Annotated in this window: 60 protein-coding genes and 3 tRNA genes (1 of these 63 cut by a window edge); 40 read left to right on the forward strand and 23 right to left on the reverse strand. The window is 61.7% G+C overall.

Annotation, left to right across the window (positions count from 1 at the left end; genetic code table 11):
* The 3 genes from HFX_RS13655 to HFX_RS13665 form a co-directional block, all read right to left on the reverse strand.
* Positions 1-27, reverse strand: partial view of a tyrosine-type recombinase/integrase gene (locus tag HFX_RS13655; protein WP_014732396.1) — the start only. It extends 1,173 nt beyond the left edge of the window; only the first 27 of its 1,200 coding nucleotides appear in the window; its start codon is at positions 25-27; the stop codon falls past the left edge of the window.
* Between the two features lie 139 nt (positions 28-166).
* Positions 167-254 (reverse strand) — tRNA-Thr (locus HFX_RS13660).
* Positions 255-332: 78 nt separating this feature from the next.
* Positions 333-1,010 (reverse strand): DUF7114 family protein, encoded by a 678-nt coding sequence (locus tag HFX_RS13665; RefSeq protein WP_004059305.1) that lies wholly within the window; start codon positions 1,008-1,010, stop codon positions 333-335.
* Between the two features lie 60 nt (positions 1,011-1,070).
* On the opposite strand from HFX_RS13665, the gene HFX_RS13670 reads away from it, so the two are divergent.
* The gene (locus HFX_RS13670) at positions 1,071-1,784 is read left to right on the forward strand and encodes an enoyl-CoA hydratase/isomerase family protein (protein WP_004059304.1); all 714 of its coding nucleotides are present in this window, start codon (positions 1,071-1,073) and stop codon (positions 1,782-1,784) included.
* Positions 1,785-1,814: 30 nt separating this feature from the next.
* Here HFX_RS13670 and HFX_RS13675 read toward each other — a convergent pair whose 3' ends face one another.
* Complete coding sequence (locus tag HFX_RS13675) at positions 1,815-2,645, reverse strand: NAD+ synthase (protein ID WP_004059303.1); 831 nt, start codon at positions 2,643-2,645, stop codon at positions 1,815-1,817.
* Between the two features lie 162 nt (positions 2,646-2,807).
* Between HFX_RS13675 and HFX_RS13680 the strand changes: the two genes are divergently transcribed.
* Both HFX_RS13680 and HFX_RS13685 read left to right on the forward strand, forming a co-directional pair.
* Positions 2,808-2,878, forward strand: a tRNA-Gly gene (locus HFX_RS13680).
* Between the two features lie 543 nt (positions 2,879-3,421).
* Positions 3,422-3,892 (forward strand): hypothetical protein, encoded by a 471-nt coding sequence (locus HFX_RS13685; RefSeq protein WP_049917471.1) that lies wholly within the window; start codon positions 3,422-3,424, stop codon positions 3,890-3,892.
* 54 nt (positions 3,893-3,946) lie between these two features.
* Here HFX_RS13685 and HFX_RS13690 read toward each other — a convergent pair whose 3' ends face one another.
* The 3 genes from HFX_RS13690 to HFX_RS13700 all read right to left on the reverse strand — a co-directional run bounded on the left by HFX_RS13690 (position 3,947) and on the right by HFX_RS13700 (position 5,599).
* A complete protein-coding gene (locus HFX_RS13690; RefSeq protein ID WP_004059301.1) occupies positions 3,947-4,126 on the reverse strand; it encodes a hypothetical protein in 180 nt (59 codons plus the stop codon).
* A gap of 51 nt (positions 4,127-4,177) precedes the next feature.
* Positions 4,178-4,474, reverse strand: coding sequence for a DUF7577 domain-containing protein (locus tag HFX_RS13695; RefSeq protein WP_004059300.1), 297 nt, complete (start codon positions 4,472-4,474; stop codon positions 4,178-4,180).
* A gap of 207 nt (positions 4,475-4,681) precedes the next feature.
* Positions 4,682-5,599: an acyltransferase gene (locus HFX_RS13700; protein ID WP_004059299.1), complete on the reverse strand. Its 918-nt coding sequence runs from the start codon at positions 5,597-5,599 to the stop codon at positions 4,682-4,684.
* A 192-nt stretch (positions 5,600-5,791) separates the two neighbouring features.
* Between HFX_RS13700 and HFX_RS13705 the strand changes: the two genes are divergently transcribed.
* From HFX_RS13705 to HFX_RS13725, 6 genes are all read left to right on the forward strand, one after another.
* A complete protein-coding gene (locus HFX_RS13705; protein WP_004059298.1) occupies positions 5,792-6,865 on the forward strand; it encodes an aldo/keto reductase in 1,074 nt (357 codons plus the stop codon).
* Positions 6,865-7,035, forward strand: a complete 171-nt coding sequence (locus tag HFX_RS20095) for a hypothetical protein (protein ID WP_004059297.1) — start codon at positions 6,865-6,867, stop codon at positions 7,033-7,035. Before HFX_RS13705 ends, HFX_RS20095 begins: the two co-directional genes overlap by 1 nt.
* Positions 7,036-7,287: 252 nt before the next feature.
* On the forward strand, positions 7,288-7,740 hold the full coding sequence (locus HFX_RS13710) for a hypothetical protein (protein WP_004059296.1): 453 nt from the start codon (positions 7,288-7,290) through the stop codon (positions 7,738-7,740).
* Positions 7,741-7,882: 142 nt separating this feature from the next.
* Positions 7,883-10,036 carry an alkaline phosphatase PhoX gene (locus tag HFX_RS13715; protein ID WP_004059295.1) on the forward strand — a complete coding sequence of 718 codons (2,154 nt, stop codon included), beginning with the start codon at positions 7,883-7,885 and terminating at the stop codon, positions 10,034-10,036.
* A 66-nt stretch (positions 10,037-10,102) separates the two neighbouring features.
* Positions 10,103-10,570, forward strand: coding sequence for an SHOCT domain-containing protein (locus HFX_RS13720; RefSeq protein ID WP_004059294.1), 468 nt, complete (start codon positions 10,103-10,105; stop codon positions 10,568-10,570).
* A 42-nt stretch (positions 10,571-10,612) separates the two neighbouring features.
* Positions 10,613-10,861: a hypothetical protein gene (locus HFX_RS13725; RefSeq protein ID WP_004059293.1), complete on the forward strand. Its 249-nt coding sequence runs from the start codon at positions 10,613-10,615 to the stop codon at positions 10,859-10,861.
* A gap of 30 nt (positions 10,862-10,891) precedes the next feature.
* Here the strand turns inward: HFX_RS13725 and HFX_RS13730 are convergent, their stop codons facing one another.
* The 3 genes from HFX_RS13730 to HFX_RS13740 all read right to left on the reverse strand — a co-directional run bounded on the left by HFX_RS13730 (position 10,892) and on the right by HFX_RS13740 (position 15,037).
* A complete protein-coding gene (locus tag HFX_RS13730; protein WP_004059292.1) occupies positions 10,892-12,427 on the reverse strand; it encodes a heme-binding protein in 1,536 nt (511 codons plus the stop codon).
* Positions 12,428-12,577: 150 nt separating this feature from the next.
* Complete coding sequence (locus HFX_RS13735) at positions 12,578-14,371, reverse strand: site-2 protease family protein (protein ID WP_004059291.1); 1,794 nt, start codon at positions 14,369-14,371, stop codon at positions 12,578-12,580.
* A 162-nt stretch (positions 14,372-14,533) separates the two neighbouring features.
* Positions 14,534-15,037, reverse strand: coding sequence for a hypothetical protein (locus tag HFX_RS13740; protein WP_004059290.1), 504 nt, complete (start codon positions 15,035-15,037; stop codon positions 14,534-14,536).
* Positions 15,038-15,165: 128 nt separating this feature from the next.
* Here HFX_RS13740 and HFX_RS13745 point away from each other — a divergent pair, with 128 nt between their 5' ends.
* Both HFX_RS13745 and HFX_RS13750 read left to right on the forward strand, forming a co-directional pair.
* Positions 15,166-15,705: an LURP-one-related/scramblase family protein gene (locus tag HFX_RS13745; RefSeq protein WP_004059289.1), complete on the forward strand. Its 540-nt coding sequence runs from the start codon at positions 15,166-15,168 to the stop codon at positions 15,703-15,705.
* Positions 15,706-15,813: 108 nt separating this feature from the next.
* Positions 15,814-16,392, forward strand: a complete 579-nt coding sequence (locus tag HFX_RS13750; RefSeq protein WP_004059288.1) for a BGTF surface domain-containing protein — start codon at positions 15,814-15,816, stop codon at positions 16,390-16,392.
* Positions 16,393-16,477: 85 nt separating this feature from the next.
* On the opposite strand, the gene lysS is transcribed toward HFX_RS13750, so the two are convergent.
* Entirely contained in the window at positions 16,478-18,136 is a 1,659-nt protein-coding gene (gene lysS, locus HFX_RS13755; protein ID WP_004059287.1) for a lysine--tRNA ligase, read from the reverse strand.
* A gap of 1 nt (position 18,137) precedes the next feature.
* Positions 18,138-18,851, reverse strand: a complete 714-nt coding sequence (gene pyrH / locus HFX_RS13760; RefSeq protein WP_004059286.1) for a UMP kinase — start codon at positions 18,849-18,851, stop codon at positions 18,138-18,140.
* 93 nt (positions 18,852-18,944) lie between these two features.
* On the opposite strand from pyrH, the gene HFX_RS13765 reads away from it, so the two are divergent.
* The 4 genes from HFX_RS13765 (at position 18,945) to HFX_RS13780 (ending at position 22,130) form a co-directional block, all read left to right on the forward strand.
* On the forward strand, positions 18,945-19,268 hold the full coding sequence (locus HFX_RS13765) for a hypothetical protein (RefSeq protein ID WP_004059285.1): 324 nt from the start codon (positions 18,945-18,947) through the stop codon (positions 19,266-19,268).
* A gap of 25 nt (positions 19,269-19,293) precedes the next feature.
* The gene (locus HFX_RS13770) at positions 19,294-20,097 is read left to right on the forward strand and encodes a molybdopterin synthase (RefSeq protein WP_004059284.1); all 804 of its coding nucleotides are present in this window, start codon (positions 19,294-19,296) and stop codon (positions 20,095-20,097) included.
* Between the two features lie 308 nt (positions 20,098-20,405).
* Positions 20,406-20,651, forward strand: coding sequence for a DUF7123 family protein (locus HFX_RS13775; protein WP_004059283.1), 246 nt, complete (start codon positions 20,406-20,408; stop codon positions 20,649-20,651).
* Between the two features lie 339 nt (positions 20,652-20,990).
* Entirely contained in the window at positions 20,991-22,130 is a 1,140-nt protein-coding gene (locus tag HFX_RS13780; protein ID WP_004059282.1) for a site-2 protease family protein, read from the forward strand.
* A 55-nt stretch (positions 22,131-22,185) separates the two neighbouring features.
* Here HFX_RS13780 and thiL read toward each other — a convergent pair whose 3' ends face one another.
* On the reverse strand, positions 22,186-23,067 hold the full coding sequence (gene thiL, locus HFX_RS13785; RefSeq protein ID WP_004059281.1) for a thiamine-phosphate kinase: 882 nt from the start codon (positions 23,065-23,067) through the stop codon (positions 22,186-22,188).
* Between the two features lie 150 nt (positions 23,068-23,217).
* Between thiL and HFX_RS13790 the strand changes: the two genes are divergently transcribed.
* The 10 genes from HFX_RS13790 to HFX_RS13835 all read left to right on the forward strand — a co-directional run bounded on the left by HFX_RS13790 (position 23,218) and on the right by HFX_RS13835 (position 30,800).
* Positions 23,218-24,243, forward strand: coding sequence for a lysylphosphatidylglycerol synthase transmembrane domain-containing protein (locus HFX_RS13790; protein WP_004059280.1), 1,026 nt, complete (start codon positions 23,218-23,220; stop codon positions 24,241-24,243).
* Between the two features lie 117 nt (positions 24,244-24,360).
* Positions 24,361-24,816 carry a 30S ribosomal protein S19e gene (locus HFX_RS13795; protein WP_004059279.1) on the forward strand — a complete coding sequence of 152 codons (456 nt, stop codon included), beginning with the start codon at positions 24,361-24,363 and terminating at the stop codon, positions 24,814-24,816.
* Positions 24,817-24,922: 106 nt separating this feature from the next.
* Positions 24,923-25,285: a DNA-binding protein gene (locus HFX_RS13800; protein ID WP_004059278.1), complete on the forward strand. Its 363-nt coding sequence runs from the start codon at positions 24,923-24,925 to the stop codon at positions 25,283-25,285.
* Between the two features lie 3 nt (positions 25,286-25,288).
* Positions 25,289-25,879: an alpha hydrolase gene (locus tag HFX_RS13805; RefSeq protein ID WP_004059277.1), complete on the forward strand. Its 591-nt coding sequence runs from the start codon at positions 25,289-25,291 to the stop codon at positions 25,877-25,879.
* Positions 25,880-25,947: 68 nt separating this feature from the next.
* The gene (locus tag HFX_RS13810) at positions 25,948-26,853 is read left to right on the forward strand and encodes an EamA family transporter (protein ID WP_004059276.1); all 906 of its coding nucleotides are present in this window, start codon (positions 25,948-25,950) and stop codon (positions 26,851-26,853) included.
* Positions 26,854-26,904: 51 nt separating this feature from the next.
* The gene (hisS, locus tag HFX_RS13815) at positions 26,905-28,200 is read left to right on the forward strand and encodes a histidine--tRNA ligase (protein ID WP_004059275.1); all 1,296 of its coding nucleotides are present in this window, start codon (positions 26,905-26,907) and stop codon (positions 28,198-28,200) included.
* Between the two features lie 112 nt (positions 28,201-28,312).
* On the forward strand, positions 28,313-28,759 hold the full coding sequence (locus tag HFX_RS13820; protein WP_004059274.1) for a universal stress protein: 447 nt from the start codon (positions 28,313-28,315) through the stop codon (positions 28,757-28,759).
* Between the two features lie 73 nt (positions 28,760-28,832).
* A complete protein-coding gene (truA, locus tag HFX_RS13825) occupies positions 28,833-29,645 on the forward strand; it encodes a tRNA pseudouridine(38-40) synthase TruA (protein ID WP_004059273.1) in 813 nt (270 codons plus the stop codon).
* A gap of 84 nt (positions 29,646-29,729) precedes the next feature.
* On the forward strand, positions 29,730-30,377 hold the full coding sequence (locus tag HFX_RS13830; protein ID WP_004059272.1) for an HAD family hydrolase: 648 nt from the start codon (positions 29,730-29,732) through the stop codon (positions 30,375-30,377).
* Positions 30,378-30,479: 102 nt separating this feature from the next.
* A complete protein-coding gene (locus HFX_RS13835; protein WP_014732390.1) occupies positions 30,480-30,800 on the forward strand; it encodes a hypothetical protein in 321 nt (106 codons plus the stop codon).
* A 9-nt stretch (positions 30,801-30,809) separates the two neighbouring features.
* On the opposite strand, the gene HFX_RS13840 is transcribed toward HFX_RS13835, so the two are convergent.
* The gene (locus HFX_RS13840) at positions 30,810-32,147 is read right to left on the reverse strand and encodes a M28 family metallopeptidase (RefSeq protein ID WP_004059270.1); all 1,338 of its coding nucleotides are present in this window, start codon (positions 32,145-32,147) and stop codon (positions 30,810-30,812) included.
* A gap of 111 nt (positions 32,148-32,258) precedes the next feature.
* On the opposite strand from HFX_RS13840, the gene HFX_RS20695 reads away from it, so the two are divergent.
* Positions 32,259-32,414 carry a DUF7563 family protein gene (locus HFX_RS20695; RefSeq protein WP_425497314.1) on the forward strand — a complete coding sequence of 52 codons (156 nt, stop codon included), beginning with the start codon at positions 32,259-32,261 and terminating at the stop codon, positions 32,412-32,414.
* Between the two features lie 81 nt (positions 32,415-32,495).
* On the forward strand, positions 32,496-34,295 hold the full coding sequence (gene pepF / locus HFX_RS13845) for an oligoendopeptidase F (protein WP_004059269.1): 1,800 nt from the start codon (positions 32,496-32,498) through the stop codon (positions 34,293-34,295).
* 52 nt (positions 34,296-34,347) lie between these two features.
* On the opposite strand, the gene HFX_RS13850 is transcribed toward pepF, so the two are convergent.
* Positions 34,348-34,959 carry a universal stress protein gene (locus HFX_RS13850; RefSeq protein ID WP_004059268.1) on the reverse strand — a complete coding sequence of 204 codons (612 nt, stop codon included), beginning with the start codon at positions 34,957-34,959 and terminating at the stop codon, positions 34,348-34,350.
* A gap of 142 nt (positions 34,960-35,101) precedes the next feature.
* Between HFX_RS13850 and HFX_RS13855 the strand changes: the two genes are divergently transcribed.
* Genes HFX_RS13855 through HFX_RS13870 form a run of 4 tightly spaced genes read left to right on the forward strand, consistent with a single transcriptional unit; the run spans position 35,102 to position 38,573 of the window.
* Positions 35,102-35,881 carry an electron transfer flavoprotein subunit beta/FixA family protein gene (locus tag HFX_RS13855; RefSeq protein ID WP_004059267.1) on the forward strand — a complete coding sequence of 260 codons (780 nt, stop codon included), beginning with the start codon at positions 35,102-35,104 and terminating at the stop codon, positions 35,879-35,881.
* A complete protein-coding gene (locus HFX_RS13860; protein ID WP_004059266.1) occupies positions 35,882-36,895 on the forward strand; it encodes an electron transfer flavoprotein subunit alpha/FixB family protein in 1,014 nt (337 codons plus the stop codon).
* On the forward strand, positions 36,892-38,265 hold the full coding sequence (locus HFX_RS13865; protein WP_004059265.1) for an FAD-dependent oxidoreductase: 1,374 nt from the start codon (positions 36,892-36,894) through the stop codon (positions 38,263-38,265). Before HFX_RS13860 ends, HFX_RS13865 begins: the two co-directional genes overlap by 4 nt.
* Positions 38,262-38,573 carry a ferredoxin family protein gene (locus HFX_RS13870; RefSeq protein WP_004059264.1) on the forward strand — a complete coding sequence of 104 codons (312 nt, stop codon included), beginning with the start codon at positions 38,262-38,264 and terminating at the stop codon, positions 38,571-38,573. The genes HFX_RS13865 and HFX_RS13870 overlap by 4 nt, the downstream gene beginning before the upstream one ends.
* 165 nt (positions 38,574-38,738) lie before the next feature.
* Here HFX_RS13870 and HFX_RS13875 read toward each other — a convergent pair.
* A tRNA-Lys gene (locus tag HFX_RS13875) sits at positions 38,739-38,812 on the reverse strand.
* Positions 38,813-38,897: 85 nt separating this feature from the next.
* Between HFX_RS13875 and HFX_RS13880 the strand changes: the two genes are divergently transcribed.
* Positions 38,898-40,142: a M20/M25/M40 family metallo-hydrolase gene (locus HFX_RS13880; RefSeq protein WP_004059263.1), complete on the forward strand. Its 1,245-nt coding sequence runs from the start codon at positions 38,898-38,900 to the stop codon at positions 40,140-40,142.
* On the opposite strand, the gene HFX_RS13885 is transcribed toward HFX_RS13880, so the two are convergent.
* Positions 40,130-40,804: a DUF7119 family protein gene (locus HFX_RS13885; protein ID WP_004059262.1), complete on the reverse strand. Its 675-nt coding sequence runs from the start codon at positions 40,802-40,804 to the stop codon at positions 40,130-40,132. The two genes, HFX_RS13880 and HFX_RS13885, sit on opposite strands and share 13 nt — an antisense overlap.
* A gap of 79 nt (positions 40,805-40,883) precedes the next feature.
* A complete protein-coding gene (locus HFX_RS20100) occupies positions 40,884-41,048 on the reverse strand; it encodes a hypothetical protein (protein ID WP_004059261.1) in 165 nt (54 codons plus the stop codon).
* A gap of 304 nt (positions 41,049-41,352) precedes the next feature.
* Here HFX_RS20100 and HFX_RS13890 point away from each other — a divergent pair, with 304 nt between their 5' ends.
* The 4 genes from HFX_RS13890 to HFX_RS13905 all read left to right on the forward strand — a co-directional run bounded on the left by HFX_RS13890 (position 41,353) and on the right by HFX_RS13905 (position 45,237).
* Positions 41,353-41,676, forward strand: a complete 324-nt coding sequence (locus HFX_RS13890) for a hypothetical protein (protein ID WP_004059259.1) — start codon at positions 41,353-41,355, stop codon at positions 41,674-41,676.
* 88 nt (positions 41,677-41,764) lie between these two features.
* Positions 41,765-43,543: a nitrite/sulfite reductase gene (locus HFX_RS13895; RefSeq protein ID WP_004059258.1), complete on the forward strand. Its 1,779-nt coding sequence runs from the start codon at positions 41,765-41,767 to the stop codon at positions 43,541-43,543.
* A gap of 94 nt (positions 43,544-43,637) precedes the next feature.
* Positions 43,638-43,922 (forward strand): DUF6360 family protein, encoded by a 285-nt coding sequence (locus HFX_RS13900; protein ID WP_004059257.1) that lies wholly within the window; start codon positions 43,638-43,640, stop codon positions 43,920-43,922.
* Positions 43,923-44,316: 394 nt separating this feature from the next.
* A complete protein-coding gene (locus HFX_RS13905; protein WP_004059256.1) occupies positions 44,317-45,237 on the forward strand; it encodes a DMT family transporter in 921 nt (306 codons plus the stop codon).
* Between the two features lie 76 nt (positions 45,238-45,313).
* Here HFX_RS13905 and HFX_RS13910 read toward each other — a convergent pair whose 3' ends face one another.
* The 3 genes from HFX_RS13910 to HFX_RS13920 form a co-directional block, all read right to left on the reverse strand.
* Complete coding sequence (locus HFX_RS13910) at positions 45,314-46,960, reverse strand: ABC transporter permease (RefSeq protein ID WP_137685649.1); 1,647 nt, start codon at positions 46,958-46,960, stop codon at positions 45,314-45,316.
* Position 46,961: 1 nt separating this feature from the next.
* Positions 46,962-47,837, reverse strand: coding sequence for an ABC transporter ATP-binding protein (locus HFX_RS13915; RefSeq protein WP_049917470.1), 876 nt, complete (start codon positions 47,835-47,837; stop codon positions 46,962-46,964).
* Positions 47,838-48,127: 290 nt separating this feature from the next.
* On the reverse strand, positions 48,128-49,066 hold the full coding sequence (locus tag HFX_RS13920) for a DMT family transporter (protein ID WP_004059253.1): 939 nt from the start codon (positions 49,064-49,066) through the stop codon (positions 48,128-48,130).
* A gap of 204 nt (positions 49,067-49,270) precedes the next feature.
* On the opposite strand from HFX_RS13920, the gene HFX_RS13925 reads away from it, so the two are divergent.
* Entirely contained in the window at positions 49,271-49,759 is a 489-nt protein-coding gene (locus HFX_RS13925) for an Lrp/AsnC family transcriptional regulator (RefSeq protein ID WP_004059252.1), read from the forward strand.
* Between the two features lie 44 nt (positions 49,760-49,803).
* Positions 49,804-50,079 carry a hypothetical protein gene (locus HFX_RS13930; RefSeq protein ID WP_004059251.1) on the forward strand — a complete coding sequence of 92 codons (276 nt, stop codon included), beginning with the start codon at positions 49,804-49,806 and terminating at the stop codon, positions 50,077-50,079.
* 62 nt (positions 50,080-50,141) lie between these two features.
* On the opposite strand, the gene HFX_RS13935 is transcribed toward HFX_RS13930, so the two are convergent.
* Positions 50,142-52,250: a PAS domain-containing sensor histidine kinase gene (locus tag HFX_RS13935; RefSeq protein WP_179955346.1), complete on the reverse strand. Its 2,109-nt coding sequence runs from the start codon at positions 52,248-52,250 to the stop codon at positions 50,142-50,144.
* Positions 52,251-52,478: 228 nt separating this feature from the next.
* Here HFX_RS13935 and HFX_RS13940 point away from each other — a divergent pair, with 228 nt between their 5' ends.
* On the forward strand, positions 52,479-52,856 hold the full coding sequence (locus tag HFX_RS13940) for an SHOCT domain-containing protein (protein ID WP_004059249.1): 378 nt from the start codon (positions 52,479-52,481) through the stop codon (positions 52,854-52,856).
* 263 nt (positions 52,857-53,119) lie between these two features.
* Complete coding sequence (locus HFX_RS20105; protein ID WP_169330955.1) at positions 53,120-53,260, forward strand: hypothetical protein; 141 nt, start codon at positions 53,120-53,122, stop codon at positions 53,258-53,260.
* A gap of 45 nt (positions 53,261-53,305) precedes the next feature.
* Here HFX_RS20105 and HFX_RS13945 read toward each other — a convergent pair whose 3' ends face one another.
* On the reverse strand, positions 53,306-54,538 hold the full coding sequence (locus tag HFX_RS13945) for an MBL fold metallo-hydrolase (RefSeq protein ID WP_004059248.1): 1,233 nt from the start codon (positions 54,536-54,538) through the stop codon (positions 53,306-53,308).
* Positions 54,539-54,630: the final 92 nt, after the last annotated feature.

Genomic DNA, 54,630 nt, shown 5'->3' on the forward strand with positions numbered 1-54,630 from the left:
ATTGTCGAGTGGGTCGTCGCGGTTCATACCCACACCCCCACACGTGAGGTATGTGTCGTAGTCAGAATGCTAATTGCTATACAGCGGCCTGCTTGTGTTGTAGCGTAATCGTACACTTGAACGCACCTTATTTCTCTTGGTGAGAAGGCGCAAAAACGGGCGTGAGAGCCTGTAGCCGTCGGATTCGAACCTCGTAGTCCGAAAATCGCTCTCGTCCTTACCAAGGACGCGCTTTACCGCTAAGCTACCCAGGCACGCATTCCTTCGTTGTCCGGGTTACTCTTTAGGGGTTTCGATTCGAGACGGCCCGGTACCGTGGTAGCGTATGTCGATTAGCGGTCGGCCATCGACGTAACTGGGTCGTCGCCCGCGCCGCCGCGGTAGAGTGCTGCGATACGCTCGACGGTCGATTCGGAGACCGTCTCTGCAGCCGGGGGGAGGTCCCCGTCGTGCGTCTCCGCTAAGCCAGCCGCGTACTCGACGAGCGCGGTCGGCGGGGGCGACCCGACGGCAGTCGTTCCGGCGACGACGGCGAGCGTGCAGATGTTCACCTCTAAGTTGCTGTCGAGCGCCGCTTGCTCCGACTCCGGAAGGGACTGAAGTCGTGTCTGGTCGCGACCAAAGGCCCGGACCGTCTCGACGGCGTGGTTGGCCGCCTCGGTCCGAGCGAGGAGATAGAACCCGCGCGAGACCAGCACGTCCGCGGCGAGGATGTCCAGGTCGGCGTCGGTGTCGTCCTCGGGAGAGTCGAGGTGCGCCCACGGTTCGTCCTGAGAGAGCAGGCGAGTGAGCCGAAGCCCCTCGTAGATGAGTTGCACTCCGGCGGCTCGGGATGCCATGCCGTTCAGGTCAACCTTCGGTTCGACAGCCCGCGCGCTCACGAAAGTGAGCACCGCCGGCGTCAGGGAGGCGGCGTCGAGGCGTTCGTCCAGCGTCGCACGGAGGGCTTCGGGTTCGATATCAGAGAGGGCCTCACGCGCAGCCTCACGGGCTCGCACGGCGTCGTCCATCGGCCGAGACTTACGGTTGGGAGGGCAAAGACCTTTGGAAAACCACGGCACAACGGTCGTATGATACGGACGACGGACGACGGCGACCTCCGGGTCGTGACTATCGACCGACCGGGACGACGAAACGCACTCAGACCGACCGACCTCGAAGCCCTTGGGGACACAGTCGAAGCGACCGACGCGCCGGTCGTGCTGCTCCGCGGGAGCGGGGCGGCGTTCTGTGCCGGTGCCGACCTCGACAGTGTTGCCAGTCTCGACAGCGACGCCGACCTTCCGGACCCCGAGGCGTTCGCCCGGTTGGGCCAGCGCGTCGCCAACACTATCGAGGCGTCCGATTCGGTTGTCGTCGCCGGTATCGACGGCGCGGCCCGAGGCGGCGGCGTCGAGCTCGCGCTCGCCTGCGACGTGCGAGTGGCGACCTCGCGGGCGACACTCGGGGAACCGGGTGTTCGGCTTGGTCTCTTCGGGGCGTGGGGTGGAACGGTTCGCCTCCCTCGCATCGTCGGCGAGGGTCACGCCCTCGAATTCTCGCTGTCCGGGCGCGTCGTCGACGCCGACGAAGCCCTTCGGATGGGTCTCGTCTCTCGAATCGTCGACGACCCGCGCGAGGTTGCCGCTTCGATGGCCGACAACGACCACCAGTCACTCCGCATCATCAAAAAACGGCTCCGGGACCGCGGCCCAGACGACGAGCAATTCGAGGACGAGGCGGCGGGGTTCGCCGAACTCCACCGGGCGAACGTCGACGACATCGCAGCATCGAGAGAAGAATAGCCGACCCGGAACGGGGAGCCGGGAAAGGCCCTAAAGATTGAGCGGCGACGGTGCGGGGGGCATCGAACGCTTGTGGGCGCTGCGCTCGTACAGCTCCACGACGCGGTCGATTTGGGCTTCGGTCACGTCGAGGTGGCGAACGGTTGCGGATTTCGAGAGCGGGCCGTCGATATGGAGCGCGAGAATCGCGTCGAGCACGTCGTACGTCAGGCCGAGTTCCTTCTCGTCGGTCTGTCCGGACCACATCTCGGCGGAGGGGGTCTGCATCACGAGGTCTTCGGGCACGCCCACGTGGGCGGCTAGCTGGCGAACCTGCTGTTTGTAGAGGTTACCGATGGGGTTGCAGTCGACCGCTTGGTCGCCGTACTTCGTGAAATAGCCCGTGAGCGCTTCGGAGCGGTTGCCCGTCCCGAGGACGATTCGGTTCTCGTGGTTGGCGACGAAGTAGTTGAGGACACCGCGAGCGCGGACGTAGATGTTCCCCGCGGCCATGCGGTCGTTCGCCGCCTCGGGAAAGGTATTGAAGAACGTCTCCGCGATAGGCTGGACCTCGACCACGTCGTATTTGATGCCGAGCATTTCGGCGACGCCCTCGGCGTCGCTCATCATGTCATCGGCGTTCGCTACGCTCGGCATGATGAGTCCGTGGAGGCCTTCCTCACCGAGTGCTTCGACCGCCAGAAAGGCGGTGAGCGTCGAATCGATGCCGCCGGAGAGCCCGAGAACAGTACCGTCGGCACCCGCGGCCTCGACGGCGTCGCGGATGAACGTCGTGATGTGCTCGCGGTGTGCTTCGAGTTCGGCGTCGGAGAGACGAAGGTCGAGTGGTGCGTCCTCCGAGAGAACGTCGACATCTGTCATGAAATCCGATTAGGACTCGGAGGCCAAATAGTCACTCGTCGCGCAGGGGCACTGGACAGGTGTCCAGTTCGGGTCGCACCCGTCGGGTGAAGCGCTATGTTCAAGTGTCCCCGCAGTCTACGGGTTTTTGCTTCAGTTGGTCGCACGGGGCGAATGTAATGAGCGCCGATGGTCCAGTGGTAGGACACGAGCTTCCCAAGCTCGAAGCCCGGGTTCAATTCCCGGTCGGCGCATTTCTACCGAGACAACGGACGAGCAACCGCGAAGCGTGTTGCTCGTCCCTGTCGAGTGTGTATGCGACCAAAGAGGGAATTGAATCAAGGAGCGAACAAAGTGAGCGACTGAGGTTCAATTCCCGGTCGGCGCATCTTCTGAACAGAACCAGACGAGGAGCCGTCAGGTTCCGAGTCCCGTGAAGTGAAGAGATGCGACACGAAGGGAATCTGAACCAGCGAGCAACGCGAAGCGTTGCGAGTGAGGTTCAATTCCCGGTCGGCGCACTCCCTCCGGTCGGTTGCCGACCGACCTTCGCAAACCTTCGGTTTGCTCAGTCCCGGTCGGCGCACTTCCGGCGAGACTTCGTTTCGCCGACGCCCCACTCGCGTTGCTCGTGGGACTCTCAGCGAGACATCGTCTCGGTGGGGAAGTGGAACAACAGAAATTGATATTTTGAGGAGAATGCTTAAGCTAGCGTCGGCCGCTACCAAAATCCAGTGACTCAGTCGACTATCTCTCGCTTTGAAAAGTTGAAGCGGACTTTCTCAGAGCCGATTTTCGTGCTCATCGTATTCACACCCATAACAGTCCCCGTCTACCAACTTCTATCAACGATGAGCGTCGGCGTATTGTGGGAGACACTCATCCAATGGGGAATCTGCGGCGGACTGGTACTGTTACGGCGGAAACTTCCCCTTCCACGACCGGCCCAGTCAGTGAGTATCTACTCGGCACGCTGCGAAGCGGAGTCGAGTACGGAAAGCCTGGTGCTGTGGAACATGAGTCGAGGACCTGTAGTAATAGGATTCCTACTCTGGCTACCGCTATTCATCGCGATACAGAACCTAACAGAAGCGATATACGGCATAGAACTTGATGCGACTGCACACAGCGGTTTTTTCTACGGATTTGGGATTGGGTTTCTTGGCTTGTGTGTATGGATCTCTGATAGATACGTGTCTCAGTACTGCGTGCTCCCTGAGTACGGGGATCGGCTATTAGACGAGGAGACTGACGAAAAAGAGGAGTAGAGAAACACGTTACGGACCGATTAGCGCCCACTCAGTCGCACGGCGAGCTTACGATTAGAAAAACAGCTCCTGTACGTCGTCGAACTCGACCGTCTCGGAGCGAAAGACCGGCTCACGGGCGGTCTGCCGAATCCGGTCGTGGCGTTGGAGGGCCGAGTCGAATTCCAAAATCGCCCGCTCGACGTCGCGGGCGAGTGCGTCGATTTCCCCGTGGAGTGCTTCGTCGTCGGCCATGATACATGTAGGTTGTCGAGGGTGCGGTAAAACGGACTCGGCCGAGACCAATCAGCGTATGCGTCGGGTGCAGTTCCAACAGAGGTCGAAGGTCGTGTCAGCCTCGTTTTCAGCCCCGCAGTTCGGACAGATGCGCTCACCCGTCGGCGTCGTCTGCACGCCAGTCCGGGAACGCTCCTCGAAGGAGGCGGCAATTTCGGGGTGAACGTACCGCTCCGAGCGGTCGGAGTCACGGCCGGAGCTATCTCCGATTGTTGGTTCCCCGCCGTTGAGGAGGTAGCGGTAAACCAATAGCTGGAGCAGGGTCAATCCAAGGGCGTAGATGACAATCCAACCCCAGACGTCCATCACACATTGTTCTACGTTAGCATGATATATCGGTTCTTCGGTCGTTCCCAGCGTTTGCTGTACCGAAAGCTACTGTCGCGACGAATAGAACACCACGACATCAGCCCTGTTAGTGGGTGTAAAGAATTCGTACGACTTCGAACAAGCGAAAGGGAAAAGAAAGGTAGTCAGTTGCCAACCGACTTCAGCATGCGAAGTGACGGGAACCTACTCAGTCCGGTGCGGCTGAACCGGCTTGCCAACGTCACGGTCGAACTCGTCGAAGGTATCGATAGCATCCGGCAGGTCGTACGGGAGTTCTCGCTCGTCGGCTCGGCGTTCGCCGCCGGCATCGAGCGGCTCGGCCACGTCTTCGAAGCCGGGTTTGATTTTCACGCTCTTGGCCGGCGACCCGACCGCGATGTGATGCGCGGGCACGTCCCCCTGAACGACGGACCGAGCGCCGACGATTGCGTTCTCCCCGACCGAGACGCCGGCGTTTATCATCGCGTCGTAGGTGATGCGCGCGTCGTCGCCAATCGTCGTGTGGTAGTTTCGAACCTCGGTCTGATCGACGATGTCGTGAGAGTGGCTGTAAATGTGGGCGCTGTCGGAGATGGAGACCCGGTCGCCGATGGTGAGTTTCCCGCGGTCATCGAGGTGAACGTCGTCGTGGATGACCGTGTTGTCGCCGACGGAGATGTTGTGGCCGTAGGAGAAGGTAACGCCCTTGAAGATACGGAGGTTGTCGCCCGCCTCCTCGAAGAGGTGCTTGGCGAGCAGCTGTCGGAACCGAAGGGCGAAATCAACGTTGTCGGCCATCGGCGTGGCGTCGAACTGCCGCCAGAGCCACTGGAGGTGCTTCGAGCGTTTGAACTTCTCCGCGTCCTTTTCAGCGTAATATTCGGCTTCGAGCGTCGCATTGCACGGATCGTAGCCCTGCAGGCGGACGCGAGTCGCCGGTGAAACGGGCTTCCCGCTCTGCCACCGTTCCCACGCTTCGCGGTCACCAAACAGGTCGATAAGCGTGTCTCGGACGACCGAACACGTGTCTTCGTCTGAAGCAAGACGTTCGTCAACCTCGTCGATGAACGCCTGTAGCCCGGCTTCGGCGTCCTCCGGAAGCGAAACGTGGACCTTCGTCATTGCACCACGATTGGCCATCGACGTTCAAATGAATTCGGTTGTGCACAGCCCGACACAGGCGCTATACGAGCAATATTCACTGGTTTTGGGAGCCAGACAGGTCAGAATGTGGTTGGTGCGTGAGTTGCAGCGGTTCCCAGTCTACGGGAACAAAACACACGGAATAAGTCACCCCAATTCGTAGGCCCGCCCATGCACTACCGCGAACTCGGCACCTCCGGTATCGAAGTCAGCGAGGTCGGCTTCGGTGCGTGGGTCGTCGGGACCGACTGGTGGGGCGACCGCTCCGACGAAGACTCCATCGAGATGCTCCATTACGCCATCGACCAGGGCATCAACTTCTTCGATACGGGCGACGTGTACGGCCACGGCCACTCCGAAGAGGTCGTCGGCGAGGCGCTCGCCGACTACCGCGACGAGGTCACCGTCGCCACCAAAATCGGCTACGACTTCTACAACAACCCGCAGGCCGGTCACGGCGAACTCCCCAAGGAAATCACCGGCGAGTGGGTCCGCGAAGCGACCGAAAAGAGCCTCGAACGACTCGACATGGAGTACGTCGACCTCCTCCAACTCCACAACGCGAACGTGGACGAGGTCACACCCGACGTACTCGAAGCGCTCGATGAGCTGAAAGAAGAAGGTCTCATCAAGGCCACCGGCTGGGCACTCGGTCCCTCTATCGGTTGGCTCGCAGAAGGCGACATGGCCATCGAAGAGGAGTTCGACGCCCTCCAAATCGTCTGGAACGCCTTCGAACAGGACGTTGGCAACCACTTCCTCGACACCATCGAAGAAACCGGCTCGCCGACGAGCCTCATCGCGCGCGTCCCGCACTCCTCGGGTCTCCTGAACGAACAGGTCCGTCCCGAAACCGAACTCGGCACCGGCGACCACCGCGGCTTCCGCCCCGACGAGTGGTACGAGACGGGGTGGGAGAAACTCGAAGAACTCCGCTTCCTCGAACGCGATGGAGAACGCACCATGGCGCAGGCGTCCATCGCCTACCTCCTCGGCTTCGACGAAACTGCGGCCGTCACGCCGACGTTCCGCACGAAAGACGACATCGACGAGTGGGCCGCAGCCTCCGACGTGCCGAAACTCACGGACGAAGAGATGCAGCGCGTTGCCGACCTCTACGAGGATAACTTCGGCATCGACCGCTTCGACGGGATGGACTCTCTCCGTTCCTCCGTCGATGGCGACGACATCCGCGCCGCCGGACTCGACAAGCGCGTCGCAGAAGGCGCACGCAACGAAGCCTGATGGTTCGACTGCGAACCGTCCTTGGGATTACCGCCGTCGTGCACATCGTGCTCGCGTGGCTGGTGCGTCTCGACGCGAAGAAGCGGGGCGACGATGCCGGAAAGTGGGTCGTCACGACGCTTCTCACTGGAGTCTTCGGCGTCGCGAAATACATCCAAGACGGGCGCTGACCGGTGACCCCTCCGTAGCGCACTCACCCGGCGTTACCTGACGCAAGCCGCAGAATAGACGGGGAAAACTGCTTTTTCGGCCGGGTTCAACGTGGAACCGAACCGATAGCGACGGGGACCGAGGGAACTGTAGACCGCTCTGAAGTAGTATATACCCTACATATAAATCTACTACAGGCGTGGCCGAGAACGTCACCGATACGGTCGCCTCGATGCACCGCCCGTGCGTCGGCGACGAACTATCACAGAGCCATGTCGCAGCCAGAACAAGCCACGACCGGTGAGGACTCAGAAATGCTGTACGAGGAGTACGTCCTCGGCGTTCGAATCGTCGAGTACACCGCGCCAGACACAGGTGAACGGCGATACCGGTTCCACGCGCCGGAACACGAGGGTATCGAGTTCGACGACCCGGAACTCGCAACGCTGTACGCAGATGTCTACTTCGATGTAAATGGGTTCGTCGAGGCGGGAACGGGAGAGCGGGGGGTCCCACCAGAGGTCATTCAAGCCGGACGCGACACGCTGGCGGCGTATTTCTTGACCCAACCGTACACGGACATCAATTGGGTCGCGTCGTTCTATGGGAAAAAGCGAGCACGCATCGAGCGCTACATCGCGGCCGTTCGCCGTCGCGCACAGGAGATTCGGGATGGTGTCGAAGAACTCGAACGCGACGGCCAGTCAGTGACTGAATCGAGGTAGCAGGACCGTATCGGTATCCTGTGGGTTTGACACGAGTGGTCAACAGACGGTATATATTCCATAGACTGCTCTAGTCGGGACAATACATCTTATTTTGAATAATATAAAATTAAAGTATAGATGATTCCGAGTACACAATTGCATGGTCGAGTTCACTCGACGAAATCTCATGGCAACATCGGTCGCTGCTGCGCTGGGGGCGAGCGTGGCCGGTGTTGGAGGAGCAACGCAGCCTGAAGACCCGGACACACCGCGAGCACCGCTCGTCCGGGGCGAACTCAAGCGGTTTTCGACGACGGCGTTCGGTGCCGAAGTGACCGGCCCGTTCGTGTTCGACGACGGGACCCCGTTGTACAGTCTTCAACATCCAGACCGCGAAAATCCGGCACCCTACGACAAAGCCGCTATCGGCTACTTTTCCGGCTTTCAGTTCTCGTTCGACGGCGACGACGACTTCGAGGAGTTATCGACGCCGGGGACGAACGAAGAACGACGGATGGTCCGGTCCGCCGCCGGCGACTACGAGATATTGGCCCGCGAGCGTGACCGGATAAATGACCGGACCGAACTGCTCGGCGTCCCGCAAACGCCGGACGGAACGAACATCACGAGCGGAAACTTCGACGGGTCGCAGTACGCCGATGCCGGCTACACGCCCGACTGCAACCAGTTCGTCGCCACGAACGACGACGGGACCGAGGGCTATCTCTTTACGAACTGGGAGGCAAGCCCGGGGAACATCTCGCGGATTCCGCTCAGTCAGAACGGCGACGGGTCGTGGGAGGCCGACCTCGACGACGCGCTCAACCTCGCAAACACCGAGGCGTTCCGCGAACTCGGTGGGACTCGTATCAACTGTTACGGCGACCTGAGTCCGTGGAACACGATGCTCTCCGCCGAGGAGAACTACAGCCATCCGCGAATCTCCCTGACCGCGTCGGTCGGCGATATCGTGGAGAAGGGGACCGGGAAAGGACTCCGCGGCGCGAACGAGTTTTGGAACCGTCCGAACCCGAGCGAGATTCAAAGCGCGGTCGACGAGTACTACGACGACTCGTGGTACGTTCAGGGGAACTGGGCACTCACCGGTGTCGAACTCCTCGCGTACTACCTCGGGGCCGAACAGGTCGACCAATCGAGCGACGGTAACGACCTGACGCCCATCGGTGACGAGTATCCGAATCCGTACCGCTACGGTTACATCGTCGACTTCCGCGAGCCCGCCGCCGAGACGCCCGACCCCGTCAAATACTACGCGATGGGCCGGGCCGCGTGGGAGTGCCCCGACGTGCAGTCCGACGAGCGGACGGTGTATCTCGCCTCCGACGGCGACAGCAAGGGAATCTACAAGTTCGTCGCCGACAGGCCGATTCCGAGCTACGACGACCCGATGAACGTCGCCGGCACGCTCTATGCACCCTACGTGACGAACCGAGACGCCGCGGTCGAACGCCCGGCGGCCGACGTGGACCTCGAAATCGAGTGGGTCGAACTCGGTTACGCGAGCAACGCCGAAGTCGAGTCGTGGATTGCGGAGTACGACGACATCACGCAGGTCGACTACCTCGAAACGCACACGGACTGGGAGGAAGGCGACGAGGTCACCCCCGAAATCATCGAAGCCGCCGACAGAGCAGTCGTCGAAAACGGCAACCGTGACTACGTCACCGACGAGGAAATCGTCGAGTGGGCCGACCAGTACGAAACGCGCGGTCCCGACGGTGTGGACGAAGACCTCCGCCGTGTCCCGTTCATCGAAACCCGTGCGGCGGCAAAGGAAATCGGTGCCACCATCGAGTTCAACAAAGCCGAGGGTATCGACAGCATCGACGAGGCTGGCCCCGGCGACTACGTCTACTTCGGCATCTCGGAACTCAACGACGACATGTCGAACGAGACGGGCGACATCCAACTGAACCGTGTCGACGGCGGCGTCGTCTACCGCGGCCAACTCGAATCCGATTACAACGTCTCGACGCTCGAACCCGTCATCGTCGGCCCGGACGCAAGCGACCCCGCATCCGTCGCCGACGACGCGCTCATCAACGTCGACAACGTCTACGTGATGGACGACGGCCGCGTGCTCTGCTGTGAAGACGCCGACCAGTTCGGCCGGTCGTACAAAAACGACTGTCTGTACGTCTACACGCCGGAAGACGGTCTTGGAGGCGGCGACGACCCGGGTGATGACGACGACTACGACGATGACGACCGAGGCCACGGAAACGACCCCGACGGTCACGACGACGACAATCCCGGTCGGGGTCGGGGCCGAGGGCAGAATCGACTACTGTAGCTATCAACCAAAACCCACGAACGCTCCAGCGACGCTTTTTGTTGTTTCGTGGACATCTTCTGAGTAATGGTCCTCGAACGAATCGGAGCGGTACTCTCCAAGGAGGCCCATTCGTCGCTCGATATCCTCCGTGACTACGGTCTCAGGTCGTTCGTCTACGCGTATCCATTACGGTTCGGCATCAGTCTCGGCACCTTCCTCGCGGTGGTCGCACTGGCTAGCGGTTGGTCCGTCGCCTCGACGTTCATTTTCTTTTCGGTCATCGGCAGTGTCCTCGGCGTCATCTACTCCTACGCGGTCGATTTTGTTGTGGCGCGCCAGGAATCCGGCCAGCGCGAGACGCACGAGGGCCACCACGCGTCCGCCGAACCCGACGCGACCCGGTCGCTGCACGCACTCCGCGAGCGGTACGCCAACGGCGAGTTGACCGAAGCCCAGTTCGAAGCGAAGTTGTCGAAACTGCTGGAGACGGAGACAGTCGAATCCGCGCAGGAATACGCCTCGCGGCGAGAACAAGAACTAGAATCCGAGTAGCGACCGAAAGACCCACAGGTTTCCACCAAGTGACGGTCGATAATGCGTCTCTCAATCGTCGAACTACTCCCTGACCTTCTCGAACTGTCCGTTTTCGGAGTCGGGAGTGCGGGGCTCTCGGTCGCCGGCGCGTACATCGAACGGTTCGGCCTGCTCACGGTCGAACACGGAAACACCGAACTCGGTGCGTGGGCGGTCGTGATGGGACTGGCGGTTCTCTACTTCGCGTATCTCCTCGGGACCGACAAGTTCTGGCCGAAGTTACGAGCCGTTCGTGCGGACCTCACATAGCACCGAAAAAAGCGATTTCTGGCCGTTTCCTTACGCCAAGAAGACGTGTCGCGGCCGGTCTGCCAGCACGTCACGGCCCCACTGCACCGTGTCGCGGAACTCGTCGGAGCGGAAGAAGCCCATGGCGTCCTCCTGCGAGCGCCACTGACTGGCGATGAACATGTCGTTTTCGTCTTCGAGGTTGACCATCAGGTCCGTGTCGAAGTGCCCGTCCATGTCGTCGAGGAGACCGCCGACGACGCCGAACTTCTCGACGAAGTCCTCGCGGTGTTCGGGCTTGACGGTGTAGAACATCCCCATCGTCCCGAATCCGGACTCTTCGCCGGCACGTTCGACGATGCCGGGGAGTTCCGAGAGGAATCCGGCGGCCGTCTCGGCGGCCGAAGCCGTCTCCCAGATTGAGACGACTGCGTTGCGGTCGCGGTCGTTGGCCTCGTAGACGGCCGTCTTGACGTGCGTCGGGTAGTGGTCGAAGTTCCCGCGGAGACCTTCGACCTCCTCGAAGACCTCGTCGGCGTCGGCTTCGGAGTAGAGGACCGTCGCGTACACGTCCTCGCCGTGCGGCTTGCCCGCGTAGATGTTCAGGTCGTCGAGTTGGCCCCGGATGTCGGTCTCGTCGGCCTCGTCGTCGCTGTCTCCACCGTGGTGGCCGCCTTCGCCGTGGCCGTGTCCACTCTCGCCGTGATGGTGACCGTCTTCACCGTGGGCATGTCCGCCCTCACCGTGGTGATGGCCACCCTCTCCGTGCGCGTGTGCGTGGTGGTGCGATTCATCGCCGAACTCGCTCGTCGGGACGGCGTCGCCCGCGAGGAACGCGCCGAGGTCGGACGGCGGGAAGCGGCGACCGACGTAGAACTCGCCGAACTCGCCGTACTTCGCCGACACCTCGTCGAAGCGCATCTCGTAGACGATGTCCTTGATGTCGGTCGGGTCGTCACCGAAGAGCGTGACACCCCACTCGAACTCCTCGAAACCGACCGAGGAGGCGATGACCTGCTTGATTTTCCCGGCGTACTTGCGGCCCGTGTCGCCGTGGACCGACATGAGTTCGCGGCGCTCGTCGAACGGCAGGTCGTACCAGTTGTGTTTCTCGCCGCGACGCTTCGACATCGGGTAGAACGACATGTAGGTGTCGTCCGGAATATCCGGCTGGAGTTTGCCCTCGATGTAGCGCAGGAGACCGGTGTCGATGTCCTCCTTGTTGCCTTCGAAGTAGTCGTCCGAGACGTAGCCCGAAACCTCGGTGACGGAAACGTACGAGGTGGGTTGCTCGGTGAACTCCGCAAGCGCAGTCTGTTCGAACTGCCGCTCTGCGCGGGAGATGTCGTCCAGCGTCGGACGGAAGTGGACGACCATGAAGTCGGCCTTGTGGCCGAGAACGGAGAAGATGGCCGAAGTACCCTCCGCCGCGTCTTCGACCGCTTCGTGGGAATTGAGATAGGCGACACCTTCCTCGATGGCACGGCGGCGCTCGTGCTCGGGCGCGTCGCGCCACGCGTCCCAATCGACTGTTCGGAAGTCGTGCAGCGCAAACCAGCCCTCGTCGGTCTGTGGGGCCTCTACCATACCCGGTGATAAGGAGGCATCCGGTATTGAAGTTGCGAGTCGTTTTCGTGATGCGGGAAACGATTGCTTCGCCGGTGAACCGGCGCTACGTCAGTCATTTTCGTTCAAAAAGAGCAGCAATCGGAGTCAGAATCGAAGGCGGGAACGCGACTAGCCGCCGAGGACCGTCGGCCCGAATATCATGAGGAGCAGCGACGCGAGCATCGTGAGGCCAATAGAGGTCGTAATGGTTCGGACCACGGTATGCGGGTCGTCGACCGGAAGCCGCGAGACGACGGCCTCCGCCGCAGTTCTGAGGATGCGGCCGCCGTCGAGCGGGTAGCCGGGGATACAGTTGAAAAGCCCCAGTTGGAGGTTAATCCACGCCGTCCAAAACAGGAGGTTGGCGAGGAGGAAGACGCCACCACCGAGGAAGCCGAGCGGTCCACCGACCTGGTAGAAGTTGATGATGTCGCCAGTGAAACCGGGGAAGTTCGGAATTCCGAGGACGACGGATGCGAGGGGTAACAGGAGCGACACGTAGACGAGTTGAAGAGGCGAACCGGTCAATCCATTAGCGACGCCGCTGGAACCGTCGCCGCCGTCACCGCCGAGGAGCGAGAGATACGTTCCCGCGGGGTACTCCTGCGTCCCGAAGTCCGTCAGGAGAAGCCCGCTCGTTCCCGGGAAGATGTTGACCCCGAGGAAGCCGTTTCCGTCCTGTGGGTTCTCCCCGAGCGTCACGTCGTACGTCTGGAAAGAGCCATTGCGGTACACTTCGACGGGGACAGTCTGAGTCGGTTCGGTCCGGTCGAGTGCCTCCTGTAAGTCGGTCGACGAGGTGATTCGCGCACCGTCGAGCGCGGTGATAATGAGTGGGTCGGTCGTCCCTACCGCGTTGAAAAGCGATTCGTTCTTCGCGATGTTCGTGATGTACGCGCCGACCGGAATCGTTCGTTCGCCGACGGACGTGTCGAGACGGACGAACCGAGAGTCACCGACAGCCGCCTCGAACTCCGCTTGGGTCGAGACGGGCGTCCCGTTGACGGCCGTGACGCGGAGCGGGTCACCTCCCGACTCGACCGTGAGATTCGCCGGATTTCCGGAGACGGAACCGGCGACGACGAGTTCTCTCGTGACTGAGACTGTTCGCTCGCCGTCCAGTTCGACCGTGACGGTCTGGTCGTCGGCCGAGAGAAGTGCCGCGTCGAGTTCCTGTGTCGTGTTGACCGGCGTTCCTTCGATGGCAGTCACACGGTCGCCGCTGGAAATACCCGCGACATCGGCGGGTGACCCCGAGTACGCACCGGAGACAGCAACCCCCGGTGCGACGGAGATTGAACCGATAACCGGGCCGAACAAGAGAGCGAACGCAACGACGGTGACAGCGAAGTTGTTGGTCACGCCGGCGGCGAACATTCGAGACTTCCCGCCGCGTTCGGCGCGACGTTGGCTCTCTTCGGACGGTTCGACGAATGCACCGACGGGGAGAATCGTCAGAAGGACGACCCCCATCGACTCCACGTCGATACCTTCGACACGGCTGAGGACGCCGTGGCCTCCCTCGTGGACGACGAGACCGACGAGGAGACCGAAGAGAATCTCCGGGGCGACAGACAACGGGAGGAAGTCGTTCACGCCGGGGATAACGAGGAAGTTCTGCGGCTGGTTCACCTGCGTCGGGGCGGGCGGATTGGAGACGATGAAGACCGCCTGATAAACTAAGAGCACGAACGACCCGACCATAATGACGAGGGCGACACCGAGGCCGATGTTACTCCACGCACGCCAGAACCGCTTTGGAGAGGCGAGTTTGTCGAGGAGTTCGCGGCCGCGACGGGTGTGAACCGTCATGAGGGGACCCTGGACGCGAATGTACTCGGGGAGAACCCCGCGAGCACGCAACAGCGCCGCAAGGAGAGAGTAAGCGATGAATCCGGCGAGGATCCACTGCAACGTGTTCATCGCCCGGAAGGAAGCGACGCGCGCCAAAAGGCGTTCGGGTTATCTGCGCGGTGAACGCTAACGCCCCGTCTTCAGGATGGGGAGAATGTCACTCCTTCAGAGCGAGAAAGATGTCACTGTTCCAGTCCAGGAATTGGAAACGAACGCAACTCGGCTGCGACGTTACGCGTCGTCTTCGTCGCCGTCGGTACCGTTGTCACCGGACGACTCGATTTCGACTTCGACGCCACCATCGTCGTCGGACTCGGTAGACGTAGATTCGGTAGACGCAGACTCGTCGGATTCATCAGACTCGCCGAATTCACTGGACTCGTCATCCGAAGCAGCCTCGTCCGTCTCGGCGTCTCCCTCCGACTCTTCGACGGCCGCATCCTCGTCAGGGTCGTGCTCGACGGTAACTGTCGCGTCTTCAGCAACGTCGACTGTTTCCTCTTCGAGTTCGATGTCGGTGAAGGAACTATCAGATGACGAGCGAGTCCGGTAGATAACGTAGGCGACGCCAGCAAGGAAAAGTCCCCCGAGGAACAGACGACCGTAGGAGCGTCCGCCGGAAGATTCGTCGTCCGCAACGTCAGCCTGGGCGGATTCGGGGTCTAACTCCTCGAGTTCGACGTCTGGTTCGTCTTGCGATTCCTCGGCAGACCGGATGAAGTCGATGAGAGACATGTGAAATCACTGCGGCGAGGCCGCGGCGGGTCGCTCGCGGGGAGCGAACCTGCGTTCCAGTACGCAGGACACAGACATAAGTCGTCCCCCAGAAAGGTTTTTATCCAATACCGGGACCACCACAACCCATGTTCGAGAGTTCCCGCTACGAAGTCCGTCAGAAAGTCTCTATCGGCACGAAATACGTCGTCTACGAGAATGACACGCCCATCCTCTCCGCGAAGAAAAAGAAGTTCAAACTCAAGGAGGACTTCCGACTGAACGACTACGACAGCGGCGACGAGCGATTCCGCGTGAAGGCGGACAGCGTCCTCGACGTGTCCGCAGCCTACGATATCGTCGACAGTCAGACCGGCGAGCGCGTCGGCGCGGTCAAACGCGGCGCGTTCTCGTTCGCAAAACACACCTACCAACTGCTCGGCCCGGACGGGTCTGTCGTCGGCCGAATCGTCGAAGACAACGTCCCGATGGCCATCGCCCGGCGTGTCCTTACGACGCTCATCCCCTTTTCGTACCGTATCGAGAACGCGACGGGTAAGCCGGTCGGCTCTATCGACGAGGCGTTCTCGTTCCGGGACAAGTACACCATCGACATCGACACGGAACAGATAGACCCGCGTCTCCTCGTCGTCGGTGCCGTGGTGATCGACGCCATCGAAGAGAACTAACCGAGCGGGACGACGACTCGCGACGTATTTCGTCGAGACACGGAGTTCTTCGAAGAAGGTGTGATATCCGTCAACTATTTTAGTTCCCAGAATGGGACTTTATTTGACATGTGCACACAGATTAAAGACTCATTCCGCCTGCTCTTCGTCACTGTCGTCCTCGTCGGGGCGGTGGTCGGTGGCACCGGAGTTGCCGCCGCGGAGAATTCGTCGGTTTCATTCGTGACCGAAGACGGAAAGGTGACGGTGCAACCAGCGGAAAACCAGACGATTCGCGCGACGAGCGACCTCGAACCGGGAACCAACGTCAGCCTTCGCGTTGTGTCAGCTGACGACACGGAACCACGGTTCCTCAAGACGACAGAGACCACCGTTGGCGAGGACGGAAACTTCTCTGCCGCATTCAATTTCTCCGAGGCTCCAGACGGGGGAACGTTCACCGTTACTGCCGAGATTCTTCTGCCGTCCACGGACGATGACCAGGTTGAATCCGAGGGTGTCGTCGTCGAAGATACCGAATCGACGACAACCGAAACCGCAGACTCGACGAACGAAACGGCGGCCGGGACGGAGACGACAGAAAAAGACGGCATCGGAATCATGGTTCCCGGATTCGGCATCGGAACCGCCGTCTTCGCACTTGCTGCAGTCGGTGCGGTCGCGTTCCTCGCCGGGCGACGTTCATAATCAAAACGGCCCAAGTAAAACGAACGAATAGCCGAACGTCGGCGTCCGAGACCGAGACGGGCGAAACCCGGCGCGTTCGGTCTTTTCAGTCCTCGCGACGGAGACGCGTCACGACGAAGTCCTGTTCTAACTCACCGAGGAACTCGCCGAGGCGCGGCCCCTGCGTGTCGTCGAAGAAGAGGCGGTACCCAGCGGCGAAGAAGTCGCCCATCTCGATATCGTGCTCGCGGGCGGTCTCGTATATTTCACCCTGAATCTCCTCGCCGTCGTGGCCTTCGGCGACGAAGTCGGCGAGGTCGTCGAGGGCCGACTCGACCGCAGGCTCGAAGTCGAATTCGGGGAGTTCGACCTGCAGGCGGTAGTTGTACTGGTTGTCCATCTTCTCGGCCCAGCGGCGGGCGCGTTCGACCCGGCCGAGTGCCTCGTCGATAACGTCTTCGGGCGTGTCGTCGTCGAAGAAGCCCTCGTTGCGGGCCATCTTGACGCGCAGGTCCTCGTCGTCGGTCATGCCGAGGACGGCCGCGAAGGTGTACGGGAGGCGGATACGGTCCTCACGAACGTCGTCGACGACGAACGGGTAGGCGCGCTTTGCGAACCGGGTGAGGCTTTCGTCGTCGACCTCGCCGAAGTACGCGCGTTCGAATCGGTCGAAGTCGTCGACCAGTTGGTCGAGTCGCGTCAGGTCGAGGTCGCGGGCCTTCCGCGGGTTGAGCGCGAAGAAGTACCGAAGCACCTCGGGTTCGAGCAGTTCGAGCATCTCCGGGACGGTGACGATGTTTCCGGCCGACGAGGAGAGTGCCTTCCCGTTGAGCGTGAACCACTCGTAGACCATCGGCACCGGCGGCTCGATTTCGAGGACGTTCTCCGCGATGTCCTTGCCCGAGGGCCACGAGCCTTCAGCGTGGTCCTTGCCGAAGGGTTCGAAGTCGACGCCGAGAACCTGCCACTGGCCGGGCCATTCGAAGCGCCACGGAAGCTTACCCTCGCGGAACGTCGCCGTTCCGTCGTGTCCACAGCCGTCGATGGTGTTGTCGCCGACAGTCATGTCGGTACAGGTGTACTCGATGGTGCCCGCTTCGAGATCGATGTCGGTGACCGTCTCCGTAATCTTCCCGCACGCTTCACAGACGGGATTGAACGGGACGTAGTCGTCGTCGACCTTCGACTGGTACTCGCTGAGCACCTCGCGCGCGGTGTCGATGTGTTCGAGGACGTGCTCGACGACGGGGTCGAAATCGCCGTTTTCGTACAGTTTGGTGTTCGAAATCATCTCGACCGGCACGCCGAGACGGTCGGCGTCGGCCTTCAGAAGGGCCGCGAAGTGCGCCGCGTAGGAGTCGGTCTCGCCGAACGGGTCCGGAATCGAGGTGTACGGCTTGCCGAGGTTGCGGCCGAGTGCACCGGCGTCGACCTCGCCGAGTCCGACGATGTTACCGTCGGCGTCGGCAAGTTTGCGTGGAAGTTTTCGGAGCGGGTCCTTGTCGTCACTCGTGAAGACCTGTCGGACCTCGTGACCGCGCTCGCGGAGTACTTCGGCGACGAAGTAGCCGCGCATAATCTCGTTGAAGTTGCCGAGGTGAGCAACACCGGACGGAGAGACGCCGCCTTTGATGACGACGGGTTCGTCGGGGTCTCGGGCTTCGATTTCGTCCGCGACGTCGTCGGCCCAGAAGTCGTGGTGGTCGTCACTCGATTCGGGCGTGCCGTCGGGAACATCGACGGAGGAGGCTTCGTCTGTCGTCATCTCACTGTGCCCAGTAGGTCGGTTCGTCGCCGCCCTCGGGGATGATGTCGGTGCCCGTGTGTTCACCGCGGAGGACCGCCGGTTCGATTCTGTCGGGGTCCGTCCCATCGAGGACGATAGTGCGCATTTTCGCGCGCTCGATGAGTTTCGCAGCGAGCAGGTCGACCGGCGCGGACGACCCGGCGTTCATCTCGATGTCGCCGATGACATCGACGAGTTCGCCAGCGGTCATCTCTTCGAACTTCGTCGCGTCGGGGTCGCTTTTCGGGTCGGCGCTGAACACGCCGTCGACGCTGGTCGCGTAGATGAGCAAGTCGGCGTCGACGTACTCGGCGAGCGCGGCCGCGACGGCGTCCGTCGTCTGGCCGGGCATGACGCCGCCCATCACGGAGATGTCGCCGCGTCGGATGGCGTCGCCAGCGGCTTCGTAGTCGTGGGGGACCTTCGGGTCGACCTGCGAACCGAGCGCCGCGATGAGGAGGCGCGCGTTGATTCGCGTCACGTCGATACCGATCTGGTCGAGTTGTACTTCGTTCGCGCCGAGGTCGCGGGCCGCACCGATGTAGTCGCGGGCGACACCGCCGCCGCCGACGACCGCACCGATTTCGCACCCGTTTCGTGCAAGGGTCTCGACCACGGACGCGTGGCCTTCCACGCGGCGAGCGTCGAGGTCCGGCGCGAGCACACTTCCGCCGATAGAGATGACGACTCTCATTGCACACGCATATCCGTGAGCGCATCTTAAGGGTTATCAAGTGCGAGACACCCGTGTCGAGGGCTTTAAACCACGCTCGCGGCGAGTATAGGTATGCGACTCGTCACCGTGGAGACGGTTACACTCATGGTCGTCGGATGGGTGCTCGCCCTCGGCGCAATCTTTCTCCGACACCGACGAGGCGAGTTCGACCGCCGAACCGGACTCAACTGGGTGCTGGTGGCGTGTTTCTCCATCGGGTGGGCGCTCTGGCAGTACGACACGCTTCCGGCGACCGCGGACACGCCCATCGGGACGCTGGCACCGTGGGTCGCGACGCTCTTAGGCTTCGTCGGCGTTGGCGTCGCCGTCTACCTCTACCGAACGCGGCCAGACGCGTCTGGCGAAACCGCATCCTCGTCCTCGGAGCAATCTTAAATCGACACGGGCCGTCAGTCCGGATATGCAAGTATTTGGGATCGTCGGCGCGGGTGCGACGACACTCTGCGAACGACTTGCCCCGCAACTGGATGGACGCGTCGCCACTATCGAATCGCTCCCGAGCGGCGCGACAGAGGCGGAAACGCCCGAATCCGTCTCGGAGACGGACGCAGTCTCGGTAGCCTACGGACTCGCACCGAACGGAAACTGGGTCGGTACCGGTGAGGGCCGCGACCTCGACGGACTTCTCGACGACCTCGCGTCGCAGTGCGACTACGCACTGCTCTCTGGATTCCCTGACGCGCGCGTTCCGACGCTCGCACTTGACGGCGCAGACGCTGCAAACGTCGTCGCAGAGGCTGAAACCGCGGAAGCGGTCGATATTAACGACCTCGCGGCCGACGTAGACTCGTGCGAACCCCACATCACTCTCGAATCGCTGGTCGACCGGGTGAAAGCCGACCCGCTCGCGGACTACGCGGGTGCGATTGCGACGTTCACCGGTCGTGTTCGCGCAAAGGAGAACGAAGACGACGAGCGAACGGTCAGCCTCGAATTCGAGAAGTACGACGGTGTGGCGGAGACCGAGATGGCGACCATCTCGGAGGAACTCGAAGCACGGGACGGCGTCCACCGCGTTCTCATGCACCACCGGGTTGGTGTCATCGAAGACGGTGCCGACATCGTGTTCGTCGTCGTCCTCGCCGGCCACCGGACGGAGGCGTTCAGAACAGTCGAAGACGGCATCAATCGTTTGAAAGACGAAGTACCGATATTCAAGAAGGAAACGACAACGGAAGAGGAGTTCTGGGTGCACGACCGCTGAGTCACCCGGGAGCCGTAGATACGCTGCAGATACTGTGATAATCGTGAAAATTCAGCCATTTTGAGGAAGTTTTTGCCGCAAAAAGGGTCCGGAAAACGGCTCATTAGGGGCGGATTACCCCATATATAACCACAGATATTTGGTTCGAATAAATCCATCAGATACGGTTTTAAAATATCTAAGCGGATAAAAAACAGTCGTAAAATGTATCGTTTGAGTCGATTCAAGCTGAAAGCGACCGAACTAATTCCAACGGTCCTGCCTTTATAACAGGTAATGGTGTCATAGGATGGAGTGAGGTGTACCAGATGAGCGCAACAGCAACCCCCTCCACCGACGCCAGCTCCAAGGAAGACCGCCTCCAGCAGTACTTGCTCGACCGTGCGAAAGACGGCGAGATGTACTTCAAGAGCAAATTCATCGCCGACGATGTCGGCCTGTCTCCCAAGGAGATTGGAGCCCTGATGGTCAAGCTTCGTGACTCCGCGACCGAGCTGACTATCGAGAAGTGGTCGTACACGAGTGCGACTACGTGGCGCGTCGAGACTGCGTAAGTAGACTGCCCTGAGCCCGCCCCGCACCCACACGGCGCACCGCCCAGACGGCCTCCGTAGAATCGCCCACGCAACGCCCACACGAGCAATTCCCCCTGACACAGCTTCGGTCAGGTCGCACAGTGCGATTTGAGTAGCCCCTCCGTACAGTCACTACACGCATCCTGAACCGCTCCGACTTTCTCAGTGTCCCACGTTCACCCCGAGCGACCGGTATCTGTCGGATGGCATCGTCATAGCTCTCAGATAGCGTCATCACGGGATTCATCGCGGGTGCGTCACGGCTCTCATCCAGATGCGTCACGGGATTTATGCCCGTGCTACGCGTATTACCAGCCAATGGAACAGTCCGAATCGGCGGGCGGTCCGCCGGTCGAGGCACTTCGTGCGGTCTTCGACGTACACGAGGTACGCTCAAATGGTGAGCAACGCATCTACTACGGTACATCACTCGTCCCCGAGCAGATGCTCGTCCGCGAAATCTGGCCGACGTTCCGTCAGGCCGGATACGACGTGCAAGCACGGGTCTCCGGCGTCGAGCAGACAGATGTCGTCGTCGTCGAGCCAATTTCAACCGGCATCGACGGTGTGCCGTGGAAGAACCTCACGCTCTTCCTCTTGACTGTCCTCTCGACGTTAATCGTCGGTGCGAGGGCGTGGTACTACGTGCCATTCGACGACATCGTCGCCAACCCGCTTTTGATTCTCCAAGCGTGGCCGTTTACCGCCGCTATCCTCGGTGTCCTCTCGGTTCACGAACTCGGACACTACGTGATGGGCCGATACCACGGCGTCAACGTCTCTCTCCCGTATCTAATCCCGTTTATCTTCCCGTTCGGGACGCTCGGCGCAATCATCCGCATGCGGGGGCAGATGCCCGACCGAAAGACGCTGTTCGACATCGGCGTTGCCGGCCCGCTTGCTGGACTTGCGGCGACAATCGTCGTCACAGCTATCGGACTCTCGCTCGACCCGTTGACGGTCCCAGCGTGGGCACTCAACAGTTCGGGCGACGTGATTATGTTCAACAATCCGCCGCTGCTCGATGCGATTGCCACCGTCCTCAACCAACCGACGGAGTATCCGGACCCCCAAACTACCGTCCACCCCGTCGTCATCGGCGGGTGGGTCGGGATGTTCTTCACCGTCCTGAATCTGCTTCCGGTCGGCCAGCTCGACGGTGGGCACATGGTTCGGGCGATGCTCGGTGAACGCCAAGAATCGGTGGCCGCGGCCGTGCCACTGGTACTGTTCGGTCTCGCGGGATACCTCCACTACGTCCGCGGGCTTGGAATCAACCAGTCCGTCGGACTCTGGTTCTTCTGGGGCCTTCTTGCGACGTTTATCGCCTACAACGGTCCTGCGGACCCGGTCGACGAGACACCGCTCGGACCGGGACGAATCGCCGTCGGGCTGTTTACGTTTGCGCTCGGAGCGGCGTGTTTCCTCCTCGTTCCGATTCAAGTGATTCCGGCCTGAGAGGAGCACCGGGTGCAAAGGTAACGCAGTACAGTCAGGGGCATCGGTCAGGTGCTCAGTCGTCGCCGTGTGTGTAGCCGCGGTCCGGAACCGACTCGCCATCGGCGATGATATCCGACCCCTCAGTCGCGCGTCCGACCACAGTAATCTGGACAGAAGCGGCCGCGCGGGCGGTGTCGAGGTCATCTTCTGGTATCGTAAACACGAGTTCGAAATCTTCACCGAAGTACGTCGAAAGCGTCCGTCTGTCCGCGTCGTCGGTAGCAACCTCCGAGACAACATCGTGAACCGGGAGCGCGTCCCAGTCGAGTTCGAATCCGCAGTCGCTCGCTTCGGCGAGTTGATGGACTGAGCGGGCGAGACCATCGCTCGAATCCATCATCGCCGTCGCCGAGTCGCGAAGGGCGACACCGGTTTCGACACGGGGAGTGAAACAAAAGAGGTCGTTAGCGCGCTCCACCTCGCCCGCTTCGAACAGACGGACGGCAGCGGCAGACCGGCCTAATTCCCCGGTGACACACAACAGGTCGCCCGGCTGTGCACCGGAGCGAAGGACTGGGTCATCGGTGCGGCCGATAGCCGTACTCGCCGTCGTGAACTCATCGTGGGTGTCGAGGTCGCCGCCGACGTATTCTGCTGAAACCGCCTCACAAACGTCTCGGGCACCCTGTACGAAGTCGCTGAGTTCCGTCTCGTCGAGTTCGACGGCGGCATAGACGGCGACAGCACAGGTGGCGGTCGCACCCATTGCGGCCACGTCCGACAGCGATGCCCCGACGGACCGCCAGCCGGCGGTGTACCGGGTCGTTCCGGCGGGGAAATCCGTCGCCTCGTGAAGCATGTCGGTCGTGACGACGAGACCGTCAACGATGGCAGCGTCGTCGCCAGCACCCGGAAGGTCTGCGTCGAGCAGTCGAAGGGCGGCGCGCTCGTCCATACGTCGGACGTATCGGGGGGAGCGGAAATGTCCATCTATCCGAAACGCGTGCGGCCACACGAAAGAGACGATAAAAACGACACCCCCCGACCTGCTTTCCGGCCGTCAAATTCGGTGACTTAATGCACGTCGTAGACACATTCCCAGCAAATGGCCCGCGAGAATATTCGTGCGACGCTCCTCGGGTTCGCCGCGGCTATCGTCGTCTTTGCCGTCCTATTCTATTTCGTGGGCGTGGACAAACTCGTCGAGCGAGTGACGATGGCCGACCCCGCATATCTGGCGGTCATCTTTGGTATCACGCTCGTGTGGCTCGCCTCGTGGGGGACCTCGTTGAAGACGGTACTCGGCGTTCTCGGCGTGCAGATATCCGTCGTTCGGTCGTTCCTCGTATTTACGGGTGCGATGTTCTCGAACAACATCACGCCGTTCGGACAAGCCGGCGGGGAGCCTGTGACTGCGCTCCTCATCTCACGGAGTACCGACGCCGAGTACGAGACCGGACTGGCGGCCATCGCGAGTGTAGACACGCTGAACTTCGTCCCGTCTATCACGATTGCCCTCATCGGTGCGGGATACTACGCCACCGAGGTGACGCTCGGTCGAAACCTCGAAATCGCCCTCACCGCCGTCGTCGTCCTCGCCATCGGCGTCCCTGCAACAGTCTACGTCGCGTGGCAACGGCGGTACGACCTCGAACGCCGAATCATTCGGGCCTTGACCCCGCTTATCCGCACCGTCGCACGATACGTTCCGAGAATGCCAGTTCCCTCAGCCGACGGTATCAACCGCCGGATAAACGGATTCTTCCGCTCCATCGAGCGCGTCGGGCGAAACCCGCGAGGGTTGGCGGTCGCACTCTTACTCTCGGGACTCGGGTGGTTCTGTCAGATGGTCGCCCTCTGGGTGGCGTTTCGCGCCATCGGCGCTCCAATCGCGTTCTCTATCGCGCTGTTCGTCGTCCCCATCGGTGCGATTGCGGGTGTGACACCGCTTCCGGGGGGTTCGGGCGGTATCGAGGTGACGCTTTCAATCCTCATCGCCGCGGCCGCTTCGGTCTCGCTCGACGTCGCAACGGCAGGGGTCGTCATCTTCCGGGGATTCATCTACTGGGTCCCGACGCTTCTCGGCGGTATCGTGATGAGTATCCAGAGCACGCACGGTTGGCGACCCTGAGACGGGCCGAAAAAGGAGTGTGTTCCCGCTATACGCCCGGCGGGGCACAGGAGCCTCCAACCGCCCGTATCGGGTGAATACGATGCCTTTAAACGCCGCGATTATGAACGAATAGCCATGGTAACCATCTATGACGTCCCGGCGGACGCCCTCATCGAAGAGGTCGCCGGACGACTCGAGGACCGTATCGAGCAACCCGACTGGATGGCCTTCGCGAAGAGCGGCCAGACCCGCGAACTCCCGCCACAGCAGGACAACTTCTGGTTCATCCGTGGTGCGAGCCTTCTCCGCAAGGTCGCCATGAACGGCCCCGTCGGTGTCGACCGCCTCTCCACCGAATACGGTGGTCTGAAGCGCGGCAGCAACCGATACAGCGTCTCCGGCGCACACAGCGACACCGGTAGCAAGAAGGTCATCCGCAAGCTCCTCCAGCAGCTCGAAGAGGAAGGCTTCGTCGAGACGGCCAAGGGCGAAGGTCGCCGCATCACGGCCGAGGGTACGAGCTTCCTCGACAACGCCGCATCTGACGTGCTTTCCGACCTCGACCGTCCGGAACTCGAGCGCTACGCGTAATACCGCTGACACACACCGAGAGTTCTTCTTCGACCGAGAATTCCGTAGCGAGCCGTCCGTACGCGGGTCCGTAATGGTTTTCAGACATCGGACCGTGCGCTAGGATATGAGTGGTAGTCAAGACGACGAGCGACTGGAGGAGCTTCGACGAAAGAAGATGCAGGAACTCCAGGAACAGCAGGCAGGACAACAAGGCTCAGCCGAACAACAGCAGGCAGAGGAGGCCGCAAAACAACGCGCCGAACAGCAGAAACAGGCACTTCTCAAGCAGTATCTGACCGACGAGGCCCGCCAGCGTCTCAACGCGGTGCAGATGTCGAAACCCGACTTCGCCGAGAAAGTCGAGCGCCAAATCGTCGCGCTCGCACAGAGCGGTCGAATTCAGGGCCGCATCGACGACGACAAGATGAAGGCGCTCCTCAAAGAGCTCCAGCCCGAGTCCAAGAGCTTCAACATCCGACGCCGATAACACGTGGAGCTCGCGCTTCTCTACAGTGGCGGGAAGGACTCTTCGCTCGCTGCGCTGCTTCTCGATGCATTCTACGATGTTACGCTCGTGACGGCACACTTCGGCGTCACCGACGACTGGACGCATGCGAAGGACGCCGCAATCGAACTCGGCTACGAGTTCGAAACGCTCGAACTCGACCGTGATGTCGCCGAGGAAGCGACCGCTCGTATGGTCGAAGACGGCTACCCTCGCGGCGGCATCCAACGGGTTCACGAGCACGCACTCGAAGCAGTCTGCGGGCTGGGTTTCGACGCCGTCGCCGACGGCACACGACGTGACGACCGCGTCCCTTCAATCTCGCGGGCACAGGCGCAGAGTCTCGAAGACCGCCACGGTGTCGATTATCTCTCGCCGCTTTCGGGATTCGGCCGCGGCGCGGTCGACCGCCTCGTCGAGACCCACCTCGACGTGGAGACCGGCCCCTCCGAGGAGATTCCGAAAGCCGACTACGAAGGTGAGCTCAGGACACTCATCGCCGAAGAACACGGTCGGGAAGCGGTCGACGATGTGTTCCCAGACCACGTCCAGAGCTACGTCCACGGACGGCGCTAGGACCGTCCGACGAACCGCTTTTCAACACTATCGAACCGCTTTTCACTGGGCCACCCACCGGGTGAACCATGGACCCCGGAATCTTCTATTCCGTACTCGCCGCCTTCGTCTGGGGCGTGTACATCTTCGTCGTGAAGCGGTATTTCCCGGGCTACCCCGGTGCGGTTCTCACCGTCGTCGTCAACGCCTTCGCCGTCGCGTGGTATCTCCCCGTCTCGATAGTGACGTTCGACGCCTCGTCGGTTCCGTCACTGGCCGATATCGGCGCGAGTGGAGTCGCTATCGTCGCTGGAACAGCGGTGCTCGTCGGGGTCGCGTTCATCCTGTTCGTCGACGCCCTCGATGCGGGCGACGTGTCTTACGTCGCGCCGATCAACAAACTGGTCCCGGTGTTCGTGTTGCCCATCGAGATTCTCTTCTTGAATCAGTACCTCACAGGGCTTCAGGTGGCTGGCGTCGCCGTTGCAACCGTGGCGGTCTACGTGGCGAACTACGAAGGTGGCGCACTGCTCGACCCGCTCAGGCGGGCGGTTCGCTCCCGTCCGGCACAACTCGCGTTGGCGAGTGCGGCCTGTTACGCCGCCAGCGACGTTGGGAAGCGCGTCGCGCTACAGGAACTCGCAATTCCGACGAGCGTGTTCGTTCCCGTCCTCTTCGCGGGGGCGGGAATAGCCGTGCTCCCCGTCGCAGTCCGTAACTGGACGAGCGTCCGCGACGACCTGCCGAAGTTCGCCGTAGCCGGGGGACTCGTCGCCGTGGGCGAGCACATCACGTCGACGGCCTTTGGGATGGTCCCCGCAAGTATCGCCTCCCCAATCGTCAACACGCAAGCGGTCATCGCCGTGGTTCTCGGCGGAGTCGTCCTCCGCGAGGCGCGCTTCGGGACGCGCCTCGTCGCGGCCTTCCTCGCCGTCGCCGGGGTCTCGCTCATCGCTATCGGCGACGTTGAGGTTCTCTTCGCAGTTGTGCGGTAACGCCCGCATCGAACAACAGGTTTCAAGCGCCGCCTTCGCCAACCATTGCCCATGTACGACCGACTCAAGGGGTTTCGTGACTTCTATCCCGGGGAGATGTCGGCCCGGCGCGAGGTAATCGACACCGTCGAAACCGCCGCCGCCCAGTACGGGTTCCGCGAAATCGGGACGCCGTACCTCGAACGGACCCAGATGTACGTCGACAAGTCCGGCGAGGAAATCGTCGAAGAGCTATACGCCTTCGAGGACAAGGGTGGCCGCGAGGTTACCCTCACGCCCGAACTGACGCCGACCGTCGCCCGGATGGTCGTCGCGAAACAGCAGGCGCTCTCGAAGCCCATCAAGTGGGTCTCGACCCGCCCCTTCTGGCGCTACGAGCAGGTCCAGCAGGGTCGCTTCCGCGAGTTCTACCAGACGAACGCCGACATTTTCGGCTCCTCGGAACCCGAGGCCGACGCCGAGATTCTGGCCTTTGCGGCCGACGCGCTCACCGACCTCGGACTTACGGCCGATGATTTCGAGTTCCGCGTCTCGCACCGCGACATTCTCGGCGGCCTCCTCCGGTCGTTCGACGCCGACGTGCACGTGACGGATGCGATTCGGGCCGTCGACAAGTCCGAGAAAGTCGAACGCGAAGAGTACCTTGGACTGCTCTCCGACGCCGGACTCACCTACGACCAGGCAAGCGAGTTCGCCGACCTCCTCGAACGCGGCGACCTCGACGAGATTGCCGACTTCGGCGGCGAAAACGTCGAAGCCGCGGTCGAGAACCTTCGGAACGTCCTCGCGGCGGCCGAGGACTTCGGCGCTGGCGAGTACTGCGAAGTCTCGCTCACGACCGCCCGCGGTCTCGACTACTACACTGGCGTCGTCTTCGAGTGTTTCGACTCCACGGGCGATGTGTCCCGCGCGACCTTCGGCGGGGGCCGCTACGACGACCTCATCGAATCCTTCGGCGGCCAGCCAACCCCCGCAGTCGGCGTCGGCATCGGAAATGCGACGCTCCAACTGCTCTGCCAACGCGCCGGCGTCTGGCCCGAAGAGGAACTGACGACCGACTACTACGTCCTCACCGTCGGCGACACCCGGTCCGTCGCTTCCCGAATCGCCCGCGACCTCCGCGAGGCGGGCAACGTCGTCGAAGTCGACGTCTCCGACCGGAGTTTCGGCGCGCAGATGTCCTACGCCGACTCGGTTAACGCGAGCACGGTCGTCATCGTCGGCGAGCGCGACCTCGAAAACGGCGAAGTCACCGTCAAAGACATGGAAAGCGGCGAACAGACGACCGCCCCCGTCGACGACTTCCCGGGCGGCCGCGACGAACCGACCTCCGACGACTTCGAATAGGTTCGGTCATCGTTCTTCGCGCCGTCGGGAAGTTCACCTGACGAAATCAGTCAATTCTCGCGAAACGATAGCGGCGACCGGTCTTTTGTCGCTTCCAGACGTATTGGGGAGTATGTACGAAACGATTCTCGTGCCACTCGACGGAAGTGCCCCCAGCGAAGTGGCGCTTGACCACGCACTCGACCTCGCGGCGAGCATGGATGCGACGATTCACGCCCTCTACGTTGTCGACGAGCGCACGCTTCATGCGACTCAACTCGACGCCGGTGGTCTCATGAGCGCCTACGAGGAAGAAGGCGAAGACATCGTCTCCGAGGCCGCAGACGAGGCTACCGAGGCGGGTGTCGAAGTTGTGACTGCAATCGAACACGGGTCGCCACATCAGGCAATCCTCCAGTACTCCGAGGAAGCCGATATCGACCTGTTAGTGATGGGAACGCACGGCCGAAGCGGCCTCAGACGGTACCTCATCGGAAGCGTTACGGAGCGCGTCCTGCGATTGGCCGACATGCCGGTACTCACCATCCGAGCCGAAGAGACTCCCGTCGAAGGAGAGTAGCCGAGTCAGCACCGGTCGCTTACAGGGAGAATGGGGTGGAGTCCGTTAAGTAGACCCACGGAAAAGCCAGCGTATGCGCGCTTTCCGTGTCGCCTACGACGGCCGCCCGTTTCACGGATTTCAGCGACAACCGGACGTTCCGACCGTCGAGGACGCCATCTTCGACGCCTGCCGTTCCCTCGGAGTCTGCGACGAGGATGCTGACCCGACCGCATACGCCGCCGCCGGCCGGACCGACGCGGGCGTCTCCGCGCTCGCCCAAACCGTCGCGTTCGAGTGCCCGAACTGGTGTACGCCGCGAGCCTTAAATTCGGAACTCCCGGCGACAGTCAGGGCGTGGGCCGCCGCCGACGTCCCCGACGATTTCCACGCGAGACACCGACCGACTCGCCGCGAATACGTCTACGACCTGCACGCGCCGAGCGACGCGTTCGACGACGACCGGGCCGCCGCCGTCCTCGACGAACTCCGCGGCGAACACGACTTTCACAACCTCACGCCCGACGATTGGGGGACCGTCCGAACCATCGACGGCGACCTGAGCCGCGACGGGGATTTCCTCGTTATCCGCGTCGAGGCCGGCGGGTTCGCCCGTGAACTCGTCCGTCGACTCGTCTCACTCGTTCGTGCTGTCGCGTCGGGAGCGGCACCGATGGAGAAAGTCGACGACGTACTCGGCTCGGAGCACCTCGAAGGACCCGACGGCGTGCCGCCCGCCCCGCCGACGCCGCTTGTTCTCACCGCCGTCGACTACCCGGCCGTCGAGTTCGAGGTCGACCCCGAGGCTGCTGAGAGCACGGTTCGGGCGTTCAACGAGCGGGCGCTCGCGGACCGAATCGGCTGGCGCGTCGGGTCGCGAATCCGTGACGGCGTCGACAGCGCGTAGTCCACCCAGACATCAATAGCACTCCGGAGCCATTGGGGTACCTCATAGCAAAGATATCCTTCTTCGGGTCCGAATCGTCCGACCATGTGCTACGACGCTGTCATCTTCGACAACGACGGCGTACTGACGGAACCGACGCTACTCGAAGTCGAGCGCGAAGCAGTCCGGCGGGCGTTCGCCGAGTTCGGCGTGGACCCGACGACGGAGGCGATTGATGGCGTCATCCACGGTGGACTCACGCATCTGCGCCGCATCTGTGCGGTCCACGACGTGCCGGTCGACGAGTTTTGGTCGAGTCACGAGACGCACGCCGCCACTACGCAGTTGGAGTGCCTCGAAAACGGGACGAAACCACTGTACGACGACGTACACGAGCTCGACGACATCGAGCACCCACTCGCCGTCGTGAGCAATAATCAGCATGCGACTATCAAACACATTCTCGACGTGTTCGACCTCGGGGACCGCTTCGAAGTCGCCTACGGCCGCGAACCGACGGTCGAGGGTGCCCGCGTCAAGAAACCGAATCCACACTACATCGAGCGTGCAATGGACCGCCTCGGCGTCGAAAGCGCCCTCTACGTCGGTGACAGCAACGTCGACGTGGTCGCCGCCAACCGCGCCGGTATCGACTCGGCGTTCGTCCGCCGTCCCCACCGCGAGGGCTACAAACTCGCCGCGGACCCGACGTACGAACTCGATTCGTTAGCCGAGTTACCCGCAGTGTGCTGAGTCGCTGACGTTGGTCCCGCGTGCGTACGCAAACCATCAACCAGTAGGCACATCACTCGACCAACCAGTAGGCACATCACTCGACCCTCCGTGAGGATGAACATGGACCGGACCACCGCGTGGGACGTCACATTCCGCATCACCTTCGGCCTGCTCATCATCGGCATCGGAAATACTATCGGAGGGTTTGTCGCCAGCGCGACGGGTATCTTTGGCCTCGCGCTCTATCTTCTCATCGCGATTCCAGCGTTGATTTACGGGATATTTCACATCGTCCGCGGAGTGGGCGTAATCGTCAAGTCGGGGACGAAAAGCGCGCTCACCGACCTCGGCCTGACGGCTGAGGCCGTCGCCACAGATTCGAACGCGACCGGTCGCAGCGGCCCGGAGAACAGCGACACCGACCCCGCGGCCGACGACTAACCACCGACCCTACTCCCACCCGCCGGGCCAGATGCCCGCGGCTTTCATTCCCTTCTCGAAGTCCGCTTGTCGGAACGCCGTTGCGAGTTCGTCGTCATCGAGTCCCGGAATCTCGTCGTTCGCGGCTGCCGTTGCGAGTTCACGCACGAGGAGCGCTGCTAACATCGCATGTTCGCGGATGTTCCTGTCGTCTACCTTGTCGCGCGTGTCCGCGTGGGTGTGTCCCCACCCTCGTCCGCGCTCGCCGCTGTCGCTGTGGAGTTGGAGCGCGGGGATTCCGGCGCGGACGAACGGCCACTGGTCGCTGAAAGGGTGCGGCGTTTCGTCCACGCGAATCGGGTGTCTCGTCTCGTCCGCGACGCGGCTCGCCACCTCGGCCGTCGCCTCGGAAGTGTGCGTCATCGCCACGAGGTCGCGGAACCGTCCCGCACCGTCGACGTTGACGACCGTGGCGACGCGGTCGAGGTCGAGGCGATTCACGAGGTGTTCCGCGCCGGTCAGTCCGAGTTCTTCGGCCCCGACGCCGACCACGCGGACGCCGAGGTCGAGGTCCATCGCCGCGAGAAGTCGGACCGCGGTGGCGACAGTGGTGATACCGCACCCGTTGTCGAGCGCGCCCTCGGCGATATCGTGGGCGTCGAAGTGCGCACAGAAGACGACTTCGCGCTCCGTGTCGGGACCGACGTGACCCTCGACGTTCCTACTTTCGCCGGGTTCCGTGGCGGCATCGACCGTTAATCGAGCCGTCCCATCTCGGCTCGCGTACTCGGCCAACCACGACCCCGTCTCCTTGCTCACACCAACCGCGGGGGCGAGAGCTTCCTCGTCGTACCGCAGTGCACCGGTCGGTGGCAGTTGCCCGGGAATGTGATTGACGAAGACGAATCCGACCGCACCCGACTCGATAGCGTAGTTGAACTTCTCTATCCGATGGATAAAGCGCCCTCCGCTGGGCGTGGTCGTACTGGCGACGGCGATAGCACCGTTCACGTCGTGCTCGTCAATTTCCGACGGCGTACCATAGCCTACGTCGACGAGCGGGCCGGAGACATCCGCTGCGGGAGCGTAGGGGAGCGCAATCGCTTCGAAAGACCGCTCGTCGGGGGCAGTGAGTTCGAGCGTCGTCTGCCCGCGCGACCAGTGAGCCATCTCGAAGGTATCGAATTCGACGTGCTGAGCGCCAGCGTCGACGAAGGCGTCGGCGACGAGCGAACTCGCACGGCGGTCACCTTCCCCGCCAGCCATCCGGTTACCCACTGCGGTCAGTTGTGTGAGGAACTCCCACGGGCGGTCGTCGGTCCACGTGCGAGCGAACACGTCGCGGGCGTCGGGTGACAGGTCGTCCATGTTCCATCCACTCGCCATCGGTCAAAGTGGTTTGTGACGGTTTGGCCACGCTATCGATTAAAAAGGTTGCCCACAACATCTAACTAATTTGACGTGGTACGAACGAGCGCCATGCCAACATGTCAGAACTGCAGTTCTTTCGTTACAGAAGGCTACGTCAAGGTGTTCGCACCCGAGGGCATGGAGGACCCCCGGGTCTGTCCGCACTGTGAGGACTTGGTTCGTGACGGTGCCCAGGTCCGACAGGCGAGAGCGACCCGACACTAATCTCATCACTTCGGCCCTCCATTTCTCCCCGCTGGCAGTCGATTGACAAGGCTTACCACCCGCGCGTGCAACTGCGGAGATATGAGTTCGGTTCCCGAGCGGAGCGATATCGAAACGGAGTACAAGTGGGACCTCGACAGCATCTACACCTCCGACGACGAGTGGGAGGCGGCCTACGAGGACGTTGCCGAGCGCATCCCCGAACTCGGAGCGTACGAGGGTCACGTCACCGAGGACCCCGAGGCGCTTCTCGAACTCCTGGAGACGATGGAGTCGGTGCTCCGCGAGGTATCGATGGTCACCTCGTATGCGAACCTCCGAAGCAGCGAAGACACGCGAAATCAGGAGTATCAGGCACAATCCGGCCGTGCCGAGGCGTTGGCGTCGAAGGCACGAAGTGCAGTCAGTTACCTCGAACCCGAGCTACAGGAACTCGACCGAGACGAGGTGCAGGCGTTTATCGACGAAGAGCCAGCACTCGAAGCCTACGAACACTACTTCGACGACGTACTTCGGACGAAAGAGCACACGCGCTCGGCCGAGGTCGAAGAAGTACTGGCGGACCTCTCCGATGTGACCGGCGCGTCAAGCGACATCTACTCCATGCTCGCGAACGCCGACATGGAGTTCCCGACGGTCGAGAAACCCGACGGCACCTCGGTCGAGATTACGCAGGGTAACTTCACGAAGTTGCAAAAGCATCCCGACCGAAACTTCCGCCGGGCCGTCCACGAGGAGTTCTACGACCGCTGGGCCGACGTGCGAAACGCCGTCGGCACCTCGCTGAAAAAAAGCGTCAAGAAGGATGTAAAGACCGCTCACATCCGCAACTACGAAACCGCTCGTGAGGCCGCACTTAACGGTCCAAACGTGCCGGTCGAGGTGTACGACAACCTCCTCGAAACCGTCCGTGACAACCTCGACCATCTCCACCGCCACGCCGAGTTGAAGCGGAAAGCCATCGGTGCCGAGACGCTGCAGATGTGGGACCTCTACGTCTCCTTGACTGGCGACCACGGCCCCGAGATTCCGTACGAGCAGGCGAAAGAGTACATCATCGAGGCCGTCGAACCGCTCGGCGAAGCCTACCAAGAACGGATGGCCGAAGGACTCGAAGACCGCTGGGTCGACGTGTACGAAAACCGCGGCAAGCGCGCCGGGGCGTACTCCGCCGGGACCTACGACACCCAGCCGTTCATCATGATGAACTATCAGGACGACGCGGCGTCGATGTTCACCCTCGCACACGAACTTGGCCACTCGATGCACTCCGAACTCGCAAACGAGGCACAACCGTGGCACGACGCGAGTTACGACATCTTCACCGCCGAAGTCGCCTCGACGGTCAACGAGACGCTCCTCACCGAGTACCTGCTCGAAAACGTCGACGACGACGAACTCCGGATGCACGTCCTCGACGAGTATCTCGAACGCTTCCGTTCGACGCTGTTCCGCCAGACGATGTTCGCCGACTTCGAACTCCAGATTCACGAAATCGTCGAAGACGACGGCGCGCTCACCCCGGACCATTTCGACCAACTCTACGGCGACCTGAAAGCGACGTACTACGAACCCGCAGAAACCGACGACCACATTGCCCGCGAGTGGATGCGGATTCCGCACTTCTACTACAACTACTACGTCTACCAGTATGCGACCGGTATCTCGGCGGCCGCAGCTATCGTCGAACACATCCGCGAAGAAGGCGAGGACGCCGCCGCGGACTACCGCGAAGCGCTCGCACTCGGCGGCAGTGAATACCCACTCGACGTGCTGAAAACTGCTGGCGTGGACATGACCGAACCCGAACCCATCGAGGACGCGATGTCCGTCTACAGCGAGTTCCTCGACGAAGCGGCAACGCTCCTCGACCTCGAATAGGGTCGTTCCTCTCGAACCGTTCCGTCTCCCAAATATCACCGCGTTGGGTGGGTCACCCGACGTGAACGACTTTCGCCCGCCCCGACACGCTGTTGATGTGGACGTTGTACTCGCCGCAGTCGTCGCTGGCGCGGACGACCCACGACGTGCGCTGTTGTGACGGCGACTCGATGACGGCGTCGTCGTGCCCCGCGCGTTCGAGTTTCTCCCGTGCGATGCGCTGTGCTTCCAGCGGTGAGTTCACCGACTGTCCGGCGTCGTCCAGCCGAATCGACATCACCGGAATCGAGACGCGGCGACCGACGCGCTCTGCGACGCTTCCGTTGAAAAGTCGGTTGACCCCGTCGCGACCGTGCGTGCCCATGACGATGAGGTCGGCATTGATCTCCCCGGCGTAGTCGACGATGGTCTCGGCGGGGTCTCCCTCGGCGACTGCCGTCTGGGTTGGGACGCCGTGCTCGTCGGCGCGTTCCGTGGCACCGTCGAGCGCTCGGTCACCGCGTTTGGAACCCATTCGGTCGGCTGAATCGTCAGTAGACCGGTCCCCCGCAACGTACAGTGCGTGAATATCCGCACCGATCTCGTCAGCGAGGTGAACCGCGTGGCCCACCGCATTCTCCGCTTCTGGACTGGCGTCGACCGGAACGAGGATGTGATTGTACATTGTGACCCTCCTGGACAGGTGTACGGCGAGACGGGAGTAATAGCGCGTATTCCGTTCTTGTTTTTCGAGAATGATGAGGCCGGTATGTAGGCCCGAGGTGCGTATCTTAGCCGAGCGCCGCATACGACGGCGCCGTCAAGATATGAATGACGGATGGAACATCGTCGTCTGCGTCAAGCAGGTACCCGACGCCGACGACGTCACGATTGACCCCGATACGGGGACGTTGAATCGGTCCGGCGCGCCCGCGGTCCTGAACAGGCCCGACCACAACGCCGTCGAGTCGGCGCTGGCGCTCCGCGAATCGGTCGGCGGGACGGTGACGGCGATTACGATGGGACCGCCCCCGGCGAAGGCTGTGCTCCAGACGGCGGTCGGCGTCGGTGCCGACGGCGGAGTGCTGCTCACCGACCGCGCATTCGGTGGCAGCGACACGTGGCCGACGAGCCTCGCACTCGCGCGGGCGGCCGCCGAACTCGACGCCGACGTCGTCATCTGCGGCGAGGAGAGCACCGACTCCTCGACCGGGCAGGTACCGCCGGGAATCGCCGCTCACAACGGCTGGTCGCAACTCACCTACGTCGAATCGCTGGACCCCCAGCCCGAGGACGGCGTCCTCGTCGGAAAACGAGACGTTGAGGGAGGCTACGAACGAGTGGCCGCCGAACTGCCCGTCGTCGTGGCGATGGAATTCGGCGCGAACCGCCCGCGACCCGCGGGATTGCACCGGAAGATATTCGCCGAAACCGAGTTCGAACCGGTCGAGTGGTCCGCGTCGGACCTCGGTATCGAAGACCGCGTCGGACTCGCAAACTCACCGACCAAAGTCGGCGGGATGGACACCGCAACGCCGGTCGAGCGCGAGCGCATTCGCGTCGAAAGCGTCGACGAACTGTACGAGTACATCGCGGAGGTGCGCTGAATGACTATTGAGACTGACGACTATCGAGACGTCTGGGTGTTCGTCGAACAGCACGACGGAACGGCCGCACCGGTTTCGTGGGAACTGCTGGCGAAAGGGCGCGAACTCGCCGACGAGACGGACGAATCGCTCGTCGCACTCGTCATGGGCGACGACGTTTCCGACCTCGCCGAGGAGGCGGTGGCTCGCGGGGCGGACCGCGCACTTCTCGCCGACGACGCGGTGTTCGAACCCTACCGGGCGGACCCCTACGGCGAGCAGTTCCGAGCGCTCGTCGAAGCACGCAAACCGAGTATCGTCCTCATCGGCGGGACGCACACCGGCCGCGACTTCGCGGGCCGCGTCGCAGTCCCGGCACACGCCGGACTCACCGCCGACTGTACCGAACTCGCGGTCGATGACGAGGGGCTGCTTCTCGCCAGTCGGCCGACCTTCGGTGGCGACGCTATGGCGACAATCAAGTGCCCCGCACACCGCCCGCAGATGGCGACGGTCCGCGCGGGCGTCTTCGACACGAGCGAACCGACCGAAAGCGACGTAGAACGTGCGGCAGCGGTCGAGGAAGTAGAGGTCGTCGTCGCGGAGGAAGACGCGCTCTCGACCGTTCTCGAACGGGTCGTCAGCGACGTGGTCGACATCACCGACGCCGACGTTGTCGTCGCCGGCGGTGCTGGGTGCGAAGGCGAAGTCGGTCCCATCGTCGAACTCGCGGAGGTGCTCGGCGGCGAAGTCGCCGCGAGTCGCGCCGCCGTCGACGAAGGCTGGATTGAACCCGCCCGACAGGTCGGCCAGACGGGGAAAACCGTCCGGCCGCACCTGTACATCGCCGCCGGGATTTCGGGTGCCGTCCAGCACCTCGAAGGGATGAACGACAGCGATGTCGTCGTCGCCGTCAACACCGACCCGAACGCGGCTATCTTCGAACATGCCGACTACGGTATCGTCGGCGACCTCCACGAGGTGCTTCCGAAGCTCACGGAACTGGTTCGGGAGCAACAGGAGGTGGCAGCATGAGCGCCGACGGAGCCGAAAGCGGCGAACTCAAACAGCCGACGTTGCAGTCCGAAACGCCGGATTACAACGACGCCTACGACGCCATCGTCGTCGGTGCCGGACTCGCAGGGACCGCCGCGGCGCTGACGATGGCCCGCGAAGGACTCGACGTCCTGCTGCTCGAACGCGGCCCTGCACCGGGGACGAAGAACGTCTTCGGCGGCGTGCTCTACACGCCGACCATCCGCGAACTGGTCGATATCGACGACGCGCCGATGGAGCGGTACATCGCCGAAAAGCGCTTTTCGATGCTCACCTCGGACGGCGACGAAACGGCCGTCTCGATACGCCCCGGCGCGTGGCACGACGAACCGCACAACGACTCCTACACCGTCCTCAGGCGACGGTTCGACGAGTGGTTCGCCAAGCAGGCTGTTGAGGCCGGCGCAACGCTCGTCACGGAAACGACCGTCACCGGCGTCCTCCGCGACGGGCAAACCATCGTCGGCGTCGAAACAGACCGCCCGAACGGGGAGCTTCGCGCACCCGTTGTCGTCCTCGCTGAAGGGGCGAACTCACTCGTGAGCGAGGCGGCCGACCTCAAAGAACGACCCGACCGCGAAGACGTCGCCGTCTCGGTCAAAGAGGTGTTTAAACTCGACCGCGAGACCATCGACGACCGGTTCCGCCTCGACGGCGACGCTGGCGCAGCCTACCACTACTTCGGCGAGGGTGCCGTCGGGCAAGCGGTCGGCGGCGGGTTCGTCTACACGAACAAACGGACCATCAGCGTCGGTATCGCCTACCGCATCGAAGACGCCGCACAGGGCCAGACACCCGAAGAAACGCTCGATGCCTTCGAATCGCACCCCGCGGTGGCACCGCTGATTCGTGGTGCCCGTCGGACCGAGTACGCCGCGCACGTTATCCCCGAAGGCGGGGCCAAGGCGATGCCCGACCTCGTCCACGACGGGGCCGTCGTCGTCGGTGACGCTGCCGGACTGGTGCTGAACAGCGGCGTCCACCTCGAAGGGACCAACATGGCCGTCGAAAGCGGCTACCACGCCGGGAAGGCAATTGCCGCTGCACTCGAAGACGACCGAAGCGACGAGTCGGCGCTAGTCGCCTATCCGCGTGACCTCGAACAGTCCTTCGTCGTGGAGAACCTACGGCACTACGACTGGTTCCAAGGGACCATCGCCGACGACCGCCAGTTCCTCTTCGAGGACTTGCCGCGGGCGCTGGCCGATGCCGAGACGGAGTACTTCAAGATGGACCGCACGTCGAAAGACGAGCACACGGACGCGGCGCGCGACCGCCTCCTCGAAGCGGCCGGCGGGTGGTTCGGCGCGGCAAAGCGCGCGTGGCGGTTCCGGAGGATGTTATCATGAGCACTGTACAACCCCACGTTCCGGACGTTAGTATCGAGGACCGTCTCTACACGGTCAAATACCGAGACGCCGGCGAGTCGCACCTCGGCATCAAAAACGCGGACGTTTGCACCGACTGTACGACCAACGAGTGCGAGCAGGTCTGTCCGGCCGCGGTCTGGACCGTCGAAGAAGGAAGTAACGGAGTCCCGTCGATTGCCTACGAGAACTGTCTCGAATGCGGAACCTGTCGGTTCGGCTGTCCCTCCGATAACGTCGAGTGGACGTATCCGAAGACCGGCGGCGGCGTCGTGTTCAAGCAGGGATAGCAACGAGGTTCCAACGCTACGGTGCGTATTTTTACTTCAGCACATCGCTCGCTCTCTGATTCAAGTCCCTCAGAACCGTTTCACTCCTCACGTTTGTTCTCACTAGAACGCATAGCGTTCTGGTTTGCTCACGAGACGCTCTCCGTCTCGTGAACGTCGTAGAAACGGGCTGGGAGGGACTTGAACCCCCGACCGTCTGGTTAAAAGCCAGACGCTCTGCCTAACTGAGCTACCAGCCCTCGATTTCTCTTTAAATGGGGATACTGATAAACGTTTATTTTCGCGCCCCCGACTGCTTTGTACCCCGTTGCCGTCTACCAATGCATGGAGCTGCGCGACTTTGTGGACACCTTCCTCCGGTTCGAGAGCGTCGCCCGCGCCGAGGCCCCGGCACAGCAGTGGTTCAAAAACCGACTGTACGATCTCGGCTTCGAGACGTACGAGTGGACTGCTGACCCGGTCCGACTCGCTGAGCATCCGTCGTTTCCCGACGACCCCGACGACATCGACACCGGAAACCGCCCGAGCGTCGCCGGCGTCTTCGAGTTTGGTGACCCCGACGCCGGACAGACCATCGTCCTCAACGGCCACGTCGACGTGGTTCCCGCCGACGCGGAACTATGGTCACACGACCCGTTTACCCCCAGCTGGGACGACGATGGCGTGACCGTCAGCGCTCGCGGCGCAGCCGACATGAAATCCGGCGTCTCGGCGTGCGTCTTCGCCGCAGTAGACCTCCGGGATGCCGTCGAAGCCGGGGACCTCGACCTCGACGGCCGGGTCGTCATCGAGAGCGTCGTCGGCGAAGAAGAAGGCGGTATCGGGGCGGCGGCGGCCGCGCTGGACAATCCGTACCCCTTCGAGCGAGACGCCGCGCTGGTGGCCGAGCCGACGGAACTCGAACCGGTTCTGGCCACCGAAGGGTCGGTGATGAAGCGACTCCACCTCACCGGTCGGACCGCCCACGCGGCCTCGCGGTGGCGCGGTGTCGACGTACTGCCCAAGTTCGAGCGCATTCGCGAGGCGTTTTTCGAACTCGAAACGGAGCGTACCGAACACGTTTCGCACCCGCTGTACGACTTTCCGATTCCGTGGCCGGTCTGTGTGGGTCGCGTCGAGGCGGGAACGTGGGCGTCCAGCGTCGCGGGGACGCTCACTGCCGAGTGGCGACTGGGTGTTGCGCCGGGCGAGACTGTGTCCGAGGTCGAACAGGCGTTCGAAGACCGACTGGCGACCGTCGCCGCAGACGACGAGTGGCTCTCGGCGAACCCGCCGACGTTCGAGCGCTTCTCCGTTCAGTTCGAACCCGCCGAAATCGACGCCGACGAACCGGTCGTCGAGGCACTACAGACGGCACTCCGTGAAGCAGACCTCAGTGACGACCCGGTGGGTGCGACCTACGGCGCGGACTCGCGGCATTACGTCGAGGCGGGTATTCCTACGGTACTCTTCGGGCCGGGAAACATCGAGCAGGCGCACTTCCCCGACGAGACCATCGAGTGGGAAGAAGTCGAGATTGCGCGTGACGTAATTCGAGAGACGGCGCGGCGCTTCCTTCAGTCGAAGTAGGCTTCGAGCGCGTCGGCGACCACGTTACCCGGTTCCGTATCTTCCAGTGAGGCGCGTCGCCGGAGTTCGAGGTACACGTCCGCCGGAAGCGACACATCGAGCGTACCGATATCGACGCCGTGGTCGGTGAGCGCCGTAATGACGGGCGTTCCGTCGTTGACCTCGCTTGCGAGGCGGCGAACCTCTCGGACGGTCAGTCCCGCATCGAGCGTCGCCCACGCGAGGTGGAGACGGGCGTCGCCGGAGACGCGTGCAATGTGTTTCGCTGCGGTCGGTGCAATCTGTCCGCGGGCGACGTGCCGCCGAACCGACTGCGGAAGGTCGTGGACGCGGGCCCATTTGCGGATAAACGAGACCGAAACGTCACCATCCGCTCTTTCTGCGGCGCGTTTGTACGAACCCACGCCGCGGACGAGAGCAGCACAGGCGGCGGCACCGCGGAGCATAAAGACGTGGTCGTCGTCGCCAGCCGTGGACTCGGAGAACGAGCGGACCGTCCGAGCGGCCTCGGCGACGCTCTCGGGGTCGTTTGGGTCGAACCCGACCGCCTCGTGGGCGCGCTCGCCCGTGACGGCAGGGTCGCCACGGACGACAGGTGCGCCGACCGGCTCTCTTCGGTCGGCGGGCACCTGACTGGTGCGTCGGCGTTCGTCGTTCGTCATCTACGAGTCGGTTACGTGTTCTTGGATAAAAACATCCCCCTGACTGGCGAGATTCGCGCGCGAGCGGGGTTCGGGCGGGTTACTCCTCTCGGGACTCCGAGAGGTGCGACCAGATTTCGGTACAACCGGCACCGTCTTCGAGGTCCTTGAGGTGAGCGGCTGGGTCGGCTTCGTCGACGTCAGTCGGTGCGTCGGCGTCCGATTCTGGGTCCGGGTCGGGTTCGAGTTCTGCCTCGCTCGTCATGCGTCATCCTCCGTCGACTGGTCAAACAGTTCGGGGGCGACATCGGCGGAGGCGTGTTGTCGAACGGCGGTGCGGTGGTCACTCATCATCCACCTATACTGAGGGCTCCTGCATAAGGGAATCCGCACCTGTAATGTGTACCCCCACTCCCGGGTACCGGAAGGGGTTGCCACTACCTCAGACGGCCGAAATCACCCGAAACCACCAGACAATGATGAAGTTAGCGCGATAACCACCGTCGTGCTCCCCCGCGGGGATTGCGGCCGCCGTCTCACATAGGTAGACGGAGCACTGACGGGGACACATGAGCGTCTCCCTGCGCGTCCTCGATGACGGGGCGTGGGTCTCCGTGAACGACGCCAGAGAAGTAAGCGTGAGCGAACTCTGGCGGCTTAATGCCCCTGCATTCTGCGGTTGTGAGCTTCCGGACTTCGTCGTAGAGAACGTCCTCTCGGTCGGTGCGGACGGACGAACCGTCTCGGCGAAAGTGTACGGCCAGTGCATCGCCTGTGGTGAAACGGGCGTCCCCGGTTGGGTTCCCGTTGGCCGACTCTCAGACGGCGAATTTACCGATATCGCCCGTGAGAGCGTGGTTCTCCCCGTTCGGAACGACGGCGATATAACATAGGCAATTATTTCCCCTTTTGGGCAGCACCGGGAAGGGTTGACGGTACGCTCGGGGCCTTACGTAGGCAAATGTATGGATATTCGTACGAATGCCCACGGACGTCGAACGTTGGAAATCAGAGGTCTACGGTAACGAGATACGAGAGCATCTGTTCCGTTTCGCCGAGGAGGGCTGGGACGCTATCCCCGAAGACGAGCGGGACGCCTGGTTCGAGCGCTTCAAATGGTGGGGACTGTACCACCAGCGCAACGGACAGGAGTCCTATTTCATGATGCGAATCGGGACGCCGAACGGCGTGCTGACGCCCGGACAGACCGAGGTCGTCGCTGAAGTCGCCGACGAGTACGCTCGCGGTCCGGCCGAAAATCCGATATTCGGTAACGGCTACGTCGACTGGACGACTCGTCAGTCCATCCAGCTGCACTGGATAAAGCTAGAGGATATCCCGGAACTCTTCGACAAGCTCGAATCTGTCGGCCTCTCCACCCAGCAGGCCTGTGGTGACTCGTGGCGCAACATCGTCGGCTGTCCCGTCGCCGGCAAGGACAAACACGAGCACGTCGACGCGCTGCCCGTCGCGATGGAGCTCAACGAGACGTTCAAGGGCAACGACGACCACTCGAACCTCCCCCGCAAGTGGAAGGTCTCTATCACCGGCTGCCGCGAAGGCTGTGGCCAAGGCGACATCAACGACCTCGCGCTCGAACCCGCGACCAAGGAAATCGACGGTGAGGAGACGAAAGGCTTCAACATCCGTATCGGCGGCGGCCTCTCCCGTAACGAGCCACGGCTCGCCCGCGACATCGACGTCTTCGTGACGCCGGAACAGGCCGCGGAGGTCTCGGGGGCCATCTCCGCGCTCTTCCGTGACAACGGCGACCGCGAGAACCGCTACAACGCCCGCATCAAGTTCCTGATGGACGAGTGGGGCGCGGAGAAGTTCCGCAACGTCCTGCAGGAGGAGTACGTCGACTTCGAACTGGAGACTGCAGGCGAGGACCTGCGCTCGGAGTACTCCTACAACTCCGGCTACGCTAACGGCGGCCACGCGGACCACGTCGGTATCCACGAGCAAGCCGACGGCAACTACTACGTCGGTCTCAACGTCCTCGTCGGCCGCATGGGCGTCGACGAGACGAAAGAACTCGCCCGCGTCGCCGACGAATACGGCTCCGGCGAAGTCCGCGTCACCCAGCGCCAGAACGTCATCATCACTGACGTGCCCGAGGAGAAACTCGACGCGCTGCAGGAAGAAGACCTCCTCGAACACTACTCGCCCGACCCCCACCCGTTCATGCGCGGCTCTATCGCCTGTACGGGGACCGAGTTCTGTTCGCTCTCTATCGTGGAGACGAAGAACCGGCAGGTTCGCTACGCTCGCTGGCTGAAGGAGAACGTCGAACTACCCGAAGGCGTCGAGGACTTCCACATCCACCTCTCGGGTTGTACGGCCTCCTGCGCCCAGCCCCAGATCGCCGACGTGAGTCTTCGCGGTATGAAGACCCGCAAAAATGGGGACCCGGTCGAGGCGCTCGACATCGGTCTCGGCGGCGGTCTCGGCGAGAACCCGAACTTCGCCGAGTGGGTCACCCAGCGCGTCCCCGTCGACGAGGTGCCCGGCGCTATCAAGAACCTGCTCGCGAACTTCGAGGAGCGTCGCGAGGGCGACGAGACCTTCCGAGAGTTCGTCGCTCGGACGGACGAAGAGGACCTCGCCGAACTGGTCGAACCCGAAGAGACCAGCTACGAGGACCCGATGATGCACAACACGAAGCGCACGTGGTACCCCTACGCCGAAGACGACAGCCTCGATGCGAGTCCCGCGCCGACGGCGGGCGACGGGACGCCCATCGCCAGCGACGACTGAGCGTCGTCCCGGGCGTTCAGTACCTACATTTCGACACAGAAACCCGTCTGTCTCCACGCGACCTATTTACGGGAACACCGACTATCGACTACAAATGCCAAATCGCATCCTGAAGGTCAACGCGTACACGACGCTCGACCTCGTCGACGGCACGGCGAAGGGTCACGACTTCGAGGAATCCGCGTTCGCGGTCCTCAACGTCACGTCGCCGCGGAAGAACCCCGACGAAATCACGCTCGGACTCGAACTCGACGGGACGCAACTCGACGCGCTCCCCCCGCACGCAGACACGGTAACGCTCTCACCCGAAGAGGCACGCACGCTGGCGGCCGACCTCGAAAAACACGCCGACCGGGTCGAAGCCGCACGCGACGACTAAGCGCAGCCTTCCGATTTTCTGAGAACTCAAAACGCACTACCAGCGGGTATCCCGTCGCGGTTGGCGGATAGTTCAACTACCACTGGCGAGTTCTCCGAGTGCCACCGACGAATCCCTCGACCACCGGCGGACACACCATCCACCGCCTCGTGACAACACCGACCATGGTTACTTTTACCTCGTGATACGAAACGTTCGATTACAAACTAGCTATCGAATTTTTCATCCACACATCAACAAACCCAATCGGTAGACATATGAATATGAATCTCGCAGCGTGAAGTGTGCTAGAGACGACGCCTTCACACCGTCCACGCATCGCGCGTAGACCGCTTTCTACCTCCCGCGCTCACCCGGCGAATCGAACGCCGGTCACAGCGCGGGGGGTGGTGGCGTGAGCCGTCATCGGACCCTCGTTCTCTTCGTCGCGGCGGCGGTGCTGTTCGGCACCTCCTTCGTCGGCATCAAGGCCGCTATCGATGTCGTTCCGCCGGTGCTGTTCGCGGCGTTTCGCGTCGACGTGGCCGCAATCGTCTTACTGAGCCTCGTTATCGTCCGCGGCGGCTACTGGCGGCCGCGGAGTCGCGCCGACGTATTCGGTATCCTCGCCAGCGGCGCGTTCGTCCTCGGTGCGAACAACGTGCTTCTCTTCCTCGGTCAGCAGCACGCGACGACCGGGGCCGCGGCCGTCATGTACAGCCTCATGCCGGTCGTCTCGCCGGTGTTCGCCGTGTTGCTCCTCGACGATGAGCGTATCTCGGCGGTCGACGCCGTCGGCATTCTACTCGGACTCGTCGGCGTCGTCGTCATTGTCGGCCCGGAGAGCGTTCTCGGCGGTGGAAGCATCGGACAGGCGCTCGTCGTCGGGTCGGCGCTCTCGGTCGCGTTCGGGACCGTGCTGCTCAAGCGGATTGACCCCGACATCGGAACCCTGCCACTGACTGCGTGGGCGATGGCAGCCGCCGCCGTCGGCATCCACATCGTCAGCATCGGCTTCGGCGAATCACCCGCGCAGGTGGCGTGGTCGCCGACTATCGTCGCCGCGATTCTCTACGTGGGGATGCCCGCGACGGCGGCCGCCTATCCGGTGTACTTCGCACTGCTCGCCGAGGCCGGGCCGGTTCGGGGGAACCTCGTCGCCTACGCGATGCCAATCGTCGCGACCATCACCGGGTGGGCGTTCCTCGGCGAGACGATTTCGTCGGCAACTGTACTCGGCTTCGGCGTTATCGTCTCCGGGTTCGTGTTGGTTCAGCGCGAGAGCGTCGTTCGAGTCATCGGCTCAGTCGATGGGTGGTCTGTAGACGCAGAGTAGCGCGGACCCTCTGGGTGGAATATTCTGTTCAGTTCTGTTCAGTTCAGTTGTCTCGTGTGAGTTGGGACAGGAGGGTTCACTTGACCTCAGCTTTTCGACGGAAGACAGCCGTACCGAACAGAGCGAGGCTTACTCCGATAAATAGGAATGGAACACCCGTCTCGATACTCGCAGTCGTTGCGCCGACGAAATCAAGCGGCACAGCCCTGTTGAGTGGGCCGACGTACCACACCATCAAGTACACGACCTCGAACAACCACGAAGACCGACTCCAGATCCCTGTCATAATTGCCAACGAGGGGCCAAACAGAATACCGCTCACGTACCCGAGTAGCAGTCCCGTCTGGCCGGTACTGACGAACAATACCAGCGTGCCACCACCGATACTCATAGCCACGACGACGCCAGCAAGCCACTCCGCAATGAGTTGTCTCTCTGCGTATTTTGATGAGAGTACCAGCACCGTCATCCTGTTTTTCACCGTCCGGACGCCCATCTCCGACCAGATGAATATCGGCCAGACAAATGCGAGTGGGAGAACGATATTACGGAAGGGAGCAACTTCGACGTCTGATGGACCAGCACTCACGAGGCTGATAATTGGACTGACAGCGAGAACAATCGCGCCGACATACCACCACCATCGGTGACCACGTAGCGCAAGCCGCACCTCGGCGGCAACAAGTCGGGTGAAACTACCGGCATTACGGTCTTTGACTGGCGTTAGCGAGAGCGAACTGGTTGACGGTGGTTCGGCCTCGTCGTCGGCAGCATCATCTCCTCGGTCGAATGGCAGTACCGAAACAAGTCTCGATATCCACCCGGCGGACTCCGACGATTTACCCGAAGGTGTCCGGTCAAACAGTACTGTGGCGGCAAGCACGATAACGGCAGCAGGGAGCGACAATCCAGCGCGTTGGAGATATATCCAGACAGGCCAACTCCCACCGTCGTAGCGAAACGTCTCGGTACCGTCCAGTGTTCCAATCGATGGTGTCCCACCACTGTAATTCGGTACTTCAGTCAGGAGTGAATCGACTGTTAAGTCGTATATCGAAATATGTCCCATTATGTCTCCAGCTTTCGTAGAGAGTGGAACTGCTCCGGGGAGTGAATTCTGGGCAGATGCTAACGCGGCTAAGGAGAATGTTGCCAGAAGAATATAGGAGATATTCCCGAGAGTGCCATTCAGTTGCTTGACCGTTTCAAAGAAAAGCGATACTGCTCCGACGAGGAGGCAAACCGGAAATGCGAACGCAAGCAGCGGTGCTAAAAGTGGAACCGGATTCGTTGGCCCGACACCGTGAATCGCGTGGTTGGCAATTGTTGCAAACCCAAGCGTAAAGAGGATGACCACGCCGAGAGCGATGTTGCTCAGCCACTTCCCGGCCAGATACGCCCAGTCGGACACTGGTGTACTTGCGACCAATTGGTCAACATTATGCAGACGGTCGCGTTCAAGGCTATTTTTCATCAAGTAGAACCCTCCGAACAGGACAACAGCTGACCCGGTGAGTCCCGCCTTCAATCCAACGAATGCTGCCGTGTTCACGCCGCGGTAATTCGTTATCGTGCCACTGTCGGTGACTTGGTAGGCGAGTTCAATCTGACCCACATTGACGAGATAACCAATATACGCGATTACGGCGAGCACAACGAGCAAGCGCCGTGACCGGACTCGTTCCAGAAAATCCGCTCTCGCAATGTGGTAGAGTCGGCGCATATTAGCCCCCATCCTGTTGGTCGATTCTCTGAAGGTACGCATCCTCCAGCGTCGGAGAAACCGGTGTCGCATCGTCTGTCGGGGGTGTCTCTGCTATCAGTCGAGCCTTGACACCGTCAGCGCGCTGGACACTGCTACACACCTGATACTCTTCCCGAAGCGTAGACAATTCGCTGCGCGGAACGAGACACTCATACACATTCCCAGTGACGTGACTGACAAGTTCCTCAACGTTCGCGTGGGTTACCAATCGACCCTCGTCGAGGATGGCGATTTTGTTCGCAGTCGCTTCAACGTCCGGGACAATATGTGTCGAGAGGATAACAACCCGACCGGCAGCAGTGTTGGACAGGGCGCTTCGCAAGCGGACCCGTTCTTCGGGGTCTAACCCGACTGTCGGTTCGTCGGCGATGAGCAGGTCCGGGTCGTTGAGCAACGCCTGTGCGATACCAACCCGCTGACGCATCCCGCCCGAGAACGTCTTGAGCTTTCGATTTCGAACGTCTACCAGATTCGTGAGAGATATCATCTCATCGGTTCGCGCACTCGCGGTCTCGCTGTCGAGACCACGCAACGCTGCCATATACTCGAGGAACTCTTCGAGCGTTAAATCAGGGTAGACGCCGAAATTCTGCGGCAAGTAACCGAGAACCGACCGGACGGTATCGGGCGACTCGAGGATGTTCGTCCCCTCCCAGAAGGCGGTGCCGCTCGTTGGTTTCATAACCGTCGTGAGAATGCTCATGAGGGTGGATTTTCCGGCCCCATTCGGACCTAACAGGCCGTGAATCCCTTCATCCAATTCCAGAGAAACGTCGCGTATGCCCCAAACATCCTCTGTATATTTCTTTCCCAGTGACTCGGTGCGAAGCTTCATGATAGGTAATCTATGAATCGTGCAAATGTGTTTTTTGATTGATTTGATGTTGTGTCGATAGATGGGAGAAGATAATTTCCATGTTCACTCGGAGTTCCCAGACTTCGAGATTGGCTTGCAACGTCCAAATCTGCTTGGGAGACGTCACCTCTCGCTGGTAGAACCAATTATGCTTCCGGAAAGTAACAGCCCTCTTGTTGCGGCTTTCACCGAGTTTAGCCAGAATGAGAACAGGAGAACAAGTGTGAGATTCAGAGGCGTGCTAAACCTGTTTCCAGAGAGGTAACAGCTTATACGGTCACACGCCGCCGAACCGCGACGGCAACGTCGACGAGCATCTTCTTTTTCATCATGGCGAAGCCGAAGAAGATAGCGCCGAAGCCGACGAGCGCTGTCGTATCGATGGCGTGGCCGAGGAGGACCCAACTCATGAGCGCCGCAACGACGGGTTCGACGTAGCCGATGAGATTGAGTTCCGTCGGGCCGAGGCGGTCCAGCAGTTCGAAGTAGAGGAGGAACGCCACCGCGCCGGAGATGAGCGTCAGATAGAGGAACGACGCGATTCCGGTCGGTGCCCACTCGATGGCAGAAAGCGACTCGCCGCGGAACAACGCCCAGATGTGGAGGATGACACCGCCGCCGAACATCGTCCACGCCTGCATCGACTGAACCGGCAGGTCCGTACGGAGCGGCCGGGTGAGGACCGCACCGAGGGCGAACGAGACGGCACCGAAGAAGATGAGCACGATGCCGAGGCCCTGTGCGGAGTCGAAGAGACCGGCCCCGGGGTTGGCGACGAGAACGACGCCGGCGAATCCGGAGAGCAATCCCAGCACGCCCGTTTTCCCGAGCGACTGGTTCGAGAGAATCGCCGACGCGAAGACGGCAGTCAGGATGGGCGAGAGGCTAATGATAATCGAGGCGACGGCACCGGGGACGTGTTTCTGGCCGAGGTAGAGAAGACCGTGATAGGCGGCGATGATGAACACCGCACCGATGGCTGTCGCGAGCAGTTCGTCTCTGGTCTGTGGCCGCCAGCGGTCGGTCGAGTACACGGCGTACGCCAGCATCACGAGACCGGCGAGTTCGTAGCGGACCGCCGCAAACGTCAAGGTCGGGAAGAACTCCAACCCGACCTCGATGGCGACGAAGGACGTGCCCCACATCGCCGCGAGGGCGACGAACAACAGGGGCGTCGTCGGAATATTTCTCCAAGTGGTTCGCGTCATAGTCGAATCTACTCCAACATCCGACCCCGACGTTGTTAAATCCTTCTACAAAATAGGAGAGAATAGTTGAATCTTTCATTGACTAATAGACGATTTGCTGTATTTGAGTGCGTATAAATCGTTAAAATCCGAGAGGGTGAGAAGTACTGGCGAATACGGGGAACAGAACAAGGACTTACATCTACGCCCGTGACCAGTGTAGATATGGACGAGCGCGACGTGCGCCTGTTGAAGGCCATCGCGGACCTCGGGACAGGCAGTCCCGAGAAGTTACACGAAGCGACTGATATCCCGGTATCGACTATCCACTACCGGTTGAACAACCTGAAAGACGACGGCGTCATCGAGAACGACCTCTACGACATCGACCTCGAAGCGTTCGGTCTCGGCGTCACAGTCGTCATCGAAGTGTTAGCCGACTACAGTGGTTCGTACGAGGGTGTCGGCAACAAACTGCTGGAAATCGAAGGTGTCACCCAACTGTACTTCACGATGGGTGAGACGGACTTCATCGTCGTTGCACACCTCGCGGATTCCGACCGCGTCGAGCGACTCATCAACGACTTCGAGGCCATCTCGGAGGTCGAACGGACGAACTCGACGTTCGTTATCTCTACGATGCGCGACAGTCACAGAGCGCTCCAGAGCTACACGCTGGAGACGCTGTTGGACGAATTAGGCATCGAGAACTGAGAATCGCCCCACCGCTTACGCTTCCGTATTGCCAACGATAGCGTATGCCGGAGACCGTGCGAACGTGGCTAGTCGAGCGGACCTACTCGGACGACGAACAAAACATCATCATACTCGTGTACGCGACGCTGGACGGCACACGGTACCACAGAAAAGAGCGGTCACTGACGAGTTTCGAGTCCGACATTCGCGACACCTACGCCGCCATCGACGTGTCCGAAGGGGATTTGAGTCGCGTCACTGACGAAGAAACACGAGAAGTCTACGCCACGGCGGCGCAGGAAATGGCCGAGAAGCACGACCCGACGGACACCGTGTGACCGGAAAGTAGTGTGAGAGACTGTGTGAACCCAAGTCCGGACCGGAATCAGAACAGGGCTGTTCAGTCCGCCGACGCAAGCGGGAGTTCGACAACGACGACGGACCCCGTCGGCTCGTTGTCCTCGAAGTGGACTGTTCCGCCGAACGAGTCGACGAGTTGGTTGACGAGATAGAGACCTAATCCCGTTCCCGTGCTTTCGAGGCCTTTCTCGCCTTTTCCGAAGACGACGGGCTTTCTGCTGTCCGGAATGCCAGAGCCATCGTCGGCGATGCGCGTGGTGACTAGTTCTTCGTCCTCGTCGACCGTCACCGAGAGCGTCACAGTCGTGCTGCCGTCGTTGTGCTGGACGGCGTTGTTGAAGATGTTGCCAAACACCGACGCGAGGAGGGGGTTCGCCCGTACCGCAACATCCGGAATCGCCCCCTCGACCTCGAAGGTGGCGTTGGGAAACGCCTCACGCCGGACGGCAAGTTCGCGTTCGAGCGTATCCACGAGCGGAAGCGGACGCGTCTCGACAGTGCCTCCGCTCATCGTCTCGATAAGGTCGCGGGCGACTTCGGTTATCTCGATGGTGTGGCGACCCGTCGAGAGAATGCGCGAGAGGATGTCTGCCCCCTCGTCGTCGACGTGTTCTTCGAGCAACTCCGCCCACCCGACGACAACGGCCATATCGTTTCGAATGTCGTGGCGGACGATTCGGTTCAAGGCCTCTAACTCCTCGTTCGTCCGCTCTAACTCCAGTTCACGACTGCGGCGGGCAGTCACGTCCTGAATCGTCCCTCTGAGGGCTACGACACGGCCGTCTCGGATAACCGGTTCACCGCGGGTTCGAACCCACAGTTCCGCACCTTCGTTGGTCACGAGTCGGAACTCGTCTTCCCACGCGAGACCCTCGTTTCGACAGCGGTTGACCAGTTTGCGAACGTTTTCCTGTTCGTCGGCGGCGTAGAAACCGAACGCGTCGTCCAGCGAAGGTTCGTAGTCGAGGGGAACGTCGTGGATTCGTTTCGTCTGGTCGGTCCATTCGAGCGATTCCGTCAGCAAGTCGAGTTCCCAGCCACCGACTTTCGAGATGCGTTGTGTCCGCTCCAAGAAGTCGCGACTGCGTTCGAGTTCGCGCTCGCGTTCCTTCTGTTCGGTGAGGTCCTGAAAGACGACCACTCTTCTGTCGTCGTCGAGCGAGGTGATAGAGAGCCGAACCGGGACGCCCGTCCCATCGGGTTTACGGACCGTCACCTCGCCTTGCCACTGGCCACTCGTCTCAAGAGCGGGAAGAACCAACTCGCGAATCCGGTCGACTTCCGCCTCGTCGTGGATGTCGTGCCACGAGATGCCGACCATCGATTCCGCATCCGAGTATCCACAGATATTCGCCCCCGTCTCGTTGACGTAGACGTGGTTACCATCCTCAGTGAGCGCGACGCCAGCGTCGACGGCGTCGACCGCCCGCTTGAACGCTTCGAGGTCACGTTCGCGTTTTCGTTCTTCGGTTACGTCCTCAATCGTCGAGAGGAGTCGACGCTGACCCGAGAGTTCGGCGACCGTGAGACTCACCCGAACCCAGACGGTCTCACCGGAAGTGCTCTGCATAGGCCACGTGAAGGTGTTACTGCCCGTTTCGCGAGCCGTCTTGACCTCCTCTGCGGCACGCTCGTCGGTATATCCGGGCACGTCGGCAGTCACATCGGTCGGCGAGGTTTCGAGGATTGCCTCGCGGTCGGTGCCGAGGATTTCGAGATACCGCTGGTTGATGTCGATGAGGTCGAGCGTATCGAGGTCTCGAACTGCGAGGCCGACGTTTACGGCCTCGAAGAGTTCCCGGTGGTCGAGCGACCCGGCAGTGTTGCGCGCGGCGTCGTAGACGACGTGGCCGAGGTTTTCGATGTCGGCGTCCGATGGGTTCGTCCGTTCGAACGAGACCAGCGGGACGCCATTATCGCGTAACTTCGGAACGAGCGACTGTCCCGTCGAGTCTGTGAACCGCGTCGAGACGACGAGGCAGTCCACACGCGATTGTTCGAGTTCCGAATAGACAGTGTCGACACTATCCGTGGTCGAGACGTGGACTTCCGTCGTCGAATTGCCGACTGCATCGGGGAGTGTATCGGCGAGGCGTTCACGGATAGGTTTGTTCTCGCTGACGACGAGAACGTTCAGCCGACCAGACATACCAGCAAAACAGGCTTCGAAGTTGAAGTATGAACCGGCGTATTCGAGCGGGGCGAGCAAGTCCGGTGTTCGAACGGTGTCGAAGATTCCAAAGTTTGCAGCGCGGGAGACGGCAGGATACAACGTTTAGCTGCCAACGAACCCGAAGTAAAGAAACGAAAATCGACCTAAACGAAGAGAGCGTAATATATACTGAGAGGTGGATGAGCGCCGCCTCTGGTGATACTAATGACGACTACGACCAACTCGACACGACTCGTGGGTATCGTACTACTCGCGTTAGCCGCGCTGTTCGTGCTTCCTGTTCTCTTCGGGATGTCCGGAGCCTTCGGTGCGACGCCGATGGGCTGGGGCGGCGGCTGGATGCACGACACGTGGATGCACGGTGGAACCGGCGGCGGCGTCCCGTGGTGGATGTGGGGAATGGGCCTCCTCGGACAACTGCTCGTCCTCGCAGTCCTCATTGGCGGCGGTGTCCTGCTCTTTCGGGCCGTGAGCAACGACGGGCACGACGACGCCCTGAGCGAACTCCGGAGCGCCTACGCCCGCGGCGACATCGACGACGAAGAGTTCGAGCGGCGGCGAGCGCGCCTCGAACGCAACTGAGGCGCGTGAACGTTATTTTCGTCTGCGCAACGTCGTTCGGGCCGACACGACGCGGTATTTCGAACGTGAATCCAGCGAAATCGAGATAACGGCGAGGGAATCACCTCGTTGCAGACGAAACAGGGGGTTTCACAGGAGAACAATGCCACGAGGTCACAGCGACCGACCCGCAGAGACGCCGCTGTCAAACACCGCGATGCCAACCACTAGAAGTGACGACACTGACCGTAACAACTAACATCTATTTAGGCCAACCTAAAACCATGGCTTCAGATTCGGCCTCCAGCGGTCTCCTCTCAGTGTTCACGCGGTTCCGGCCCCAACGGACTCGACTCCGCGTGTCTGCGTGTGTTGCCGCGAGTCGGTCGATGGAATCCCCCGACGAGGAAGCGTACGAGGCGTAACGAATCAGTCGGAGACGACGGCCACCTTCAGCCCTCGACGAGCGTCTATCGTTCGACGACGGTTCCGACTTCGGGAGCCGTCGCTTCGTAGCCGTCTTCCTGCAGTTCCTCGGCAAAAGCCGCACAGCGGTCGCCGTGATTGACGAGAACGGGGGTATCCTCGTAGTCGGCGAGGAACTCGCGGAGTCCGTGTTTGTCCGCGTGCGCGGAGAAGTCGTACATCTCGGCGCGTGCGGCGACCGGGACGACGCCGCCGTTGAGTTCGCATCGACCGCGTTCGACCAGTTCGCGCCCCGGCGTCCCCTCGACCTGATAGCCGGTGAGACAGATTTTGTTCGTCGGGTCCTGCCGAATTTCGGGGATGTAAGTCATGGCCGGCCCGCCCGAGAGCATCCCGCTCGTGGTGACGATGACCGAGTTCTGACGCGCGATACGGCGTCGTTGACCGTCGCGCCCGGAGACGATTCGCGCGTTCGACTTCGCCCGCTTGAGCGCCGTCGAGTCGCGGACGTAGTCGGGGTAGTTTCGGAGCATCTTCAGGACTCGCGTACCCATTCCATCGACGTAGCAGTCGATGTCGTGGGCGTCGAGGACCAGCAGAATCTCCTGCGTTCGGCCGATAGCGAACGCGGGAACGACGACGGTTCCGCCCTGCCAGATGGTCGTCTGAACGGATTCGACGAACCGTTTTTCGACCGCTGCGCGGTCTTCATGTTCCACGTCGGAGTAGGTAGATTCACAGATGACCACGTCGGCGTCGGGGCGGTCGGTGGTTCCGGACACGAGACGCTGATTGTCGGTGTGGAAATCGGCCGTATAGAGCAGTCGCGTGTCGCCGTCGTCGACGAGGACGTGAGCGCTCCCGGGGATGTGGCCCGCGTTGTAGAAGGTGACCTCGTGGCCGGCGGCCTCGAACGTCTCGCCGTAGTCGTGTGGCTCCGACTGCTGCGTCATCCGGCGAATGTGCGTCTCGGTGAACGGGCAGTCGTACGTGCCGCCGTGTAATTTCAGGGTGTCGCGCGCGAGCGTGAGCGCGAGTTCGTACGTTGGCGGCGTCCAGTGGACTGCCGGCCACTCGTCACCGGAGAGCAGCGAGGGGACCGTCCCGACGTGGTCGAGGTGGCCGTGCGAGACGACGACGGCGTCGGGGTCAGGCGACCCCGCGGGGAACTGCGGCGGATTCCCGGTCATCATCCCGTAATCGAGAAGCAGCGAGTCGTTGACGAGAATCGCACTGCGCCCGACTTCCCCGGCCCCGCCGAGGAACTGGAGTTGCATTGGGAACACGTACCGACTGGAGGTGCTTTTGCCCGTCGGTCCAGCGTTGGTTCGAGCGGCGAGGTGGAGGGCACACGCCGACATCGACACTC

Source organism: Haloferax mediterranei ATCC 33500 (assembly GCF_000306765.2).
GTDB classification, from domain to species: domain Archaea; phylum Halobacteriota; class Halobacteria; order Halobacteriales; family Haloferacaceae; genus Haloferax; species Haloferax mediterranei.

Excerpts from the sequence above, each read along its gene's own strand:
- HFX_RS13665 (WP_004059305.1), bottom strand. The coding sequence starts at position 1,010 with ATGGACGACGCCGTGCGAGCCCGTGAGGCTGCGCGTGAGGCCCTCTCT.
- HFX_RS13670 (WP_004059304.1), top strand. The coding sequence starts at position 1,071 with ATGATACGGACGACGGACGACGGCGACCTCCGGGTCGTGACTATCGAC.
- HFX_RS13675 (WP_004059303.1), bottom strand. The coding sequence starts at position 2,645 with ATGACAGATGTCGACGTTCTCTCGGAGGACGCACCACTCGACCTTCGT.
- HFX_RS13690 (WP_004059301.1), bottom strand. The coding sequence starts at position 4,126 with ATGGCCGACGACGAAGCACTCCACGGGGAAATCGACGCACTCGCCCGC.
- HFX_RS13695 (WP_004059300.1), bottom strand. The coding sequence starts at position 4,474 with ATGGACGTCTGGGGTTGGATTGTCATCTACGCCCTTGGATTGACCCTG.
- HFX_RS13700 (WP_004059299.1), bottom strand. The coding sequence starts at position 5,599 with ATGACGAAGGTCCACGTTTCGCTTCCGGAGGACGCCGAAGCCGGGCTA.
- HFX_RS13705 (WP_004059298.1), top strand. The coding sequence starts at position 5,792 with ATGCACTACCGCGAACTCGGCACCTCCGGTATCGAAGTCAGCGAGGTC.
- HFX_RS20095 (WP_004059297.1), top strand. The coding sequence starts at position 6,865 with ATGGTTCGACTGCGAACCGTCCTTGGGATTACCGCCGTCGTGCACATC.
- HFX_RS13710 (WP_004059296.1), top strand. The coding sequence starts at position 7,288 with ATGTCGCAGCCAGAACAAGCCACGACCGGTGAGGACTCAGAAATGCTG.
- HFX_RS13715 (WP_004059295.1), top strand. The coding sequence starts at position 7,883 with ATGGTCGAGTTCACTCGACGAAATCTCATGGCAACATCGGTCGCTGCT.
- HFX_RS13720 (WP_004059294.1), top strand. The coding sequence starts at position 10,103 with ATGGTCCTCGAACGAATCGGAGCGGTACTCTCCAAGGAGGCCCATTCG.
- HFX_RS13725 (WP_004059293.1), top strand. The coding sequence starts at position 10,613 with ATGCGTCTCTCAATCGTCGAACTACTCCCTGACCTTCTCGAACTGTCC.
- HFX_RS13730 (WP_004059292.1), bottom strand. The coding sequence starts at position 12,427 with ATGGTAGAGGCCCCACAGACCGACGAGGGCTGGTTTGCGCTGCACGAC.
- HFX_RS13735 (WP_004059291.1), bottom strand. The coding sequence starts at position 14,371 with ATGAACACGTTGCAGTGGATCCTCGCCGGATTCATCGCTTACTCTCTC.
- HFX_RS13740 (WP_004059290.1), bottom strand. The coding sequence starts at position 15,037 with ATGTCTCTCATCGACTTCATCCGGTCTGCCGAGGAATCGCAAGACGAA.
- HFX_RS13745 (WP_004059289.1), top strand. The coding sequence starts at position 15,166 with ATGTTCGAGAGTTCCCGCTACGAAGTCCGTCAGAAAGTCTCTATCGGC.
- HFX_RS13750 (WP_004059288.1), top strand. The coding sequence starts at position 15,814 with ATGTGCACACAGATTAAAGACTCATTCCGCCTGCTCTTCGTCACTGTC.
- lysS (WP_004059287.1), bottom strand. The coding sequence starts at position 18,136 with ATGACGACAGACGAAGCCTCCTCCGTCGATGTTCCCGACGGCACGCCC.
- pyrH (WP_004059286.1), bottom strand. The coding sequence starts at position 18,851 with ATGAGAGTCGTCATCTCTATCGGCGGAAGTGTGCTCGCGCCGGACCTC.
- HFX_RS13765 (WP_004059285.1), top strand. The coding sequence starts at position 18,945 with ATGCGACTCGTCACCGTGGAGACGGTTACACTCATGGTCGTCGGATGG.
- HFX_RS13770 (WP_004059284.1), top strand. The coding sequence starts at position 19,294 with ATGCAAGTATTTGGGATCGTCGGCGCGGGTGCGACGACACTCTGCGAA.
- HFX_RS13775 (WP_004059283.1), top strand. The coding sequence starts at position 20,406 with ATGAGCGCAACAGCAACCCCCTCCACCGACGCCAGCTCCAAGGAAGAC.
- HFX_RS13780 (WP_004059282.1), top strand. The coding sequence starts at position 20,991 with ATGGAACAGTCCGAATCGGCGGGCGGTCCGCCGGTCGAGGCACTTCGT.
- thiL (WP_004059281.1), bottom strand. The coding sequence starts at position 23,067 with ATGGACGAGCGCGCCGCCCTTCGACTGCTCGACGCAGACCTTCCGGGT.
- HFX_RS13790 (WP_004059280.1), top strand. The coding sequence starts at position 23,218 with ATGGCCCGCGAGAATATTCGTGCGACGCTCCTCGGGTTCGCCGCGGCT.
- HFX_RS13795 (WP_004059279.1), top strand. The coding sequence starts at position 24,361 with ATGGTAACCATCTATGACGTCCCGGCGGACGCCCTCATCGAAGAGGTC.
- HFX_RS13800 (WP_004059278.1), top strand. The coding sequence starts at position 24,923 with ATGAGTGGTAGTCAAGACGACGAGCGACTGGAGGAGCTTCGACGAAAG.
- HFX_RS13810 (WP_004059276.1), top strand. The coding sequence starts at position 25,948 with ATGGACCCCGGAATCTTCTATTCCGTACTCGCCGCCTTCGTCTGGGGC.
- hisS (WP_004059275.1), top strand. The coding sequence starts at position 26,905 with ATGTACGACCGACTCAAGGGGTTTCGTGACTTCTATCCCGGGGAGATG.
- HFX_RS13820 (WP_004059274.1), top strand. The coding sequence starts at position 28,313 with ATGTACGAAACGATTCTCGTGCCACTCGACGGAAGTGCCCCCAGCGAA.
- truA (WP_004059273.1), top strand. The coding sequence starts at position 28,833 with ATGCGCGCTTTCCGTGTCGCCTACGACGGCCGCCCGTTTCACGGATTT.
- HFX_RS13830 (WP_004059272.1), top strand. The coding sequence starts at position 29,730 with ATGTGCTACGACGCTGTCATCTTCGACAACGACGGCGTACTGACGGAA.
- HFX_RS13835 (WP_014732390.1), top strand. The coding sequence starts at position 30,480 with ATGGACCGGACCACCGCGTGGGACGTCACATTCCGCATCACCTTCGGC.
- HFX_RS13840 (WP_004059270.1), bottom strand. The coding sequence starts at position 32,147 with ATGGACGACCTGTCACCCGACGCCCGCGACGTGTTCGCTCGCACGTGG.
- HFX_RS20695 (WP_425497314.1), top strand. The coding sequence starts at position 32,259 with ATGCCAACATGTCAGAACTGCAGTTCTTTCGTTACAGAAGGCTACGTC.
- pepF (WP_004059269.1), top strand. The coding sequence starts at position 32,496 with ATGAGTTCGGTTCCCGAGCGGAGCGATATCGAAACGGAGTACAAGTGG.
- HFX_RS13850 (WP_004059268.1), bottom strand. The coding sequence starts at position 34,959 with ATGTACAATCACATCCTCGTTCCGGTCGACGCCAGTCCAGAAGCGGAG.
- HFX_RS13855 (WP_004059267.1), top strand. The coding sequence starts at position 35,102 with ATGAATGACGGATGGAACATCGTCGTCTGCGTCAAGCAGGTACCCGAC.
- HFX_RS13860 (WP_004059266.1), top strand. The coding sequence starts at position 35,882 with ATGACTATTGAGACTGACGACTATCGAGACGTCTGGGTGTTCGTCGAA.
- HFX_RS13865 (WP_004059265.1), top strand. The coding sequence starts at position 36,892 with ATGAGCGCCGACGGAGCCGAAAGCGGCGAACTCAAACAGCCGACGTTG.
- HFX_RS13870 (WP_004059264.1), top strand. The coding sequence starts at position 38,262 with ATGAGCACTGTACAACCCCACGTTCCGGACGTTAGTATCGAGGACCGT.
- HFX_RS13880 (WP_004059263.1), top strand. The coding sequence starts at position 38,898 with ATGGAGCTGCGCGACTTTGTGGACACCTTCCTCCGGTTCGAGAGCGTC.
- HFX_RS13885 (WP_004059262.1), bottom strand. The coding sequence starts at position 40,804 with ATGACGAACGACGAACGCCGACGCACCAGTCAGGTGCCCGCCGACCGA.
- HFX_RS20100 (WP_004059261.1), bottom strand. The coding sequence starts at position 41,048 with ATGACGAGCGAGGCAGAACTCGAACCCGACCCGGACCCAGAATCGGAC.
- HFX_RS13890 (WP_004059259.1), top strand. The coding sequence starts at position 41,353 with ATGAGCGTCTCCCTGCGCGTCCTCGATGACGGGGCGTGGGTCTCCGTG.
- HFX_RS13895 (WP_004059258.1), top strand. The coding sequence starts at position 41,765 with ATGCCCACGGACGTCGAACGTTGGAAATCAGAGGTCTACGGTAACGAG.
- HFX_RS13900 (WP_004059257.1), top strand. The coding sequence starts at position 43,638 with ATGCCAAATCGCATCCTGAAGGTCAACGCGTACACGACGCTCGACCTC.
- HFX_RS13910 (WP_137685649.1), bottom strand. The coding sequence starts at position 46,960 with ATGCGCCGACTCTACCACATTGCGAGAGCGGATTTTCTGGAACGAGTC.
- HFX_RS13915 (WP_049917470.1), bottom strand. The coding sequence starts at position 47,837 with ATGAAGCTTCGCACCGAGTCACTGGGAAAGAAATATACAGAGGATGTT.
- HFX_RS13920 (WP_004059253.1), bottom strand. The coding sequence starts at position 49,066 with ATGACGCGAACCACTTGGAGAAATATTCCGACGACGCCCCTGTTGTTC.
- HFX_RS13925 (WP_004059252.1), top strand. The coding sequence starts at position 49,271 with ATGGACGAGCGCGACGTGCGCCTGTTGAAGGCCATCGCGGACCTCGGG.
- HFX_RS13930 (WP_004059251.1), top strand. The coding sequence starts at position 49,804 with ATGCCGGAGACCGTGCGAACGTGGCTAGTCGAGCGGACCTACTCGGAC.
- HFX_RS13935 (WP_179955346.1), bottom strand. The coding sequence starts at position 52,250 with ATGTCTGGTCGGCTGAACGTTCTCGTCGTCAGCGAGAACAAACCTATC.
- HFX_RS13940 (WP_004059249.1), top strand. The coding sequence starts at position 52,479 with ATGACGACTACGACCAACTCGACACGACTCGTGGGTATCGTACTACTC.
- HFX_RS20105 (WP_169330955.1), top strand. The coding sequence starts at position 53,120 with ATGGCTTCAGATTCGGCCTCCAGCGGTCTCCTCTCAGTGTTCACGCGG.
- HFX_RS13945 (WP_004059248.1), bottom strand. The coding sequence starts at position 54,538 with ATGCAACTCCAGTTCCTCGGCGGGGCCGGGGAAGTCGGGCGCAGTGCG.